The sequence below is a fragment of the Psychrobacter sp. NPDC077938 genome, assembly GCF_044542635.1.
Classification (GTDB): Bacteria; Pseudomonadota; Gammaproteobacteria; order Pseudomonadales; family Moraxellaceae; genus Psychrobacter.
This window is the reverse complement of sequence record NZ_JBITUW010000005.1, coordinates 173,015-230,685: the sequence shown is the minus strand read 5'-3', so window position 1 is coordinate 230,685 and position 57,671 is coordinate 173,015. Positions and strand designations below refer to the sequence as shown.

Annotated in this window: 54 protein-coding genes (2 of these 54 running past the window's edge); 28 read left to right on the top strand and 26 right to left on the bottom strand. The window is 43.0% G+C overall.

Annotated features, from left to right (window positions below; genetic code table 11):
- From ACIGBM_RS10370 to gmk, 8 genes are all read right to left on the bottom strand, one after another.
- On the bottom strand, positions 1 to 729 hold the 5' portion of the coding sequence (locus ACIGBM_RS10370) for a monovalent cation:proton antiporter-2 (CPA2) family protein (RefSeq protein ID WP_114700593.1). The gene continues 1,158 nt to the left of window position 1, outside the view; only the first 729 of its 1,887 coding nucleotides appear in the window; its start codon is at positions 727 to 729; the stop codon falls past the left edge of the window.
- A gap of 91 nt (positions 730 to 820) precedes the next feature.
- On the bottom strand, positions 821 to 1,525 hold the full coding sequence (locus tag ACIGBM_RS10365) for a hypothetical protein (protein WP_397477697.1): 705 nt from the start codon (positions 1,523 to 1,525) through the stop codon (positions 821 to 823).
- Positions 1,526 to 1,832: 307 nt separating this feature from the next.
- On the bottom strand, positions 1,833 to 3,026 hold the full coding sequence (locus ACIGBM_RS10360) for a cation diffusion facilitator family transporter (RefSeq protein WP_397477696.1): 1,194 nt from the start codon (positions 3,024 to 3,026) through the stop codon (positions 1,833 to 1,835).
- Positions 3,027 to 3,270: 244 nt separating this feature from the next.
- Positions 3,271 to 5,559 (bottom strand): primosomal protein N', encoded by a 2,289-nt coding sequence (locus ACIGBM_RS10355; RefSeq protein ID WP_397477695.1) that lies wholly within the window; start codon positions 5,557 to 5,559, stop codon positions 3,271 to 3,273.
- A 175-nt stretch (positions 5,560 to 5,734) separates the two neighbouring features.
- A complete protein-coding gene (locus ACIGBM_RS10350; RefSeq protein WP_057761400.1) occupies positions 5,735 to 6,115 on the bottom strand; it encodes a RidA family protein in 381 nt (126 codons plus the stop codon).
- Between the two features lie 113 nt (positions 6,116 to 6,228).
- A complete protein-coding gene (locus tag ACIGBM_RS10345; protein ID WP_057761397.1) occupies positions 6,229 to 8,427 on the bottom strand; it encodes a bifunctional (p)ppGpp synthetase/guanosine-3',5'-bis(diphosphate) 3'-pyrophosphohydrolase in 2,199 nt (732 codons plus the stop codon).
- A 339-nt stretch (positions 8,428 to 8,766) separates the two neighbouring features.
- The gene (gene rpoZ, locus ACIGBM_RS10340) at positions 8,767 to 9,027 is read right to left on the bottom strand and encodes a DNA-directed RNA polymerase subunit omega (RefSeq protein WP_057761396.1); all 261 of its coding nucleotides are present in this window, start codon (positions 9,025 to 9,027) and stop codon (positions 8,767 to 8,769) included.
- Positions 9,028 to 9,191: 164 nt separating this feature from the next.
- Complete coding sequence (gene gmk / locus ACIGBM_RS10335) at positions 9,192 to 9,818, bottom strand: guanylate kinase (protein WP_102091897.1); 627 nt, start codon at positions 9,816 to 9,818, stop codon at positions 9,192 to 9,194.
- 373 nt (positions 9,819 to 10,191) lie between these two features.
- Here gmk and ispH point away from each other — a divergent pair, with 373 nt between their 5' ends.
- The 11 genes from ispH (at position 10,192) to ACIGBM_RS10280 (ending at position 20,543) form a co-directional block, all read left to right on the top strand.
- A complete protein-coding gene (gene ispH, locus ACIGBM_RS10330) occupies positions 10,192 to 11,148 on the top strand; it encodes a 4-hydroxy-3-methylbut-2-enyl diphosphate reductase (protein WP_057761392.1) in 957 nt (318 codons plus the stop codon).
- Positions 11,149 to 11,201: 53 nt separating this feature from the next.
- On the top strand, positions 11,202 to 11,450 hold the full coding sequence (locus tag ACIGBM_RS10325; RefSeq protein ID WP_397477694.1) for a hypothetical protein: 249 nt from the start codon (positions 11,202 to 11,204) through the stop codon (positions 11,448 to 11,450).
- A gap of 54 nt (positions 11,451 to 11,504) precedes the next feature.
- Complete coding sequence (locus ACIGBM_RS10320) at positions 11,505 to 12,320, top strand: thioesterase family protein (protein WP_397477693.1); 816 nt, start codon at positions 11,505 to 11,507, stop codon at positions 12,318 to 12,320.
- Positions 12,321 to 12,855: 535 nt separating this feature from the next.
- A complete protein-coding gene (htpG, locus tag ACIGBM_RS10315; protein WP_397477692.1) occupies positions 12,856 to 14,817 on the top strand; it encodes a molecular chaperone HtpG in 1,962 nt (653 codons plus the stop codon).
- Positions 14,818 to 15,137: 320 nt separating this feature from the next.
- Positions 15,138 to 16,619 (top strand): C13 family peptidase, encoded by a 1,482-nt coding sequence (locus ACIGBM_RS10310; protein ID WP_397477691.1) that lies wholly within the window; start codon positions 15,138 to 15,140, stop codon positions 16,617 to 16,619.
- Positions 16,620 to 16,739: 120 nt separating this feature from the next.
- Positions 16,740 to 17,630, top strand: coding sequence for an S-formylglutathione hydrolase (fghA, locus tag ACIGBM_RS10305; protein WP_057761382.1), 891 nt, complete (start codon positions 16,740 to 16,742; stop codon positions 17,628 to 17,630).
- A 265-nt stretch (positions 17,631 to 17,895) separates the two neighbouring features.
- On the top strand, positions 17,896 to 18,141 hold the full coding sequence (locus ACIGBM_RS10300) for a TIGR03643 family protein (protein ID WP_397477734.1): 246 nt from the start codon (positions 17,896 to 17,898) through the stop codon (positions 18,139 to 18,141).
- A gap of 114 nt (positions 18,142 to 18,255) precedes the next feature.
- Positions 18,256 to 18,945, top strand: coding sequence for a ribulose-phosphate 3-epimerase (gene rpe, locus ACIGBM_RS10295; RefSeq protein WP_057761380.1), 690 nt, complete (start codon positions 18,256 to 18,258; stop codon positions 18,943 to 18,945).
- 210 nt (positions 18,946 to 19,155) lie between these two features.
- A complete protein-coding gene (locus ACIGBM_RS10290; protein ID WP_397477690.1) occupies positions 19,156 to 19,554 on the top strand; it encodes a hypothetical protein in 399 nt (132 codons plus the stop codon).
- A gap of 144 nt (positions 19,555 to 19,698) precedes the next feature.
- Positions 19,699 to 20,010 carry a hypothetical protein gene (locus tag ACIGBM_RS10285; protein WP_057761376.1) on the top strand — a complete coding sequence of 104 codons (312 nt, stop codon included), beginning with the start codon at positions 19,699 to 19,701 and terminating at the stop codon, positions 20,008 to 20,010.
- 221 nt (positions 20,011 to 20,231) lie between these two features.
- Positions 20,232 to 20,543 carry a hypothetical protein gene (locus ACIGBM_RS10280; RefSeq protein WP_101205798.1) on the top strand — a complete coding sequence of 104 codons (312 nt, stop codon included), beginning with the start codon at positions 20,232 to 20,234 and terminating at the stop codon, positions 20,541 to 20,543.
- Between the two features lie 186 nt (positions 20,544 to 20,729).
- On the opposite strand, the gene rpmG is transcribed toward ACIGBM_RS10280, so the two are convergent.
- Together rpmG and rpmB are read right to left on the bottom strand one after the other, a co-directional pair.
- On the bottom strand, positions 20,730 to 20,885 hold the full coding sequence (rpmG, locus tag ACIGBM_RS10275; protein WP_010201403.1) for a 50S ribosomal protein L33: 156 nt from the start codon (positions 20,883 to 20,885) through the stop codon (positions 20,730 to 20,732).
- A gap of 128 nt (positions 20,886 to 21,013) precedes the next feature.
- Positions 21,014 to 21,250 (bottom strand): 50S ribosomal protein L28, encoded by a 237-nt coding sequence (gene rpmB / locus ACIGBM_RS10270; RefSeq protein WP_057761372.1) that lies wholly within the window; start codon positions 21,248 to 21,250, stop codon positions 21,014 to 21,016.
- A gap of 484 nt (positions 21,251 to 21,734) precedes the next feature.
- Between rpmB and ACIGBM_RS10265 the strand changes: the two genes are divergently transcribed.
- Together ACIGBM_RS10265 and purU are read left to right on the top strand one after the other, a co-directional pair.
- Positions 21,735 to 23,765 carry a hypothetical protein gene (locus ACIGBM_RS10265; protein ID WP_397477689.1) on the top strand — a complete coding sequence of 677 codons (2,031 nt, stop codon included), beginning with the start codon at positions 21,735 to 21,737 and terminating at the stop codon, positions 23,763 to 23,765.
- A gap of 204 nt (positions 23,766 to 23,969) precedes the next feature.
- The gene (purU, locus tag ACIGBM_RS10260) at positions 23,970 to 24,890 is read left to right on the top strand and encodes a formyltetrahydrofolate deformylase (RefSeq protein WP_224737772.1); all 921 of its coding nucleotides are present in this window, start codon (positions 23,970 to 23,972) and stop codon (positions 24,888 to 24,890) included.
- 85 nt (positions 24,891 to 24,975) lie between these two features.
- On the opposite strand, the gene ACIGBM_RS10255 is transcribed toward purU, so the two are convergent.
- On the bottom strand, positions 24,976 to 25,740 hold the full coding sequence (locus ACIGBM_RS10255) for a cytochrome c biogenesis protein CcsA (RefSeq protein WP_114700693.1): 765 nt from the start codon (positions 25,738 to 25,740) through the stop codon (positions 24,976 to 24,978).
- 452 nt (positions 25,741 to 26,192) lie between these two features.
- Between ACIGBM_RS10255 and ffh the strand changes: the two genes are divergently transcribed.
- The 7 genes from ffh (at position 26,193) to ACIGBM_RS10220 (ending at position 32,731) form a co-directional block, all read left to right on the top strand.
- Positions 26,193 to 27,740 (top strand): signal recognition particle protein, encoded by a 1,548-nt coding sequence (gene ffh / locus ACIGBM_RS10250; RefSeq protein ID WP_397477688.1) that lies wholly within the window; start codon positions 26,193 to 26,195, stop codon positions 27,738 to 27,740.
- Positions 27,741 to 28,010: 270 nt separating this feature from the next.
- Positions 28,011 to 28,712: a tRNA (adenosine(37)-N6)-threonylcarbamoyltransferase complex dimerization subunit type 1 TsaB gene (gene tsaB, locus ACIGBM_RS10245; RefSeq protein WP_397477733.1), complete on the top strand. Its 702-nt coding sequence runs from the start codon at positions 28,011 to 28,013 to the stop codon at positions 28,710 to 28,712.
- A 158-nt stretch (positions 28,713 to 28,870) separates the two neighbouring features.
- Entirely contained in the window at positions 28,871 to 29,713 is an 843-nt protein-coding gene (locus tag ACIGBM_RS10240) for an undecaprenyl-diphosphate phosphatase (RefSeq protein WP_397477687.1), read from the top strand.
- A gap of 66 nt (positions 29,714 to 29,779) precedes the next feature.
- Complete coding sequence (locus tag ACIGBM_RS10235; RefSeq protein ID WP_397477686.1) at positions 29,780 to 30,679, top strand: class I SAM-dependent methyltransferase; 900 nt, start codon at positions 29,780 to 29,782, stop codon at positions 30,677 to 30,679.
- A 91-nt stretch (positions 30,680 to 30,770) separates the two neighbouring features.
- Positions 30,771 to 31,013 (top strand): hypothetical protein, encoded by a 243-nt coding sequence (locus ACIGBM_RS10230; protein WP_397477685.1) that lies wholly within the window; start codon positions 30,771 to 30,773, stop codon positions 31,011 to 31,013.
- Positions 31,014 to 31,143: 130 nt separating this feature from the next.
- Complete coding sequence (gene ubiA / locus ACIGBM_RS10225; RefSeq protein ID WP_397477684.1) at positions 31,144 to 32,061, top strand: 4-hydroxybenzoate octaprenyltransferase; 918 nt, start codon at positions 31,144 to 31,146, stop codon at positions 32,059 to 32,061.
- On the top strand, positions 32,054 to 32,731 hold the full coding sequence (locus tag ACIGBM_RS10220) for a DUF4112 domain-containing protein (protein ID WP_397477683.1): 678 nt from the start codon (positions 32,054 to 32,056) through the stop codon (positions 32,729 to 32,731). Before ubiA ends, ACIGBM_RS10220 begins: the two co-directional genes overlap by 8 nt.
- Positions 32,732 to 32,881: 150 nt before the next feature.
- Here the strand turns inward: ACIGBM_RS10220 and ACIGBM_RS10215 are convergent, their stop codons facing one another.
- The 6 genes from ACIGBM_RS10215 to ispZ form a co-directional block, all read right to left on the bottom strand.
- The gene (locus ACIGBM_RS10215; RefSeq protein WP_397477682.1) at positions 32,882 to 33,520 is read right to left on the bottom strand and encodes a hypothetical protein; all 639 of its coding nucleotides are present in this window, start codon (positions 33,518 to 33,520) and stop codon (positions 32,882 to 32,884) included.
- A gap of 82 nt (positions 33,521 to 33,602) precedes the next feature.
- Entirely contained in the window at positions 33,603 to 34,037 is a 435-nt protein-coding gene (locus ACIGBM_RS10210; protein WP_397477681.1) for a secondary thiamine-phosphate synthase enzyme YjbQ, read from the bottom strand.
- Positions 34,038 to 34,138: 101 nt separating this feature from the next.
- On the bottom strand, positions 34,139 to 36,190 hold the full coding sequence (gene mnmC, locus ACIGBM_RS10205) for an FAD-dependent 5-carboxymethylaminomethyl-2-thiouridine(34) oxidoreductase MnmC (protein ID WP_397477680.1): 2,052 nt from the start codon (positions 36,188 to 36,190) through the stop codon (positions 34,139 to 34,141).
- A 124-nt stretch (positions 36,191 to 36,314) separates the two neighbouring features.
- Positions 36,315 to 36,704 (bottom strand): hypothetical protein, encoded by a 390-nt coding sequence (locus ACIGBM_RS10200; protein ID WP_397477679.1) that lies wholly within the window; start codon positions 36,702 to 36,704, stop codon positions 36,315 to 36,317.
- A gap of 56 nt (positions 36,705 to 36,760) precedes the next feature.
- Complete coding sequence (locus ACIGBM_RS10195) at positions 36,761 to 37,087, bottom strand: YciI family protein (RefSeq protein ID WP_397477678.1); 327 nt, start codon at positions 37,085 to 37,087, stop codon at positions 36,761 to 36,763.
- A gap of 97 nt (positions 37,088 to 37,184) precedes the next feature.
- Positions 37,185 to 37,736 carry a septation protein IspZ gene (gene ispZ / locus ACIGBM_RS10190; RefSeq protein ID WP_397477677.1) on the bottom strand — a complete coding sequence of 184 codons (552 nt, stop codon included), beginning with the start codon at positions 37,734 to 37,736 and terminating at the stop codon, positions 37,185 to 37,187.
- 291 nt (positions 37,737 to 38,027) lie between these two features.
- Here ispZ and ACIGBM_RS10185 point away from each other — a divergent pair, with 291 nt between their 5' ends.
- Entirely contained in the window at positions 38,028 to 38,909 is an 882-nt protein-coding gene (locus ACIGBM_RS10185; protein ID WP_397477676.1) for a PHP domain-containing protein, read from the top strand.
- 293 nt (positions 38,910 to 39,202) lie between these two features.
- Complete coding sequence (locus tag ACIGBM_RS10180; protein ID WP_397477675.1) at positions 39,203 to 40,660, top strand: diguanylate cyclase; 1,458 nt, start codon at positions 39,203 to 39,205, stop codon at positions 40,658 to 40,660.
- Positions 40,661 to 40,773: 113 nt separating this feature from the next.
- Here ACIGBM_RS10180 and truD read toward each other — a convergent pair whose 3' ends face one another.
- Positions 40,774 to 42,078: a tRNA pseudouridine(13) synthase TruD gene (gene truD, locus ACIGBM_RS10175; RefSeq protein ID WP_397477674.1), complete on the bottom strand. Its 1,305-nt coding sequence runs from the start codon at positions 42,076 to 42,078 to the stop codon at positions 40,774 to 40,776.
- Between the two features lie 243 nt (positions 42,079 to 42,321).
- On the opposite strand from truD, the gene ACIGBM_RS10170 reads away from it, so the two are divergent.
- Complete coding sequence (locus ACIGBM_RS10170; protein WP_397477673.1) at positions 42,322 to 43,971, top strand: FAD-dependent oxidoreductase; 1,650 nt, start codon at positions 42,322 to 42,324, stop codon at positions 43,969 to 43,971.
- 366 nt (positions 43,972 to 44,337) lie between these two features.
- The gene (locus ACIGBM_RS10165) at positions 44,338 to 44,961 is read left to right on the top strand and encodes a GNAT family N-acetyltransferase (protein ID WP_397477672.1); all 624 of its coding nucleotides are present in this window, start codon (positions 44,338 to 44,340) and stop codon (positions 44,959 to 44,961) included.
- 44 nt (positions 44,962 to 45,005) lie between these two features.
- Here the strand turns inward: ACIGBM_RS10165 and ACIGBM_RS10160 are convergent, their stop codons facing one another.
- The 4 genes from ACIGBM_RS10160 to ACIGBM_RS10145 all read right to left on the bottom strand — a co-directional run bounded on the left by ACIGBM_RS10160 (position 45,006) and on the right by ACIGBM_RS10145 (position 48,248).
- Positions 45,006 to 45,203, bottom strand: coding sequence for a hypothetical protein (locus tag ACIGBM_RS10160; RefSeq protein WP_240990986.1), 198 nt, complete (start codon positions 45,201 to 45,203; stop codon positions 45,006 to 45,008).
- Between the two features lie 264 nt (positions 45,204 to 45,467).
- Complete coding sequence (gene gorA / locus ACIGBM_RS10155; RefSeq protein WP_397477671.1) at positions 45,468 to 46,832, bottom strand: glutathione-disulfide reductase; 1,365 nt, start codon at positions 46,830 to 46,832, stop codon at positions 45,468 to 45,470.
- Between the two features lie 173 nt (positions 46,833 to 47,005).
- Entirely contained in the window at positions 47,006 to 47,458 is a 453-nt protein-coding gene (locus ACIGBM_RS10150) for a threonine/serine exporter family protein (RefSeq protein ID WP_101205820.1), read from the bottom strand.
- Between the two features lies 1 nt (position 47,459).
- Positions 47,460 to 48,248 (bottom strand): threonine/serine exporter ThrE family protein, encoded by a 789-nt coding sequence (locus ACIGBM_RS10145; RefSeq protein WP_397477670.1) that lies wholly within the window; start codon positions 48,246 to 48,248, stop codon positions 47,460 to 47,462.
- A gap of 264 nt (positions 48,249 to 48,512) precedes the next feature.
- On the opposite strand from ACIGBM_RS10145, the gene ACIGBM_RS10140 reads away from it, so the two are divergent.
- Complete coding sequence (locus ACIGBM_RS10140) at positions 48,513 to 48,794, top strand: DUF503 domain-containing protein (protein WP_397477669.1); 282 nt, start codon at positions 48,513 to 48,515, stop codon at positions 48,792 to 48,794.
- A gap of 143 nt (positions 48,795 to 48,937) precedes the next feature.
- On the opposite strand, the gene ACIGBM_RS10135 is transcribed toward ACIGBM_RS10140, so the two are convergent.
- From ACIGBM_RS10135 to uvrA, 4 genes are all read right to left on the bottom strand, one after another.
- Complete coding sequence (locus ACIGBM_RS10135; protein ID WP_397477732.1) at positions 48,938 to 49,297, bottom strand: NINE protein; 360 nt, start codon at positions 49,295 to 49,297, stop codon at positions 48,938 to 48,940.
- A 219-nt stretch (positions 49,298 to 49,516) separates the two neighbouring features.
- Entirely contained in the window at positions 49,517 to 50,575 is a 1,059-nt protein-coding gene (locus ACIGBM_RS10130; protein WP_397477668.1) for a hypothetical protein, read from the bottom strand.
- Between the two features lie 251 nt (positions 50,576 to 50,826).
- Entirely contained in the window at positions 50,827 to 51,102 is a 276-nt protein-coding gene (locus ACIGBM_RS10125; protein WP_397477667.1) for a hypothetical protein, read from the bottom strand.
- A 312-nt stretch (positions 51,103 to 51,414) separates the two neighbouring features.
- On the bottom strand, positions 51,415 to 54,321 hold the full coding sequence (uvrA, locus tag ACIGBM_RS10120; RefSeq protein ID WP_397477666.1) for an excinuclease ABC subunit UvrA: 2,907 nt from the start codon (positions 54,319 to 54,321) through the stop codon (positions 51,415 to 51,417).
- 666 nt (positions 54,322 to 54,987) lie between these two features.
- Between uvrA and ACIGBM_RS10115 the strand changes: the two genes are divergently transcribed.
- From ACIGBM_RS10115 to ssb, 3 genes are all read left to right on the top strand, one after another.
- On the top strand, positions 54,988 to 56,352 hold the full coding sequence (locus ACIGBM_RS10115) for an MFS transporter (protein ID WP_397477665.1): 1,365 nt from the start codon (positions 54,988 to 54,990) through the stop codon (positions 56,350 to 56,352).
- Between the two features lie 129 nt (positions 56,353 to 56,481).
- Positions 56,482 to 57,093 carry a DUF3833 domain-containing protein gene (locus ACIGBM_RS10110; protein ID WP_397477664.1) on the top strand — a complete coding sequence of 204 codons (612 nt, stop codon included), beginning with the start codon at positions 56,482 to 56,484 and terminating at the stop codon, positions 57,091 to 57,093.
- Between the two features lie 317 nt (positions 57,094 to 57,410).
- Positions 57,411 to 57,671, top strand: the start of a protein-coding gene (ssb, locus tag ACIGBM_RS10105; protein ID WP_397477663.1) for a single-stranded DNA-binding protein. It continues 363 nt past the right edge of the window; only the first 261 of its 624 coding nucleotides appear in the window; the start codon lies at positions 57,411 to 57,413; its stop codon lies off the right edge, out of view.

The following is a 57,671-nucleotide window of genomic DNA, read 5'->3' as shown; positions in this document are numbered from 1 at the left end:
TAGACCGATTTGGCCCATCAAAATAGACACGCCCATCACAATAAATAGCGCGACCGCTGTCAGTAGTTCTGATGCACCACTGGAAGCCACAAATTTGAAGAAGGGTCGAACCACATAACGGCTGGCGAAAATCAGACCGGCAAAGACAGCAAATACTTTCCCAAAATAAATTAAATCGTAGCTTTGTTCACGCACCCCTGATAAAAACGGAATGACTGCTAACAACGGAATGACCGCAATATCTTGGAATAACAAGATAGTGAAGGCTTCTCGACCATGTGTGCTCGAAAGCTGCTGTTTTTCAGTCAGTATCTGTAGTACAAACGCGGTAGAAGATAGGGCTAAACCAAAACCAACGATAAAGGCGGTATCTAGTTGTAAGGAGAAAAACTGGTGTAGGAGCCACATCAGTAGCGTACCAGTCAAACCGACCTGCAAACCGCCCAATACAAATATAGAGCGGCGCAATGCCCAGAGCCGCGAAGGCTGGAGTTCAAGCCCGATAATAAACAGCAGCATGACCACGCCAAACTCTGAAAAGTGCAATAGACTTTCAGCGTCGCCTGCCACATCCAAGCCACTTGGGCCCAATATGAGTCCGGTGATGAGGTAGCCTAAAACCGTTGCAATGCCGAAGCGTTTACCGAGAGGGACAAAGAGCAATGCTGCTCCCAAAAAGATAGTGGCTTGCAACATGAGATTTGGTGAGCCGGCGGCGGCAGCAAACATCTGGGCTCCTTAAAAATTTGAATAAAATATACAATATAAAATGGACGTGACTAAAATCTGTATGACTAAAACGATATCGCGTTAGTATCTATTATTTTTTGCGATAAATTTTCCACACACCATTGTCTGCAAGCGGATTATTATAAGCATCGTTGCGGCGTTTGCGCGGTGTCTGGCGACTATCTACAATCTTAAAGTCAGGCAGGGCATGTACAACAAGACCCGTACGATAAAAGCGTACTCGCTCAGGATCTAGCATTTCGCCTTTATTATCGCGACAAAAAACATAAGCACGCAGATCGATAAATTCACGATGCGCTACCAGTCGCGCTTCCTCATCGTTATCTATCACCGCTGTCATGCGCTTAATTTCATCATCCGTATATTGACCACATTTATCAGTCAGGGCGCCTACTGACCCAAAGCTTTTGGATTCTTTAGCACGTGTCTTAGTTAAGTGTAGACGTTGAACGTGATAGATGAATTGCGGTATTTCAAGGCTGGCAGGGAGCGGTAGATAGTCAGGCGGCATATTGGCCGCTGGATAAAAATCCTTTGCACGCTCAAGCAAATTTTGCCAACGTTGCTGATAGGTTTGGACTTCGGCTAAGTTGCCTTCATAGATAGGCATATCACGAATTTGGCGCAAAATATCAGGTGGAAACTGTTCATTACGAAAGTTTGCAATGTCTTCTTGCAGCGTTGATAACAAAACTTTGGCGTGTTTTTTGCCATCTTTTGATGCAGGATCATCGATATAGTCTGGGGCGACAAAGGGTGCTGAGCGTCTAGACATAGTGTTGTATCATCAATAGATAGAGTGAAAATACCAAAAAGTATGATTATAAAAATTAACTGGGGTGCTAAACAAAACTTTATAATAGTTATTATAACCACATAAGCCGATTCGGACTTAATTTTTTTAAGTTGAATAAAACAAAAGATTGTCGCAAATCACGACTGCTTTAATGTGATCTAGATTCTAGTTCTAATTCTACGTAACTTTTATTATGAGCCAGTATCAGATGCCTATACTTGTATTTTCTAGGTCGTGTTTCAAGTCACTGACTTCTTTATTCAGTCACTTAGCTGAAAATGTATCGTCAATGGTTATGACCAATATGATTATGGTCATCAGGTAGCTGTCCCGAAATATCACAGACCAATGCATCGCTATGTGCGATATTCTGCGGGTGAGACGAGCTTTCGACCTGAATAGTAGCATGATGAATACCAAGCTCTAGCAGTCTTTGTTCGAGACTGGTAATCAGAATATTTGACTCATGGATACTCATCTCACCATCCACTACTACGTGACAGGAGAGTGCATTGAGACCGCTAGTAATACTCCAAACATGTAGATCATGTACTTTTTGTACTTGAGAGTCTTCGAGTAATTTTTGCTCCACATCGACTAGCGATATATTGGCAGGCGTCCCTTCCATCAATATATGCACAGAATCACGTACGACGCGGTAGCCACTGATTAAAATAAGCACGGCAACGATTACTGATGCCACTGCATCTGCCCATACCCAACCAAAACCCATCATGAGTAGCGCAGCGATAATCGCAGCTACTGACCCTAATAAATCGCTCAATACATGTAAATAAGCGCTTTGCATATTGAGGTTAACTGGTTCTGCATTATTAGGTTTCTGCTCTGCGATTTGGGCATCATCCGTACCATGACTATGACTAGGATTATGGCCGTGTGACTCGCCACCTTGACTACCTCGGTGCATTAGCCAAGCGACCAGAATATTGATCAGCATACCGATAGTCGCCACGATAAGCATGCCTTGGGTCGCAATTTCTGGCGGTGAGTTAAAGCGTTTGATCGCTTCATAAAAAATCATCAAAGCAATTATGACAAGTGTCGCGCCATTTACCGTAGCGACTAATATCTCAAAACGCTTGTATCCGAAGGTTTTCTGGTGGGTAGCTGCTTTTTCGCCGATTTTAAATGCGACCAAAGTGGCGCCAAGCGCTATCGCATCGCTTAACATATGCCCTGCATCAGATAGCAAGGCCAAACTACCGGTAAGCCAACCACCAATGGCTTCGATAAACATGTAACCAGTAATGATAATAAAGCTGAACAGCAAGGTGCGCTGATAGCCCTTGGTATCTCTTGCTGTGGTTGTTTGTTCTAGATGCTCATCATGATCGTGATGGCCTTGGTTTTGCTGGGTGTAGTTATTTTCTTCATCTTCGCGAACGTACTTAGGCACATCCGTCTTATCATGCTGTTGGCTATGATTGTGCTCGTCAGAGTTTGGATTATTTGGATTCATAATAATACTCAAATTCGCTGATAGTTGCGTTCGATAGATGGTGCTTACTGATAAGTGACGTCTACTAATAAGTGATGCTTGCTATGACTATGGACAGAGAGAGTAGGCGTAGAGCCTTTTCCGCATACCATTTGATGGTTATAAATTTAACATAGCCAAGCATGAGAAGCTGTAACGACGAAGTAAACATGATGAGGAGATGAGTAGAAAGATATGCACCCATTTGTTGAGAACTGAGTGAGAACTACCAACCGACAGGATCAATATCCAAAGTAAGTTTAAGATATTTAGCGCTTGGTAGGGCAAGTACTGGCTGCCACCACTGTCCCAACACATGGTGCAATTGGCGGCGGTCTTTAGCCAATAGCAAAAGCTGAGCATGATAGCGACTGTTCTTTTTACTCATGGGCGCATCAATAGGACCGAGAACAGCGAGGTTATGAGCATTCGGCAAATGCGCAATAGCATCCTTGAGCGCTTGAGTGGTAGCTGCCAATGTTTTGCCTTCACAGCGTATCAATGCCGCATGTCGATAAGGAGGTAAGCCCATCATTTGACGCTCTTGCAGTAGCTCGCGTGCAAATGACAAGTAGCCGTCTTTGACCAGTTTCAATAGTAACTCGTTATCAGGTTGCAACGTTTGAATCAATACGCGGCCAGCTTTGTCACCTCGACCAGCACGGCCTGCCACCTGAATCATGAGCTGTGCGGTATGCTCTGGTGAGCGAAAATCTGCTGATAGAAATCCACGATCGGCATTGGGTAAGCAAACCAACGTGACATTGGGGAAGTGATGACCTTTGGCGACCATCTGTGTTCCGACCAATATGGCAGGGTTTCCTTTATTGATTTGCTCATAAATGTTTTCCCAACTGTCTTTGCGTCTTGTGGTATCACGGTCTATTTGAATAATCGGATAGAGCTCTTTGCTGGTTTGGGGGTTAGCAAAGATTGCGTGTAGATTTTCGCTGAGCCTTGTCGTTCCCATACCTTTGGCATCTAGATTTTGACTGCCACAATCAGGGCATACGGTAGGGATATAGGCTTGCCAATCGCAATGATGGCATTTCAAGTAAGAGTTGCTTGAATAACTGTTTCGCTGGGATTGGCCGTTATAGTGAACGGTCAGGTGAGCGTCACAGCGCGGACAATCTGCTTGCCAGCCACAAGCCTCGCATAATAGAACAGGCGCATAGCCACGACGATTCAAAAATATCAATACCTGATCACCAGCTTCTAGCGTTTGCCGTATCGCCCCGATCATGGCATCCGTCAGTCCTGTATCATAGCGTGCACCGTCATCTTGTGCTTGTTGATGAGTACTTTGCAAGCGAGCATCGATCAGCTGCATGGTTGCAGGCTTGGCATTACCTGGACGAGTAAGCAGTTGGTATTCTGATAGTTTGCCATCATCGACCAATTTTAAATGCTCAAGAGAAGGCGTGGCAGTACCGAGTATGACTGGGATTTTGTACTGCAAACCTCGATAGAGAGCGACATCAGCAGCATGATAACGTAACGTGTCTTGTTGCTTGTACGAGCCATCATGCGCTTCATCAACGACAATCAGGCCTAAGTCTGCGAAAGGATATAGCACAGCCGATCGTGTACCGATCACGATTTGTGCATGCCCCGTGCGGCAGTCTTGCCAACCTTGTAAGCGATGAGTGTTGGTCATACCAGAGTGTAATAGCACAATATGGGCGGCAAACCGACTGGCAAATCTTGCCCGCGTTTGCGGTGTGAGACCAATCTCTGGTACTAAAATAAGGACTTGTTTACCAGCCTCTAATACAGCTTGCATCGCTTGCAGATAGACTTCGGTTTTACCACTACCAGTAATGCCGTTGAGCAGAAAACCAGTATAAGTATCTGATTCATGGGCAGCAATAATAGCGTCGACAGCAAGTTTCTGCTCATCATTGAGATCAAGTGGCATTTTTGCCAGTTTAACTGGAGTAGGTGCTTGTTTTGGCTGAATATAGCGCTCGACTAACCCTTTATCTTCTAGCGTCTTTAAAAAGGCTCGTTGCATCCCTTCTAATAGCAATACATCTTCACTGGCGCCGTGCTGACCATGTAGCTTTAGCATATCGAACTGCTGCTTTTGTTTCTTGGCATTGGCTCGAAAATCATCATCAGTAATATGAGGCAAAATGCGCCAATGGGTAATCAGCAAGTCTAATGGTTTGCCTTGACGGACAAGACTTGGCAGGATAACTGCTAACACATCGCCAAGCGGATAGTGGTAATAGCGCGCCAGCCAGTAGGCAAGCTTGAGCATGTCCGAGTCCAAAATAGGCTCAGCATCTAGACATTTATTAATGGGTTTAATTTTATTAACAGGTACGCTGCTATCGTCTTGTGAAATATGAGCAATCACAATACCAATCAGAGTCTGACGACCAAATGAAACCTCAACACGGCTGCCGATTTGCGGTATCGCACTGTCTGGCAAAGCAAGCATATCAGCTGGTAAGCTATAGTCAAACACCCGATAAAGGGGAACGGGCAGAGCAACTTGTACCAACATAAACGGCTTCGCAGTCTTATTAGGTGAATATGAGATCAGAATAATAGAACGGAGACCAATAAGCTTAGCATGATGCTAAGCTTATTGTGGTATGACTTATAGACTGTTGCTAAAATTAGCACCTAATAATAAGCGCTTAAAAGTTAGCACTGAATACTAAGCATTCAATATCGTCTTATTCGATATAAAGAATAGACTCAATTTCTACCACGCCACCTTTAGGTAGAGCAGCTACTTGGACGGCAGCGCGGGCAGGGTATGGCTCGCTTAGATTGGCGACAAACACTTCGTTCAAGACAGCAAAATCACTCAAGTCAGTCAAAGATACATTGAATTTGACTACGTCATTTAGACTGCCACCAGCGGCTTCACAGATAGCTTTGATGTTTTCAAATACTTGCTCAGCCTGTGCTTTAAAACCTTCTCTTAGCTCCATCGTGTCAGGATCAAAACCAAGCTGACCTGAGATATAGACAGTATTGCCGACTTTTACAGCTTGTGAATAAGTGCCGACCGCTGCAGGTGCTTTATCAGTTTGGATGGTTTGACGAGTCATGGGGTATCCCTTTTATATTTTATGTGAGTGATTCATTGCTACTAGAATAGCAGTTCTATTTTAGCTATTTGCATCACGACTATATCAGTGATACAAATCAGCAAATGCGCTTATTATAATTGATATAACCGTATAATGTTAGGGAAACCTAGCAACGAGCGTAGTTCGCGAATACCCTGTGCTAAGTGGTTGCGACTACGCACCACGATATGAATGATGGTGTCAGTATTGCGAACATCAACGGTTTCAACACCCATATTGAGCTGGCGTAAGTGATAAATAACTTCACTGATTTGCTCGTCACTAAGCGCAATAGAGAGCTTTAAATAAGCAGGAAAACGAATCTTGCCGCTGTTTTTTAGGTCATGTTCACCGATGTCACCTTGTTTGACTGCATTGTCATTGCGCCAACGTAACTGGATCACCTGATAAGGATTGTCTTTGCGGATATCGTCCAGTGAGAAACACTTATGACGATGAACGACCAAACCATGACGCGATAAATGCCCTACGATAGGGTCGCCATATATTGGATGACAACAATTGGCAAAATCAAGCTCGACGCCAGCAGCATTTGCAATCAGCTGTTGCGGTTGGGTCATATCATCGCTATGTACTTTCGCCTGTAGGTCGCTCAGTTCATCGCTAAATAAACGTGTCACGACTAGCTGAGGAAGTAGCGTACCTGAGCTTATTTGTTCAAATAACGCATCTTTTTCTGTCAGACCGCGCCATTCAGTCAGGTCTTTCCAATCAGCATCTGTCAAGTCATCAAAACTTTTCTGATGCGTTCGGAGTGCACGATCTAAGGCTTGCCTGCCATGGTGTTGTTTGTCAGCGACAGACAGGTCTTTGAACCAACGTAAAATCTCTTCACGAGCTTTGTTAGTCACTACAAATCCCAACCACTCAGCTTTTGGTTCTGAATGGCTATTCACTTCTATCTCAACGGACTGTCCGTTTTTTACCACGGTGCCAAGTTTTGCAGCTTTGCCATCGATATTTGCACCAACGGCAACGTTACCAATCATAGGACCGACCGCGTAGGCAAAATCTAGCGCGGTTGCACCCTGTGGAAGCTCGTAAGCACGCCCTTGAGGACTGTAACAAATGATTTTACTAGAGTGCAAATAATCCATCAGCTCATTAATAGTAGAGACTGCCGCTGAGAAATCAGGACTATTTTCATTCAGATTGTCTTCATCGACCAAATCTTTCATGTTGCGCAATGACGCTTGGATAACCGATTGACTCACATCAGATGCGTGCTCAGCCCCGATGACACCAAGTCTCGCGGCGCTCTGCATTTGCTTGGTCAATATAGTGACTTTTACCACATCATTGTCACGCTCATAGATGAGAGTCAGGGATTGGTTACCGCCTGGTAGCGGACGACGAATATTATCCGCAATATGGGTATCATCAATCTGATATTTTTTGATCAAATAATAGGCCAGCTTGTCACATGCTTCGATATTGTCGAGGACGATTTCAAACGCGTAGTGACGCAATAGCGCATTAATCTCACCGCGATTGCGGAAAAACTGACGATATATCACCACGCGATTGTCTAATACTTTGACCAGACCATTGAGATCCAAGTTGTTTAGCACGATGCTTAAATAACGATGAATGGACTCTCTTTGAAAGTTTCTTCCAAGCCCATGCTGTAGCAGTTTGTCAGACAGCTTGTTGTACATATCAGAGTCTAAATTGCGATAACACAATACTTCGATATAGTCAGCAATATCATTCAGACCCATTAATCGGGCAAATGGCACATAAAAATCCAAGGTTTCTTGAGCTGTAGTGCGCTGCTTCTCAGGACGTACTGCGTCAAGCGTAGACATATTATGTAGACGGTCAGCAAGCTTGATAATGAGTACACGCGGGTCAGCAAGGGTGGCGGTCAGAATTTTATGAAAGGTGGCTGCTTTATTCTGCTGCTTGTTATGTGAAGATGACTTTAGCTTAGTCACACCATCGACCAGTCTTGATACAATTTCACCATAACGCTGCTTGATTTGCTCATCACTAACTTCGGTATCTTCGACCGTATCATGCAAAATTGCTGCAATGATGGTATCTCGATCTAAGCGAAAGCCCGCTAGTATCTCAGCGACAGCGATTGGATGCGTGATATAAGGTTCCCCTGATTTGCGCTTGTCTTTAATGTGCGCAATATCTCCGAACTCACAAGCATCAACAATATCACGGCGCTCAGCAGCAGTGAGATAACCTACCGAACGTAGTAAATTATATTGAGCATCATCGACGAGGTGATGACTGAGTTTGGGTAGGGTTTGACTCATAAAATAATGATCCTATTTTCCATGACCTACTTGTTGGGCCACTTACCGAAGCAAATGGAAGCTAAATAATGACCTACCATACAAAACTTAAGGATGAGTACGCCATTCTCTAATTAATCGCAAATCGCTTTCAATGTCAACTGATAAGCGTGTGGGCGATGAAAAAATTTCACTCAGTGGTCTATTTTGGGGATAAATGGTGACCAAAATAGCCAATACATTATTATTACAACCAAAAAACCACAGCCTATGCTGTGGTCTCTATAGTTGATCAAGATGTGTATTTATTTTATAAAAGCGCTATTGGCTCTATAAAATACATCTTATCAAAACAGCCTACTAGAAGCTGTGGTCGCCTGACAATGCTAAATCTAATGAGCTAGTAGCAAAATTATGCTCTGGCTGATTTAGGATGTCGCGTGTGATTTTGCCAGCGGCAATTTCACGTAGTGCCAATACTGTAGGCTTGTCGTTATCAACGTCAACCAACGGCTCGGCAATACCTTTGGCCAATTGACGGGCGCGTTTGCTTGCGACCAAAATTAGCTCAAAGCGATTATCAACATTATCCAAACAATCTTCAATCGTCACTCGTGCCATAAATAGCTACCTCGGTTGTTTTTATTAGTAACGGACCTTGCCCGCCACTCAATAAAAATAATATCAAAAATATAAAGGGGAATAGCTAAATATTATAGCATTTTTTGCCAAGTCGCGTAGTTGCTTTTTATATCTACTTACGAGATTAGCTGCTTGTGCTTAGTTTACTCTTCTACCTGAGTGTTTAGCAAGTTGCTAATCGTGCGATGATAGCGCTGCTGCTGACGACCAAGTGTCTGCCTGTCGGCCACGATGATGGCTTTTAGCTCAGCTAAGGCTACATCAAAATTATCATTGATCACTACATAGTCAGCATTCACGTATTGTGCCATTTCGGTGACCGCGCCAGCTAGACGGCGCTCTATAACTTCTACAGAATCCTGCGCGCGGGTTGAGAGACGTTGACGTAATGTCGCAATGCTAGGTGGTAGAATAAAAACCATAATGGCATCGGGAAAAATATTTCTGATTTGCGTCGCGCCTTGCCAGTCAATCTCCAAAATAACGTCGATACCCGCCGCTAGTTGGGTACGGACACTTTCCTCTGACGTGCCATAATAGTTACCAAATACTTCAGCATGCTCTAGAAATAGACCTGCATTGATACCATTGGTAAAACTATCGGTATCTGTGAAATGATAGTGCTGACCATCAATCTCGCCTGGACGCGGTGCGCGAGTGGTATGAGAGACGCTGACAGTCAAGTCATTGGTGGTAGCAAGCAACTGCTTGACCAGTGAGGTCTTGCCAGTACCTGAAGCGGCAGTAACGATGAATAATGAACCTGTCATACAATTTATCCTAATAGAAGGTGTCTTGGTAACTTGTAAAATGTATCGTAATAAATGCGTGTTGATAAAAGGTTAAGCAGTGCCTCAGTCAAAAACAAAGACTGGAAAAAATAAAAAACGCCATCATGTATGGCGATAGAAATTATAATAGATGCATTATTATAAACTGCTTTTATACAAGTTAAAGCTGGTTTTGCAATATGTCGTAAGCATGCTGAGGTTTGCCTATAAAATATTGCTATGAGCAGACAGCTATTTTAGAGAGCGATAAAAGCAAATTATGCTAAAGTAGAGCATTGATTTCGCCCTAACTTTTGAATAAAAAATTCAAAAATACGTTTTAACTATAAATTATCCAATGATAGGCCTTTTTATGCAAATTTATCTTGCCAATCCCCGTGGATTTTGTGCTGGTGTGGACCGTGCAATTGCGATTGTTAATGAAGCATTGACACGTTTCGAGCCGCCTATTTATGTCCGTCATGAAGTTGTGCATAATAAGTTTGTGGTGTCAGACTTAGCCAATCGTGGTGCGGTATTTGTTGAAGAGCTTCATGAAGTACCAGACGGCTCTATCGTTATTTTCTCCGCTCATGGGGTCTCTAAAGCAGTCGAAGATGAGGCTGAGCGCCGAGATTTGACGGTGTTCGATGCGACATGCCCGTTGGTAACTAAAGTACATATCGAAGTGGCAAAGTTCGCGCAAGATGGTATGGATGCAGTATTAATTGGACATGCAGGACACCCAGAAGTCGAAGGCACGATGGGGCGTTTCAATCGTCGCCATGGTGGGCAGATTCATCTGGTCGAAGATGAAGGTGATGTGGCCGCATTGACTGTACAAGATGCTGAACGCTTGGCATTTGTGACTCAGACAACTTTGTCGATGGATGATACTGCGCGCGTTATCGATGCGCTGCGTGAAAAATTTCCTAGTATCCAAGGCCCTCGCAAAGACGACATTTGCTACGCCACTCAAAACCGCCAAGATGCGGTAAAAGATTTGGCCAGTCGCTGTGAAGTAGTTTTGGTAGTTGGTTCGCCAAACTCATCAAACTCCAATCGCTTGCGTGAGCTGGCTGAGCGTATGAATTGCCGAGCGTATTTAATTGATAACGCCAGTGAGATGGATAAGCGTTGGTTAGATGGTGTGCAGAGTATTGGCGTGACCGCTGGTGCATCTGCGCCCGAAGTGTTGATTCAAGAAGTATTGCAACAGCTGCAAGACTGGGGTGGCGATCTGCCTAGTGAGCTATCTGGTATTGAAGAAAATGTGACGTTTAGCCTGCCGAAAGCTTTGCGGATACCTGTTACTCAGGTTGGTAAGTAACTAATATTCGTGTTTGTATTTGTATGAACTATCATTGATATGGATAAGGTCGCATGAAAGAACCAAAAGCCAGATTTGTATTGGCAGAAGCCCCGATCGCTGAAGTCAACAAGCAACTAAAACTCAATATGCTAGTGATGGCAGCAGTGGTTTTCGTATTGTTTATGAATATCATGAAGTTTATGGCAGATAAAAGCTTTTTCTACGCGATGCTCGCAGTAGTCATGATCTGTTTGTTATTTTTCTTACAAAAAGCTCGCCGTATTCTCACGCTAAGAAAACAAGAGCTTACCCACAAATAAAAAGTACAAGCCTAAATAAAAAATACAGATGAAAGTACCAAATATAGGATAGCTATGACTGCTTATTACAAATTTATTAAACGAGAATTACAAGAAGACGGTGTCAGTGTGGCGCATTATCAGCCAACCAAGCATGCTCAAGGTGCTTGGAATGAGCATGAGCAGCACATGGCGCCAGCAACAGGCCTATTAACAGCCGAGATTAACAGCTTCGCGCCACAACCTAATACCCGTATCGCACGTGTGAGCCTCGATATCTTGGGTCTAATACCGCTTGACGATTTTACTATCACTACTCGCTGTATCCGACCGGGTAAGACTATTGAGCTGGTCGAAGCAGTCATGAGTAGCCGTGGCCGCGATGCTATCATTGCAAGAGCGTGGCGACTGATTACTCAAGATACCAGCGAGATTGCCGGACTTGAAGATCAACCAGCAGAATACAAACCTGAAGAACTACCAGTTTGGGAAGGTATGAAAGGCTGGCCGGGCGGCTTTATTGAGAGCGTACGTCTAGTAGCGACAGAAGACCGTCGTGCTGGTCACGGTATGGTATGGATTACCAATGATCTCGACATGGTAGAAGGCGAGCCGACTGATGACTTGGTGCATCTGTTAGGTATGGTCGATACTGCCAATGGTGTTGTACCAAGATTGGGTCTTGGTTTATCTAAGTTAGAGTGGATGTTTCCCAATACTGATTTGCAAATCCATATGCATCGCTCGCCAAAAGGTCGCTGGTTGGGTATCGAGGCTGTACAACAATATGGCGATGATGGTATCGGACTGACCAGTGCGGTATTGCACGATGTACATGGGCCGTTTGGTCGTAGCGAGCAAATCCTCACCATTCGCCCGATGCCACGTTAAAAGGCTAAGAGTCAGTCATTTTATAGTTTTGAAAAATGAAATGATACGTTGTAATCAATTAATTATACAAATATTGTAGAAATGGTTTTAATAGTAGCTAACAAGACAATATTACTAAAAAGATAATATTACTAACAAGCCGATGTTAATCGACATAGAGGTTACTATGAAAACCCATACTCAATTTTCAAAAAAGCTGACGACTCTCTGGGATATATTGATAGAAGCATATTCAGAATAGTTGCTGTTGTTTGCGCGTTGATTGCTACATCAGAAAATAACCAAGCAAGTGAATAACCGAGCAAGTGAATAACCGAGCAAGCAAATAATTGTTACCAGAGCACCGCCTTGATAAACAAGCGCGGTGTTTTTTATTGAATAAAGATTTTGAGCTTGAATTTTTTCTCAATGCCCCTATTAGTATAGACAGTTTAACGGTATTGCATACGGCAGGTTATCTAACATTATGAGAACGGCTTTAGTGAGTATATCGTTATCTGATAATAGGTCTTTCATAGAATTTAAAGGAGTTTTTATGAGTGAAGCAACTCAAGCTGAAGGTCTGAATCCAGAATTAAAAAAACATACGTTCGAAGCGGAAGTGGCGCAGTTACTGCATTTGGTAACGCATTCACTATATTCTAACGCTGATATTTTTGTCCGCGAGTTGGTATCTAATGCGTCGGATGCTTGTGATAAGTTGCGCTTTGAAGGCACAAATGATGATAGCCTTTATGAAGATGATGGCGAATTAAAAATCCGCATCGCTGTCGATGAAGCCGCCAAAACTATTACCTTTACCGACAATGGTATTGGTATGAACGAAGCCGATGCAATCGAAAACTTAGGTACGATTGCTAAATCAGGCACCAAGGCGTTTTTGGACAAATTGTCTGAATCACAAAAGCAAGACGGTCAATTGATTGGTCAGTTCGGTGTTGGTTTTTACTCAGGTTTTATCGTGGCTGATACCATCAGTGTCGAATCACGTAAAGCGGGCGAGCCTGCTGATAAAGGCGTGCGCTGGGTATCAGATGGTACTGGTAGTTTTACTGTTGAACCTATTACCAAAGACACACGCGGTACGGCGATTACTTTGTACTTAAAAGAAGAATATAGCGAAGGCGAAGATAATTATTTAGATCGCAGCAAAATCAAGCGCTTGGTTAATAAATACTCTGACCATATCAGCTTGCCGATTCAGATGCGTAAAGAGATCTGGCAAGAAGATGTAAAAGAAGACGAAAACGACGACACGCCTGCTGGTGGCCAGATGGTACTCACTGATGAGTGGGAAACAATCAACAAAGCCAGTGCACTATGGACTCGCTCAAGCTCTGAAATTGAAGATGATGAGTATGTCGATTTTTATAAGAATATTTCTTATGACATGGATGCGCCGCTTACTTGGACGCACAACCGTGTAGAGGGTCGCGTACAGTATACGCAGCTACTATATATTCCTAAAAAAGCGCCAGTCGATCTATACACTCGTGAGCAGCAGCATGGTCTAAAGCTATATGTGAAGCGCGTTTTTATCATGGACGAAGCTGAGCAATTGCTACCGATGTATTTGCGTTTCGTGAAAGGTGTGATTGATTCAGCAGACTTGCCATTGAACGTGAGCCGTGAGCTATTACAAGAGTCACGTGATGTAAAATCTATCCGTGATGGTAACGCTCGCCGTATCTTGACCTTACTCGCAAGCCTTGCTAATAGCGAAGACAGTGACAAGCAAGAGAAATTTGCCCAGTTCTATGCAGAGTTCGGTGATGTCATCAAAGAAGGTTTAGGTGAAGACGCAGGCAATCAAGAACGTATTGCTAAGCTATTGCGTTATGCTACCAGCACCCAAGACGGCTTAGTGACAAGCTTCGAAGATTATAAAGGTCGTATGAAAGATGGCCAAAAAGCCATCTATTACCTCACCGCTGATAACCTAGCCGCTGCGAAAAACAGCCCGCAACTTGAGCTATTTAAGAAAAAAGGCATCGAAGTTATCTTGATGACCAGTCGTGTTGATGAGTGGGCAATGAACTTCTTGACCTCATTCGATAAGACACCGCTGCAAAACATCGCGAAAGGCGCAGTAGACCTAGGCGACTTGCAGGATGATGAAGAAAAAGCGGAAGCGGAGAAAGCCCAAGAAACGCTAAAGCCTGTTGTTGATAAACTAAAAGCTGCATTGGGCGAGCGTGCTAAAGACGTCAAAGTGTCTACTCGTTTAGTCGATAGTCCAGCTTGTTTGGTCGTTGGTGAAGGTGAGCTATCACCACAAATGATTCAGATGCTACAGCAAATGGGTCAGGACGTACCAGCAAGTAAGCCAACGCTAGAAGTAAACCCTGATCATCCACTCATCAAGAAGCTTGAGAGCAGTGAGCAGTTTGATGATCTGGCGCAAGTCATTTTTGATCAAGCATTATTGGCAGATGGCGGTCAGCTAGACGATCCAGCCGCTTACCTAAAACGCGTCAATGAGCTATTGATGAGATAATGTTTAGTAATGAGTAAAAAAGGGAGGCTTTATATAAGAGGCCTCCTTTTTTATTTGAATTTTTGGCCGAATTTGAGTGAATTTTACAAATCAGCCTTATCCTCTTAACCGACAATCCGTTACAATCGCGATAGATTAGCGAGCTAAAATATTAAGCAGTGCTAGTCATCTTCTATAATCACTCCATCGTGAATTCAATATAAATCGATGTCTGCATGCTGTACAAAAAATCGTCAATTGATTGCACCGCGCGGCTGTTACATTAAGATAATTATCATTGAGTCATTTTATTTTTCTCGACTGGCTAGAGGTCTAAGTCTTTGTCACTTACGTCGTTAAAAACCGTCTCGCTTCAGCGTTTTTCGCTCAATTTCGCTGCCAATATTATTGCAACCTTATGGATGCTGGTGGGCTCAACACGGGCTTTTTCTTGGGTTAAACCTACTTTTGTACAGTTTGCCGTATTTGCACTATTGGCGCTTGGTAGCAATGTCTTATTTTCATGGTTAGCTGCTGAAAGTGGCAGCATATTTAATGAGCAAGGATTGGTCAGTTATTTGATCTGGCCGATGATTATTTTGCTTGGTGGTATCATTTTGGCTCGGCGAGCCAGCAACCAAGCATTGGTATTTGTACCAGTAGTACTGTGGTTGGTCGCTGATACATTGTCAGCCCTATTACAGAGCTTGGTGCAGTTTTTTGGTAGCTATGGTTGGTTGCCAAATTGGAGTTATTCGTTCTTACCAGTACTGTTTTTAGTATTGTTCTTATGGCAAACGCTAGCGTTACTTTGGATATTTTCCCGACGTCTGCGTATACCATGGTGGGAGCGAATCATTGTATTGGTTGGCGCGGTAGCGTTGCTGACCATTTGGCAGCGTAATGTTGCAGATCAGCCGATCTTTAAGCAAATACCTGTAGAGCCTGTATTAGAAGAGGCGGCACTGTATCAGCAGCCACGTCTATTACAGCAAGCATTGGATAGTATAGACCCAAGTATCGATGGCAAAACCGACTGGTACTTTATGGGAGTCGCAGGATTCTCTGATCAAAACGTCTTTCGCTCTGAGATTAACAAGGTGCGCGAGCTGTTTGATGTACGCTTTGGTACTAGCGGGCATTCACTATCGCTGATTAACAATACTTATAGCTGGTTAGACGAACCAATTGCTACTAAGACCAGTATTTTGCGCGGCTTAAAGAAAATCGGTCAGCAGATGAACGCTGATGAAGATGTATTGTTCCTGACGTTGTCTTCACATGGTAACCAAGATATCGTTCAGTTGGCAAATCCACCGCTTGCGATGGATAATTTAGATGCCACATGGTTGCGTGAGGCGCTCGATGCGTCTGGTATTCGCTGGCGCGTGATAGTGGTGTCTGCTTGCTACTCAGGTTCGTTTATTGACGAGCTGGCATCGCCAACCACGGTAGTGATTACTGCATCAGCCGCTGACAAAGCATCGTTTGGCTGCACCAACACAGCTGAGATGACCTATTTTGGCCAAGCGTTTTTTGCTGAAAGTCTACGAGGGAATACCAGTTTTGAGTCGGCTTTTAAGGATGCCAGTATACGGGTCAATGAGCGTGAGAGCGCAATGGGCTTTGAGCCATCAGAGCCGCAAATGGTGATTGGTAGTTTAATGGAGACGGCATTGCCTGCGTTTGAGCAAGTATTGTTTGATAAGGCGCGCCCATCCGTTGCTAGTATTACAAATAATGCTACTTCTACAACGGTTAATATTCTACCTGACAGTGCTACTAGTATATCGGTAGACGAAGTAGAGATAGCTGCTGAATAGCTGAATAAATATAAAGTATGATTTGGCATTTAATAAATGCCAATATCAGATCTACTATTAGATGATGAGCATTTATTAAACATTGTCATTGGTTCTATTTTGAATAAAAGGATATCACTCATGCAAAATTCCTATAGTCATAGTTTATCTACCAATAAACAGCTTACCCAAAAAAGTGTGAATCGTTGCTTTAACGGTGAGCAGCATTATTATAGTCACGAGTCGACATCTACCAAAACCTCTATGACGTTTAGTATTTATCTACCTGATGAAGCTTTGGCTGGACGACGTTGTCCTGCGATATTGTATTTATCAGGTTTGACATGTAATGCCGATAACGTCACTCATAAAGCGCATTTTCAGCAAAAATGCAGCGAGCTTGGTATGATACTTATCGCACCTGATACTTCGCCCAGAAGTAGTGAAGACAGTGATGTACCAAACGACGATCGCTATTTTGTCGGTCAAGGTGCAAGCTATTACGTTGACGCGACCCAAGCGCCGTGGTCAGACAACTTTAACATGCAAAGCTACATCGTCGATGAGCTATATGACTTACTACGTTCAGAGTTTCCCATTCACAGCATCGGTGTCACAGGACACTCAATGGGTGGTCATGGTGCGTTATTGCTAGGGTTTAAGTTCCCAAGCAAGTTTGTCAGCGTATCGGCTTTATCGCCAGTATGTGCGGCGAGTGAGTCTGCATGGGGGCAAGCTGCCTATACAGAGTACTTCGGTGATGATAAGTCTCTATGGGCGCAAGCCGATGCCTCACAAATGATTGAAAAGGTTGGCCAGCAATATTCGAGCATTTTGGTTGATCAAGGCGCAGCTGATAATTTCTTAGCAGAAGGTCAGCTACAGACCTCTAAACTACAAGATGCTTGTGCAAAAGCCAAACAGCCCTTAACATTACGCTACCAAGCGGGGCATGACCACAGCTATTATTTTATTCAGACGGTGATTAATGATCATATCGAACATCATTGGCATATGGCTCAAATGAGCTAAGATGCCCTGCAGATGACCGTGATACATTTTTCGCTATTCCATTCATGCTCAACAGGTAATTTTTATGGCAAGTTATCAAGATTTGACCGCTTCTAATCCAAAGAATAAGTCAGCAGATACGAGCTCTACAAAAGCGACTATGCAAGCTGATATGGATGCTGCTCTACAAAACAAACAACGTAGCAATGATTATAATGATGAAGTGTCTCAAGCTAAGTCAGACGAGCTGATTGCAAAAACCGTCAATGACGCTGGTGATAGAGTAATTGATGACGTGCAAATATCTCGTGTGATAGAGATGGCATGGGAAGATAGAACGACATTCGGTGCCATAGAGCATAGCTACGGTCTCGATGAGACTGGGGTTATCAAGCTCATGCGCCAAGAGCTAAAGCCGTCATCTTTTCGCTTATGGCGTCAGAGAGTAAGCAATCGTGCTACCAAACATGAGGCAAAGCGCTCTTTCGAAGTTGGCCGCGCTTATTGTAAAACTCAATATAAGCAGCGCTAAACCACTAAGTATTTAGCATCAATATATAAAAGGCTCTCAGCATATGTGAGCCAATTATAATTTCCTTTTTAATTTATTAATATCTTATATAAACATGAATTAGGTAGCTCAATTATGAACAGTCCTGCTAAACCTTATCTTATTGCACCGTCGATACTCTCAGCTGATTTCGCGCGGTTGGGCGAAGAAGTGGAGAAGGTACTAGAGTCGGGTGCCGATGTGATTCATTTTGATGTGATGGATAACCATTACGTACCCAATTTGACGTTTGGTAGCATGATCTGTAAGGCGTTGCGGGACTACGGTGTTGAAGCGCCAATTGATGTGCATCTGATGGTTTCACCTGTCGATAGTATGATTGAGCAGTTTTTGGAAGCGGGTGCTAGTATCATTACCTTCCATCCTGAAGCCAGCGCTCATATCGATCGCTCACTTCAACTGATCAAAGATGGCGGCGCAGAGTGTGGCTTGGTATTAAACCCAGCGACACCATTACATTATCTTGACTACGTCATGGATAAAGTAGATCAGATTTTATTGATGAGTGTAAACCCAGGCTATGGTGGGCAGTCGTTTATCGATAGTACTTTAGATAAAGTCCGTCAAGTCCGTCAGCGTATTATTACTAGTGGTCGAGATATTCGATTGGAAGTTGATGGCGGTATCAAAGCCAGCAATATCCGTGCGATTGCTGAAGCGGGCGCTGATATGTTTGTCGCGGGTTCTGCGATTTTTAATCAAGAAGATTATAAAGCGGCTATCGATGAGATGCGTGCAGAGTTGCTATTAGCCAACAACAGCTAGCAAGTTTGGTATGGTTAATAAACGCTATTAGCCATACAACAATGATATTAAGATGTGCTGTATAACTTATGACTATATAGTTAATTCCATATAAAAGAGCGACAGCGTTAACCGCGCTTGAAGTATCGCATTACATCTGCACTCAGTTGCCTTGTATCTCTTTTAAATTGAATCAACTATATATAACGGTCAGTCGCGTAAAGGTGAAATATGGACACAAACAATTTTAGCAGTTCAACAGAGCCTTCTGAGCAAGTAAACTCTCATGAAGCGTTGAATCAGCAAGCAAGGCAATCACTTGATAGTGAAACACCGCAGCGCAGTTTGGTACCTAGAGGCATTACCATTGGCTTAGCGATGTTTGCACTGGTACTTAGTTTGGCAGGCTATGGCTTTCGCCTGATGGTAGGTGATGACGTTGAAACCGTACTGCGTCACGCTGCGGTCATTGTGCCTGCATTTATGCTAGGTATACCGCTGTTTTTTTGGGTAGGCTCTCGCATACTCAATAAGGTTAAAGGTCTGCATATCGAGAGTTGGAATGCGATTAGTTTGGGCTATTTGACTTCTTGTATATCGATGCTATGGCTGATGGGTACTTATAGTTAAGTGTTTCCGCTGTAGATGTAAGGCTTCTTCGCACCTGTATTGTTTATTCGCGCTTATATTGTTTATTCACGCCTATATAATGTCGTAATATTTTATATTTTTTAATCATTAAGCCATGTCCTACAAGCATGACTGGAATTTTATATGAGAATCGTACCAGCCAGTATTGCTAAAATTATCTATCCTAAAGACTTACCAAATGGCTTATTTACCAGCTTAATTATCGCTTGTTTGTTAATGGGGTTGGCGTCACTACGTCACGGAACCGATTTACAAGGTTGGCTAAATGTCATTGAAAACTGGCTGCTTATGCTGCTGATATTGCCTACTGCGACGGCCACTGTTGCACTGCCATTTAAGTATCGTGATCCTAGCCTTGAGTTAAAGCTGGTTTATTATCTTGGAATGTTTGTGGCCTTCTTATTTACATTAGGAAAGTTGCGTTATTGGCACTAATATATACAAACGACATGGCATTCAAGTTTGCTTTTATAGCGAAGACTTATGTGACAGCCCTTGAATTCCAGTGTTAAAGCGTCCATTGTATGAGTAAGACAGATTTACCCGCGTTACTGTAAGATGATAGATTTGCCGAATGAGTTTGTTTTCAATAAATAACTGCTTTGCAATGACCAGTTTCTCTACCAGTACTAAACGGGATAATAAGGAACACATTAATGCCATACGATATCGATAATGATATAGAAGTAGATAACGAGAGTAGCGATCAGTTTGCAGGATTTGCCAAAGAAACCACGTTAGAGTTGGTGGAAGCAGATGATGGTAGATTGTTGTTGCGTGATGCTGAACAAGACGAAGCGCCGCTGATGACTATCGATTTTTCTGACAAGTTAAAAGAACTACTTGGTAGCGATACTCAAGCCATTGGTCAACATATGATTCACGCTGCGATTCAGGTCATTATGCAAAAGCAAATGAGTAAGTGGCATGCGCACGTATATGATAAAGAGCCGACACATTACAGCTAATCTTTGGTTATTTTTGGGTACCAGTCAAAGTAAATGACTGAAGGCGTAGCTTAGCAATATGAAGCGCTTAGCAATATGAAACTACAGCCATAAAAAAAGGGTTTATCAATTGATAAACCCTTTTTTTGTTCAAATAACTTCTTTATAGAAAGTATTTATAAAAATGCCTTCTACAAATGATGGCAGTTATTTGATTTTAGCTTCTTTAAAGATCACATGCTGGCGTACTTTTGGATCAAACTTTTTGATTTCCATTTTGCCAGGCATAGTGCGCTTGTTTTTAGTAGTGGTGTAGTAATACCCAGTACCAGCTGTTGATACTAATTTAATTTTATCTCTCATGATAGCTTTCCTGTAAATGAGGGGTCTTCAAACGATAGGTACGTGTCTCAAAGAGTGAGTTGCCACAATTGATGTAGCAAAACAGCAGCCTAAATGATGAGAGTCATCATTCAGCTGCTATTTTTAACTTAAACTTTTTGACCTTGTGCGCGTAGATCCGCTAACACTTTATCGATACCAAGTTTGTCAATGATGCGCATACCTTTGGTAGACACACGTAGACGTACAAAGCGGTTTTCAGACTCTACCCAAAAACGATGGTTGTGAAGGTTTGGTAGAAAGCGACGACGGGTTTTGTTGTTTGCATGCGAAACATTATTACCCACCATAGGGCGCTTTCCAGTCACTTGGCAAACTCGAGACATGGCGAACTCCTAATCTATGAGGTATGAGTTTTTCTCATACCAGTCTGGGCAAGTTGCACGTTTTTGCGGCATGGACACAGCAAGCGGCAGCTTTGCACCAAACAAAACTATATGAAGGTTGAGCTGGTTTTGCTGCTATCTAAAGGCAAATAACAGGCTGACCAATTCAGAAAATTTTAAAGCCGACATTTATACCATAAAACAGATGAATACTCAAATATTTTTACAATAACTGTCGAATTAAAGGAGGGCTATTATACCCTGAAATGAGCGCTCTATGTTGTTGATTGTTTAATAGTAAAGATTAATTTTTAGTTGTAAGTTATAACAAAAGTCAGTAAAGTTGCTGTTATATATTTAATACAATCTGTTAATACACTGGTATTACTGTAAATCTATGTATCATTACCAATCTCTTTTGATTCTAGGTAATGATTTTTTGCTTATTTGCTCAGATAAATTACTGCTCATGCGGAGTTAAAACATGTCATATACATCCCTGCCCACTTCTAAGTTGTTTCAATTAACAGCACTCACATTATCATTAGCCCTAGCGGGCTGTGGTGGAGGCGGTGACGGTACTGATACTATCGCGCCGGAACCTGATACGGGTGTGCAGCAACCGGGTACAGGTGAAGATACAGGCTCTTCCACTTCTAGTGCAAGCGAAATATATATATCAGCCGAGAAAAACCAGCTGCTAACAGGTAGTGATAAAACTACTGTTAATATCAGAGTTACTGACAAAAATGGTGGTATTGTTAGTAATATCCCTGTAAGTATCAATATTGCAAATGCTGCTCTATACGGTTTATCTTTGAGCAGCACTTCCAACCAAGTCACTGATGAACAGGGCTTGATTGCTGTTGAATTGCTACAGAATACAGTAGGTATAGACTCACAGTTAAATCATGAAAGTTTATTAACTGTCGTGGCTAATGAAAACAAAAACTCAATCCAACAAACACTTCCTATTCTAGTTTCTGGCACTAGTACGAGTAATGTTGTTTCTTCCAAGAATTTGGTAGAGGCAGGCGACAACTTTAATGTATCTGGACAAATTTTAGATGGTGCAACTAAACCTGTTATTAATGCTGATGTTGTTCTATATAACAATGATAAGGAAGCAGGGATAGGTAGAACAGATAATGATGGTAAATTTATTTTTAATTTAAATGCTTCTAACTTGGAAGTATCAGATGTTGGTTATCTATTTAGTATTGAGGTTAAAGGAACTGAGACAAGTCAAAGAATTCCCGATATTTTAACTGTAGTATCAGCAAGTAGTTCTAGTATGAGCTTTTCGGAAACTGATGATATTATCGTTGGTAATAAACAAAGAATCACTCTGAATGTTCCAAATGCCGTAGATGGTGACATTGTATATTTATCGACCAATAAAGGTGAACTACTTGCCTCTCTTAATGAGGCCCAAGGTAGCTCTCGTCGTGGTTTTAATGTTTTAAATGGAAAAATCGACTTCTATATCGATTCTAACGTACCTGGTACAGCAACTATAAGAGCAGAATACAATAATGAAACTAAAGAAACCCCGCTAAGCTTTGTCTCTGTGGAGCCTACTAAACTGCTTCTACAGATTGAACGTGCTGTGGTAAGTGTTGGTGGTTCAACTTCAGTAATAGCGAGAGTCTTGGATAAAAATGACGCTCCTGTAAAAAATGCTATCGTGCAGTTTACTACTATTAGAGATGCATCAGGTGGAAGTTTGGGTCAAGGTTTTGCTTATACTAATGATAGTGGTATAGCTACAGTTGTTTATAATGCAGGACAAAACCCAACCAGTACAAATGGTGTCACGATTAAGGCCCAAGTACAGTCAATCAAACTGCCAAATGGTCAAGAAAAGGCGGTCAATACCATTTTGGATACTTCCGAAGTTACTGTTCAAACCAAATCTACATACATTAGTTTCGCTTTTGCTGATAAAGTATCTTCCGACGATAGTGAAATATACTACTTCCGTAATGGATCTGTTAGTGTTCTAAATAGCACTGGTAAGCCTGCCATAAATCAAAAAGTATCTATAAATTTGATGCCACACAATTACTTAAAAGGTTATTTTGATATTGTAAGAAACAATATTTTTGAAACAGATTTTTGGCAGCAAAATGCAGTTACCTGCGAGAATGAAGATAAAAATAGTAATGGTATTTTGGATCCGAATGAAGATTTTAATGGCAATGGACAGCTTGATCCTGTTAATGTAGCAGCAGTACTAAATAGTATTGGTCAAACGGTTGATTCTAGTCAGAGCTTTAATTTCATAACCGATGATTCTGGAAGAGTCGACTTTTCTATACGTTATCCAAAGCAATATGCCAATTGGTACAGAGCTAAAGTTGTTGTAAATACACGAGTAGATGGTAGTGAGTCACAACAATCTAGGGTGATAGATTTCCCAGCATCAGTAGATGATATTGATATTGGCATACCGCTACGTCCAAATACGAACAGTCCTTTTGGTACTGATCTAAGTTGTTCTAGCTCTATATAGCTCTCAATATAACTGAAAACTATAAAAACCCCAACTCTACGTTGGGGTTTTTGCATTAGCCTTCTAAATAAGCAAATCACCTTAAATAACCAAAAACAACCAACTCGCTCAGCAAAGTATTGCAAAAAAGATTAAAATAACCGGTTTACTACGCTGTCAGCAATTTTTCAGCGATAAGTCATCATTTTTTATATTGGGCGAATTATGTCAGACAACACTAAAACGGTTTCATTATCGACCATAGCTTCTCAGAGCAAACAGATTCCTAGCGCCATTGATACAGCAACGTTGCTCATCAAATGCAAAGATCAGGCAGGTATCGTACAGGCAGTCTCTGAGTTTATTCATCGTTATGGCGCTAATATCATTACGCTTGATCAGTATTCAACGGCGCATGAAGGCGGTCAATACTTTATGCGTTTAGAGTTTGCTTTGGCAGGATTGAGCGATATTATTGAAAATTTTGAAGCCAGCTTTGCGCATACGGTTGCTAAGCGCCACGATATGGATTGGCGTCTACATAATAATGCAACGAAGACCAAAGTCGGTATTTTGGTATCAAAGTTTGATCATGCGTTGTTAGATCTATTATGGCGACATCAGCGTGGACTGCTCGATTGCGAGATTACTTGCGTGGTCAGCAACCATCCTGATTTAAAGCAAGCAGTACAGAATTTTGGCATTACTTTTCATCATGTGCCAGTGACCAAAGATAATAAAGTAGAGGCAGAAGAGCAGATTCATAAGTTGATGGCAGGTAACGACTTGCTAGTATTGGCGCGCTATATGCAGATATTGTCATCAGATTTTGTCAAACGTTGGCCGATGCAGATTATCAATATTCATCATTCTTTCTTGCCAGCGTTTGTGGGTGCAGATCCTTATCGTCAGGCTTACGATAAAGGCGTTAAGCTTATCGGTGCAACTGCGCACTATGTCACAGCTGAGCTTGATCAAGGGCCTATCATCGAGCAGGATGTACATCGTGTGACGCATCGCCAAGGGGTGACAGAGCTGCGTGCTATCGGCCGTGATATCGAACGCAACGTATTAGCACGTGCTGTAAACTGGCATGTCCAAAACCGTGTGATTGTGGCGGGTAATAAGACAGTCGTATTTAACTAAGAAAACTTAGTAGTGAGTTGGCTAAAAATATAAAAAAGGCGGTCAGTAACTAGTGTTGCTGACCGCCTTTTTTTGAACATATATTTTATAGAAGCATTTCTAAGACGAATTTGCTACCAACAAAGCCAATGGCTAATAGGATAAAGGCATAAATAGTGATATTGGCCGCACGTTTACCTCGCCAGCCTGCACGCCAATTACCGAATAGTAGCACACCAAATAATAACCACGACAGTAGACTAAAAACAGTCTTATGCACGATATGTTGCGCCATCAAGTCTTGTACATAGATAAACCCAATCCCCAGTGCGATACTGAGCAATACAAAGCCTACCAACAGCATATCGAATAATAAACTCTCCATACTTTGCAATGAGGGTAGCTTATTGACCCAAAATCGATGAATGGTATGATGCTTGAGCTCACGTATTTGTAGACGTAGAAATAGTGCTTGTACCGCCGCCATCAACAGCACACAATAGGCAGCCAATGATAATATGATATGAATTTCAAGCCCAATACTGACATCAGTTAGTGGTTGATAAGGGGCGCGGCCGACATAGCCTACAGTCATACCTATTAGCGCAGTGGGTGCTGCCAAAATACCAAGACTAAGAATAGGGCGGTATAAACAGAACAACAGATAAAAGAATAAGAAAAATAAACTGGTCAGACTGATTATATTGAATAAGTTGAAATTTAAACCATACAGCGTCACAACGTATGGATATAGCAGTGCCGCATGTGCAGCCATGCCAATCAGCAATAAGCCCAGACTGAGGCTTTTGTGGATAGGTTTGTCCTGAACCAGCGCCCAACCAATATGGATGCTGACTAAGATATAAGCCATGCTAGCAAGTAAGAATGCAAAGTGCACAGATAAAAAGCCTCATCTTATACTGAGCATAAACTGCCGCTCAATGTGTCGCTAAAGTGGTATTATCAGAATGATTAGAATAATCGTCCAATTTATCATAAAATGGGTGCCAATTGAGCACCATCTTGCTTATAACTTATAAATGATCGGCAGTACTGCATAGCGCAAAACATAAAATATGTCATCTGTAAAAAGTTAACTACAATTATAAGCGCTGTGTCCTTTGCGAAACGACTATAAGTTTTGAGCCATGTTAATGCTATAGTATTGATAATATAATTCTTTTATCATGTCCCTTGTCATGCAATATCCTAATATCTTATAGCGTATCCTAATATTATTTATGAACCATTTTAATGGTTTGATTGAGAGTTATTTTAATTGCGTATTATTTAATTGAAAACCATTTTAATTGAGAGTTATTTATGTTTGATACCTTAACAGAACGTTTATCGTCGAGCCTACGTAACATCGTCGGTACCGGACAGTTGACCGAAGACAATATCAAAGACACGCTACGTGAAGTGCGTATGGCGTTGTTAGAAGCCGATGTAGCACTACCTGTCACTCGTGATTTTGTAAAACGCGTAAAAGAACAAGCGCTTGGTGCTGAGGTGCTAAAAGAGTTAGCGCCAGGTCAAGCCTTTGTCAAAATCGTACACGACGAGCTGACCGAAATGATGGGCAGCGCCAATCAGCAGTTAGAGATGACAGGTAAGCCGCCCGTTGTCTATTTGCTAGCAGGTTTGCAAGGTGCGGGTAAAACGACTACAGCTGGTAAGTTGGCCAAATATTTACAAGAGCGCCAAAAGAAAAAAGTCATCCTAGTCTCTGCTGACGTTTATCGTCCAGCGGCTATCAAACAGCTTGAGCAAGTAGCCGGTCAAGTGAATGCTAAGTTTGTGAACTCAAGCACAGATGAGAATCCAATTGATATCGCAAAGCGTGCGATTGAAGAAGCCAAAATCCAATATCAAGATATTCTGATCATTGATACGGCAGGTCGTCTACATATCGACGATACCATGATGGATGAGATTAAGGCGCTAACTGCTGCGGTTAACCCATCTGAGACGCTATTCGTCGTCGATGCAATGACGGGTCAAGATGCCGCCAATACCGCAAAAGCCTTTAATGATGCGTTGCCATTAACAGGTGTTATTTTAACTAAAACTGACGGTGATGCTCGCGGCGGTGCGGCGCTTTCTGTACGCGCTATCACCGGTAAGCCAATTAAGTTCTTGGGTCGCGGTGAAAAACTAGACGAGCTAGAGCTGTTCCACCCTGAGCGTATCGCGCAGCGTATCCTTGGTATGGGTGACGTACTTAGTCTGGTCGAAGAAGTTGAGCAAAAGATTGACCGTGATAAAGCCGAAAAAATGGCGAAAAAGATGCAAAAGGGCGGTGACTTCGACCTTGAGGATCTATTGACCCAGTTCCAGCAGATGAAGAGCATGGGCGGTATGGCAGGCTTCTTGGATAAGATGCCTGGTATGGGCGGCTCAGACATGCAAAAAGCCGTCGAAGATGCCAAACCAGAAGAAAAAGTACGTGAAATGGAAGCATTAATCAATTCGATGACGCCATTTGAGCGTAAAAACCCTGACAAGATTAACCCAAGTCGTAAGCGCCGTATCGCTGCAGGTTCAGGCCGTGAGATTCAAGATGTTAACCGCTTGCTCAAGCAACACAAGCAGATGGCAAAGATGATGAAAATGATCTCGAAGCCTGAAGGTATCAGTAAAATGATGAAGTCTATGCAAGGCCTCATGGGTGGCGGCGGTGGAGCAGGTGGCGGCGGTCCATTGTTTGGCGGTGGCGGTCAGCAAGGTGGCGCTAAAGACGTGAATCCAGAACAAATGGCCAAGCAGATGGGACTGGATCCAAACAATATGCCGAGCACTGAAGAGATGCAAAAGCAAATGCAAGAAATGCAAAACCAAGCACCAAAGAAATTTAAAACACGCTTTTAGATAACGACTAGTTATTTTCAAGAAGTTTGATCAAAGCCCCGAAGCCAATGAAGCTTTGGGGCTTTTTACCGTTAGCAGTTGCAGATAAACACTGATGGATAAAGTGTGAAAAATATAGAAATTAATAAAATTCGTGTACCCTAAATGCTATGATAGGCGCTGCTTCACTCTGTCTAGATTATTACAGGACATGAATGATAGATCGTTATAAAGAATTAGTGAAATCTGATAAATCAATTTAGAACGCAAAAAGTAAAAGCCGAGGTTGTGATGTTTTTAGCAATGGATACCGTGTTCGATCAGTGTTCGATCGCGATTTTAGATTCGAGTGGACAGGTACTATCGAGCCATACCGAAACAGGTAAGCGTCAGCAAACTCAACAAATTTTACCGATGATTGATGCTGCATTGTCTGAGGCGCAGTTACGTCTTGCTGATATACAGGCTTTGATATTCAATCGTGGGCCGGGTGCGTTTAGTGGTATCCGCATCAATACGGCAGTGGTACAGGCTCTGTCTGTAGCGCATGACTTGCCTTGTGTTGGCGTCTCAAGCCTGCAAGCAATCGCACAATGCGCGTATCAGAAACACGGGCTGACACACTTATATAGTGCCCTTGATGCTCGTATGCAGCAAGTCTACTTTGGGCAGTATGAATTGGTAACTGATGACAAATTAGGTCATAGCATTATGCAGCCAGTATTGGCTGATGGTAGCGATAGCACTGAGCAGCTATTGGATTATGATCGCCAAACCACACTTAGCCTACCTATCGTGGGTAATGGCGCACCGCTATTGGCACGATATGATCAGCAAGATTGTCATGAAGATGTTTGGCCAGATGCTGTTGTCATTGGGCAGCTTGGTATTGCTCAGTTTGCAAACGATGGTGGTACAGAAGCGTCGCAGGCATTGCCAAAATATCTACGCAACCAAGCTTGGAAAACACTTAAAGAGCAAGGTAAAGCTTAGCTTGATAAATATGCCTTGTGCAGCGTCAATTGATAGCAGCTAGCTTTTTAGTGTTTAGCAAGCGCATACCCATATAAAATCAACGTTAATATAGGACAGCCAATCGGTCTGTTTTTAGGCCAGTTTTTTTAGGCCAGTCTGTTTCTAGGAAAGTCACTGTGGATATAGTTTTATTCGTTCAAGCTGTCATCATGGGTATCGTTGAAGGTATCACTGAATTTTTACCCATCTCTAGTACGGGATATTTGATCTTATCAGCAGATGTGATGGGTTTCTGGACTAAAGAAAAAGTCGATTTATTTGTCGTGGTGGTACAGCTTGGTGCTATTTTGGCAGTGATTTATGACTATTGGGGTAGATTGTGGCAAGCGCTGATGGGCTTACTGACTGGTAAAGCAGATGGCATGACCAATCCTAGACAGCTGGGACTGAGTCTGATTGTCTCTACTATCCCTGTAATGATTGTTGGTTTTACCTTTGCCGATGAAATCAAAGCTTATTTGTTCAATCCTATCGTCGTTGCCATTATGCTCATCATTGGCGGTCTGCTGATATTTTATGTGGAAAAACGTCCTAAAACGGTCATTGCAGAAGAAGCGGAAGATGTCAGCATAAGAACTGCGTTGATGATTGGTTTGTTCCAATGTCTAGCTCTTATACCAGGGACGTCACGTTCGGGCGCCACTATTATTGGTGCGCTGTGGTTAGGTGTCTCACGTAAGGCTTCTGCTGAGTTTTCTTTCTTTTTGGGTATTCCTGTCATTGTAGGCGCGGCACTGTTGGATTTGCTCAAACATGGTGACGTATTGACCAACAGTGAAGACTGGCTGGTGCTAGGTATCGGAACCATCGTGTCATTTGTGGTGGCGCTACTTTGTATTCGCTTGCTCGTGGCATGGGTAAGTCGCCGCGACTTTACTATCTTTGCTTGGTTGCGCATTATCACGGGTGTTATCGTGCTAGTCGCCGCTTGGGGCTTTGGTTATCAAATGGCTGGCTAGATTTGCGTTATGATTTAACACGGCAGTAATTTATAGTGAAAATAAGCAGCAAATAGGATGATGGTTATGACAGATGTGCCCCAAACGTATGACGAAACAGGTGCTGTTGTACATTGTCAGTTATTCTACGTCAATGACAGCCAGCAAGCACAGGTTGAGCGTTTACAGTCATTGATAGCTGAGCATACATTACCAATTATCTTGGATATTAAGGTCGCTATAGAGAAACTAACTCAAAAGCGCCGTCAGCAGTTGAGCCAAGCATCTACTCAACCTATTTTATTATTAGATGATAAAGATAAGCTATTATGGCTAAGTGATGGGCTTAGTGTGGCACCTGAGTGGGACAAGTTGCAGCGCCGTGTAGTGAGTGCTGGTCGTAAGTCTGAGCTGCTATTACAAGCGGCCAAAATCATATCAGATAGTCACGTTATTGATGCAACTGCTGGCTTTGGGCATGATAGTTTGATATTGGCCAGTACTGGTGCCCAAGTTACTATGCTTGAGCAACAGCCGTTGATGGCATTGCTGTTACTTGCAGAGCAGCAGCGTATGAGTGCGCTACCCAATTGGCAAAAGCTCATGAGCCGTCTACAGATTATTAATACTGATGCACTCAGTTATTTTGCGAATCTAGAAGCAAGCACCGCAATAGACGATGCTATGGCAGTCGATGTCGTCTATTTGGATCCGATGTTTCCGGAGGATAGCTATCAAGATAGTAAGACAGGTAAAGGGGCAAAAGTCGGTAAGCATATGCAAGCACTGCATCAATTGGCTCGTCCACCAACGTCAGATGAAGAGCGACAACTGCTAAGTAGTGCGCAGGCTGTTGTTAAACAAAGTACGCAAGGCCAAGGTCGTGTGGTCGTAAAGCGTCCACAATTTGCACCGCTGCTTGCTGATGAGCCAGCTAGTGAAAGCTGGCATAATGAAGCCGTGCGCTTTGATGGGTATTTTGTCTGATAGCTGCTGTTTGCGATAACGAATGTACGAGTATAAATGTACGCAAGTTATCAGATTATGTGTTCAAAGTTAATGGATTTAGGAGCAAGGAATGTCAGCGTTAATCATTTGGGTTATGGGTGCAGTTTTACTGTTGATTAATATCATGCTGCGTACTCGCATTCTTCGGCTTGAAGCACGGTTAAAAGAGCTGAGCAATCCACAAGAGCAGCTAGTATTTTTGCGTCAACAAGCAGCACAAAAAGACAAAGTCCCAGCGTTAAAGGCTTTGCGTAAGCAATATCCTGAGCTATCGCTGATCGAAGCTAATAAATTGTGGCAACAAATTCAGTAGTCAGACCATTAAACTTAGTAATTAGTCTATTAAAACTCAGTAACCAACCCTTTCAAAAATTAATTTAGTTGTTCTGAGCGAAATATATGAGTGCACATAAAAAGTATCCAATTAATGATAATAAAAAGCCATGACATTTAAAGACAAGCTACAAGCCTACATCCAGCTAACCCGTTTTGATAAGCCAGTCGGCATTGAGTTGCTCTTATGGCCAACGCTTTGGGGCGTACTACTCGCTGCAATGGGTCAAGCGCAGCAGCAAGGAATGACGGCAGCGTTGCCAAGTATTAAGGTGTTCGCGATATTTGCTCTTGGTGCAATATTTATGCGAGCGGCTGGTTGTGCGATCAATGATTTTGCGGATCGCAAAGTAGATGGTCATGTGACTCGAACTAAAGGCCGCCCACTAGCAGATGGACGCTTATCTGGCAAAGAAGCTGTTTTTGCATTTTTAGTACTGGTACTGTTAAGTGCTAGTCTGCTATTTTTCTTGCCCATAGCTGTGTTCTATTGGTCGCTTGGTGCCGTTGTATTGGCATTTATTTATCCATTTATGAAACGCTATACGCACCTGCCGCAAGTATTTTTAGCAGCTGCTTTTGGATGGGCGATACCGATGTCCTATGTGGCAGTGCAAGGCGCTCCCGATATTTGGTGTTGGCTGCTATTCTTAGCTTATATGTGTTGGACAGTGGCCTATGATACCCAGTACGCCATGGCTGACCGTGAGGATGACTTAAAGATTGGCGTGAAATCAACAGCGATATTATTCGGTCGTTATGATGTGATTATCATTTCAATATTGCAGATGCTATTTTTGCTAATGATGGGTGTTGTTATGTGGCATTACTTTGCCCCAACTACATTAGGCGTAACGCCAGTATTTGGATTGGCACTAGTTGCGATGATGTTTGCCAAACAAAACAGCGCTTGTGCCAGTCGCAATCCTTTGGCTTGCTTTCAGGCGTTCTTGGCCAATATCTGGGTAGGGCGCTATGTCTTTGCGCTCATCGCAGTTACTTGCATATGGACGACGCTAAATGGATAAGTTAGATAAGTTGTCGAGGTTCAAATCAAAGAAACCGTCTAATACGAATGCGTCAGTTACGGACTATCAAACTAAAATTGCCGAACATGGTCTGACTCGTGAGCAAGTTATCGCGACCGAACGTAAACTGGCAAAATTTGCTAATACCATGGATTCGCTAGTACGAGTGCCTTTTACCAAGCAAGGAATGGGTGCGGATGCGGCGCTTTCGACCATTCCACTAGCAGGAGATTTGGCAGGATTGGCGTTGACCAGTTATGCATTTATATTAGGGCGTCAGTTAGGTGTGCCTGCTCACAAAATGACGCCAGCGGTGAGATTGGCACTTATTGATATGGTCGTTGGTATCGTACCTGGCATTGGTACGCTATTAGATATTTTCATTCGTCCTAGCCGTAAGACACTGGGTATCGTGCATGAGCATCTACATCATGAGTATGGTATTACCGAAACCATGCATATGGATCGACCGTTTTTGCACCAGTCACTAGAAGACAAACAACAGCAAAGCCGCTTTGGGTTTTTTTGGCGCAATCCAATCGTTACTTGGTTATATCTGCATATCCCTGATTTTCTTGGCCTGCTAGTCATTGTATTTGTCGGTTGGGGGCTGTGGACAGTGATAAGCTGGTTGGTTGGGATGTTTGGTCAATCGACTGGGTTTGGTTAAATACAATCACTCATAACCCATTAGACAGCTTAGTAGAGACAAGTCAGTGGAGAGTAATACACAGAAACGAAAAAGGCGGCAACGATAATAACGTTTGCCGCCTTTTTTATGATTTTAAATAGGGCATTGAAACAAAGGCCGCCTCAGACTTTATTCAGTGATGACTTCTGCTTCAGCACTGACGGCATCAAAGCTAGTGACTTTATTGTTTCGGATAAGGTCGATAGTGCCGCCACCAGCATGACTGACTAGTTGGATACTACCGTCAGCTGATTGATAGGTAGGATTATTGCCTTGGCCTTCGGGTGCACTTAATGTCATTTTTGGCTGGTTAGGACGAGTAATGATAGCGTTAAGCATACCAGCTGCCGACGTCTCAAAGACCACGGACAAACTCTCACCTGCTGCACTTTTATAACGGACATCAGTGATTTGTGCGCCTTTAATAGCTTGTTCTGGGTTAGGTTTTTCAGCGCCATCATTTGCCGTAGACGTAGTATCACTAAGATCTTTATCTAACTCTGTTAAGCTCATATCACGTTCTGAATCAGTCTGCGCTACATTTTGAGCGTCATCTGCATTGCTACCTTCCGCTTCATCAACGTTGATATTGGTCGTTACTGGCGTGGGTTGCGTTGAGGTCTCAGCTGTAGTTGTATCAGTTGCTTCAGGTTCTGGATCTTTTTGACAAGCAGTCAATAGCAACAGGCTTAAGAAAATAGCAGGAGCCGTACGATAAAGCAATTTAGATTTTCGTAAGTTCAGTACTTTTGGAAGAGAAGTATTCATAATCAGCTTTATCCGTTAATAGCGCTCTACGTAAATGTGGTAATTGGCAAGGGTCAACCTGCTAGTTATTGACAGTATATTATTACGTATTTACCGTAATCACCAGCTTACGCTGTCCGCCATATTCTTGCAGATCTCTATGCTCACATAAATAAATCCCTTGCCACATGCCTAGACCTAACTCACCATCGACAAGCGGTATAGTCAAGCTTACCCCAAGCATCATGCTTTTGAGATGCGCTGGCAGGTCGTCTGAGCCTTCTAAGGTATGGCGATACTCTGGCTGGTCTTCTGGTGCGATTTTATTGAGCCAATCTTCTGTATCTAGTCTGACATCTGGATCAGCATTTTCATTGATTGCAAGACTGGCTGACGTATGCAGCAAAAACAGATGAACCAACCCTACCTTGGTAGAGTGAGGTAACAGCTGAGAAATAGCTTCTTCAACCTTCGGAGTAATGATATGAATGCCACGCGCATAGGCGGGTAGAGTAAGGGTGGTTTGGTGATAGCTCATAGGGTATATCTCATTATTAGAGTCGACATCAAATAAAGATATCATAAGACAGTATGAACTATGGAAATCGTTGCTGTTATTTACACAAGAGCCATTTATTCTTAAACAAGCGGCGTCTGTAAACGTGTACGATTGGGTGATAGGCGTGCGAGCATCGTCTCTGACAGTGGTGCGAATGACCCTAGCATCATATCTGCTAATGCTTCAGCACAAATAGGTGCCAATGCATAACCTTTTGCGCCCATCGCACTCATTGTCCATATCCGCTGACTGTTTGCCAATTGTCCAACGATAGGGTGGTAATCAGGTGTTTGGGTGCGAATGCCAGCTCGGCCCTGCCATAGACTCGTATCTGCCGGAATGATAGATGCCATTTCAGGAATAGCATTGATGAGCTTATCACGACTAATTTGATGCTCTTCAGGACGTATGTCAGTACTTGTGTCATTGCGGATAAAACTCGCGCCGAGCAATAAATAGGGCCTATCAGCGACGACTGTATTTAACTCATCATCTCCAGTCTGCGCGTTGAACCGCGCACAGTAACCACTATATTTAAGCGGTATTTTAGGTAGCTTTGATAGCTGCTCCGTTGAGGGCGTAAACCAAGACAGCTGCCCACGAATTTTACGGCAATCAAAAATACGCTGATCCAATTTATGACTCTCAAAAGCTGCGCAAATGACGATATTATCAGCAGTCATAGTGACAGTGTTACGGTTTCCATCAATACCTTCGATACGAACTTGCTGCTCAGTCTCGTTGATTTTATTCACTTCTAATTGCTGAAAGCGAATGAGTGGATGAGTCAGTATGATGTTTTTTAATGCTTGTGGATTGACTAGGCCAGACTGCGGTAAGTACAAGTTCTCTAATAAGTCTTGGTCTTTTAGGCCACTAGCAATCTGTGCTTGCTCATGCGATAGGGTGGTCGCCATCTCGTCAGGATAGTCGGCAATTTGTTCTGTACCGATATTGGCTTTTATGAGTAAATCAAGGGCGCCAGTCAGTTCAAGTACCGGTGCTGTATTAAGCTGTACGGCTGTTTGATTAAGCTCTTGATATAGCCTGCTACTATGAAGATAACCTATGGTATGCAGATGCTCATTGACATGGTGAATCGGCGTCATTTTGGGCGCAAGTAATGCTCTAGGATTGCCTGACGCACCTGCCAAGGGCGCTGATTTATCTAATAAAGTAACGGTAATACCGCGACTGGCAAGCGACCAAGCTGTGAGCAACCCTGAAACGCCTGCACCAATAACGACAGTATTATCAAATGTGCTATCAGTCGTTTCTTGCTTTGCATAGCGACTGTTGTTATCGTCAGTAAGGTCACTACTTTCCGCATTGGTCATAATGGCCGTTAGCATTTCTCGCTTTCGACCAAAACCTCTGACTTTCTTAATGTGAAAGCCATGCTCTCTTAGCCCATGCTTGACGATACCTGCACAGCTATAAGTAGCGGCAGTCGTATGAGGGCGTGATAGGCGCTGCATTTGTGCAAAGATACTGTCAGCCCACAACGTACTGTTGCAAGAAGGCGCAAAACCATCTAAAAACCAAGCATCAATACAAGGCGTATGCTGGTTAGAATGGTCTAATGCCAGCTTGCTTAGACTTTCTGCTGCATCACCAAACCACATATCGACAGTTAAGTTATCATGAGAAAAACTTAAACGATGACAGCCTGAAATCAGGGGCGGATATGCAGCCAACAGGGGATCAATAAATGCCATTAGCTCAGGTGCGCGCTGACCCCATAACGCAAGTATCTGGGTCAGATCTGCTAGCGGTATAGGGAACTTTTCAGTAGTAATAAAGTGCAGCCGAGCCGTTGCTAATTGCGGGTTGGTTTCACGTAATTGTCGCCACAATTGCCACGTTGCTAGTAGATTAAGCCCAGTTCCAAAGCCTAGCTCAGCAATCGTAAAGCATTGCTTTGGTGCAAGGTGTGCCAAACGCTCTGGTAACTGATTGTGCTCTAGAAACACGTGACGCGTTTCTGCCAAACCATCCGCATGAGAAAAATACACATCCCCAAACTCACCTGATACTGGCACCATATTGCCAGTATCATCCAGTTGCCAGTCAATCTTGGCAGGTGTGATAACGTTTAAATGTTCAGGGTTTTGATGGTTAGCGATAGACATGAGGCACTTCTTAGAAATATCAGGAACGGAAGCTAAACGATCAGTTATTACGAATCAATGATATCGACATTTGGTCAGACACAGCGAAGTAGAGTAATGCAAGTCAGTGCGAGCACAGCTTACGCTACCAGCGCTCACGACGGACAAATACTAACCACGAGACAAAAATACCGACTAATAGACTGATCAGAACGGTAAACGCACCGTATAGAAATAACTGTCCTTTACTTTCGTAGACCAAGACATTTACTTGAGTCTGCAAGTCGTTTACTTGACGCTGTAGTTGTGCATTACGGCTAAGCAGTTCTTGATTGGCAGCTGACAATGCTTTAGTAGATGGTTGCAGCTGTGCCGCCAAGGTATCATTGATATCTAAAGCTGAGTTTTTCGTTGGCGAAGCGCGCGCCGCTACTGGCCCAGTCAGCGGCAGCACTGCTGTCGGATCGGTTGCATCGACAGCAGGTGTTATGGGCGCAGTAGGTGCAGCCTGCGCCGAAACGGCTGTCGCTAACATGAGACCAATCAGGGCACTTTTGTAGAAGCAGGTAGGTGAAAAAGAGACTCTCTGGATCACGATGCAGCTACTTGATTGTTGCTATCAGTTGGTGCTGGCAATGCTTGAACAAATGGTTTGATATCGACATGACTATACACGCCATCACGTAAGTAAGGCTCATCGTTTGCCCATGCTTGAGCCGCTTCGATAGAGTCAAAGTCTGCAATGATTAAGCTGCCTGACATATCACTCTTGCTATGCTCGATAGGCGTTGGACCTGCGATAACGAGGCGTCCCTCTTGGTGCAGCGCTTTTAAGCGTTCAATATGTTCAGTACGAGTGATCAGACGTTGTGCACTGCTATTAGCCACGTCATGACCAATGATTGCAAATAAAGACATGAGACTTCCTTAGTGAATAATAAAAAAGTAATGGTGAGCTTAGTATAAACGTCATAGCAATAAAATTGTGATTGCTGCCATGACCAGGCAACAGAAATTATTTTGTGGCTTTGTCTGTTAGGGCAGGGTTGAGATGCTTTTTCAACACGGAAAATTGAGCCACGACAAACACCAGCATAATTGGAATCCAGCCATAGGTCTTAAAGTTGATCCATGCTTCATCTGACATTGTGAACGCTGTGATATAATGTAGTACAGCCATTAGGGCAAAAAACAATGCCCAAGCAACGGTCAGCTTTTTCCAGCCGCTAAGCGTCAGGGTAAATACCTCTTTCATAGCAAGCTGCATCAATGGCTTATTAATAGCGGCACTGACGAATAGCGTCAATGCAAAAATACCATTGATAATAGGCGACTTCCAGCGCAAATAAATATCATCACGCAGCAGTAATGTACCGCCGCAGAATAAAATCGTTAATAATAAGACAACCCATTGCTGCTTATCAAACTTACCTTTTTGACGAATAAAATGAATGGCGTAAACGATAATAGTGGCGACGAGCAAAGCCCCTGCCGCTGCTAAAATACCGTTATAACGCGCCGCGATAAAAAAGGCAATTAAGGGAATAAAGTCTAATAATGCTTTCATAGCAAAGGGTGTATCCAACAAAAACGTATGGGGTAGTTTACACGTCTACCGCACCAAAAAAAAGCAATCAACACGATAATCATGCGATATACGCGACCTACAGAGTAATACTTTCTTATTGCGCCTGATGACCATGCCACTGGCCAAATATAAACACGAATACAGTAACGATAACTGCTAAATCTACAGAATGAGCAAGACAAATCACAATACTCATAATCGTAACAATGACTGTCTGCTACCTAACTTTTATTCTACTTTTATTTTATTTAACACTTTAAGGCTCAGCTTATGAAAATTGACTTACATTGCCATAGTACTTGTTCAGATGGTACCTATGCACCGACCGAGGTCATACAACGTGCTCATTCAGCGGGCATCAACGTATTGGCATTGACTGACCATGACACGCTGGCAGGGATTGACGAGGCAAGGGTCGCTGCCAGTGCCTGCGATATGCAGATTATTAATGGCGTTGAAATCAGCTGTGAACATACATTAAGCGGTGGTTACGGAAAGAATAAGTCTACCAATAAAATTATTCATGTACTTGGACTGGACTTTACTGATCGCGAAAAAATGCACGCAACGCTGCAGCAACTGCAAGACAGTCGAGCCACTCGTGGTCAGCGTATCGCCGAAAAATTGAGTGAGCTATTAGATATTAATTATGATGAGCTATGGCAAGCAGTGCTCGATAAAGCAGGCGGTAACCCACAAGCAGTCGGGCGCGCCCATATTGGACAGGTATTGTTTGAGCGCGGTGAAGTCAAAACCGTTCAAAAAGCTTTTGATAAGTACCTAGCAGATAATAAACCTGCTTATGTAGCAATCGAGGCGTTAACGATGCAGCATGGTATCGAGCTGATTCATGCTTGCGGCGGCAAAGCGGTGCTCGCACATCCCACGCGATATCAACTATCAGCGACACGCGTGCGTAAACTGATCGAAGAGTTTGCGCAGCTAGGCGGCGATGCTTGTGAACTGCCAGCCACTAGTGAGCCAATTAGTACCCGCAGAATGGTTGACCGTAGCATTGCTGAGCATGGTCTTGCGGCATCTATTGGTAGTGATTTTCACGGTAGTAACATGCCTTGGCGACGTTTGGGCGATGTTCCTACTTTAAATGATGATCAGCAAGGAGTTTGGGAGTCTTTTGCAACGCTTGCTTAGTGAGTGAGATTTACCTTTTTACAGCTGCTTCTAATAAGGTTGTTTCTAATAGCGATAGGGCCTTATTTATCATGATGAATAAGGCTAAAAATGGGTAAGTAAACAAAATTGCATTCATAGAGAAGTTATTGGGAAATAAATGCGTAAAATAGATTGATAATAGGGTCAGAACTTGTAACACTTGATATGGAAATTTCAGAGCGAATAATATGCTTTGGCTTTGATTTTAGCACTTATATATTCAACGCATTTATACCTTTTAATGTATTTACACTCTCTGCGGTAGCCCTTCTATGGCTGTATCGATATCCCATCTAGGTTACAACAAAATCTCTCAAATGATTTTTGAGTGGCAGGCTGCTGACCGAACATCGCTAATGGCCTTATTTATCGTGTTAGAAGTGTCATTGCATTGGTTCTGGTGCTTGTATGTCTGGTGGCAGCAAGATGCATTAAACACCTATGTAAATATGCATTATCTATATCCATTATGGCTTGGGATTAGCTTTGTCGGGCTGTTCTTTTTGTGCATGGTCAAAGGCTTATTTCACTCAAGCAATGACAACGACATTGTCTTAAGCAGATGGCAGATAGCTTTGGTTTTGGTTTACACCGCCTACATTTCTACTGTTATTGTGATGATAGGGTACAGCAGTCTGTTTGCAGGCGTGTCGCTCGTCGGCGGCGCTATGCTTGGCATGATGCTGATTAAGCGCCGCTATGCTTGGCGTATGTTTTGGCTGCATATTATCTTGATGCTATTAGCGATCATGTCACCTTACTTTGGTATCAGTCTGCCTAATTTACGCCAATTGACCGTCATTCATCCCATGCTTGAAAGTCATAACTATCTAACTTACAACGAGATTATGGCCGCTGAAAATGCGGTTGCTGCATTAGCTTTTGAAAACAACGTCTTAAATTGGGATAATATCAGCGAGCTACAGCGTTCATCCGCATTTTTTTGGCGGTCGACGCATTTATATTTAGCGCTGCCAAAAGCGATTTTTATTGTTTATATGTTTCGTGCTTTGCTATTGGTGTTAGATGATAGTCGGTTTGAGACCCTTCTACATGCCAATCAGGACGAGCTTACTCAGCTTAAAAATCGCCGTTACGGTCTGAAAAAGATGAAGTATGCCTTGGCAACGGTGAGAGAATATCAAGACTTAAGCGTCATGCTGTTAGATTTAGATTGGTTCAAACAGATTAACGATAATTATGGTCACGACGTAGGTGATCAGGTTCTGATTGAAATATCGCAGACGCTATCGCAGTCGTTAACAGATGAGTCAATCATCAGTCGTTACGGCGGCGAAGAGTTTTTGGTTGTACTACCAGACACGAAGCATGATAGTGCTATGGTGATAGCTGAGCAATTACGGCTAAATATTGCTGAGCATGTCATGAAGATTGAAGGTCTGGCTGATTTTAATGTGACAGCAAGCTTTGGGTTGTATACCTTAACTCATGAAGAGCGAGATTGTATCGCGCAGGGCTACAAAACGATCACACAGCAAAAGACTGTCGCTCAAACGTCACCTCTTATCAAGCCAATTGCTACAAAGCGCGCGGAAAGCAAAATCGCCTCAATGCAAAAGCTGCCTAGTGATATCTGCCAACGACTTATTAGCATAGCGGATAAAGCCTTATATGAAGCCAAGCACCGTGGTCGCAATCAAGTTGTCAGTGCAAATGAGATGTGGGTCGAAAAAGAAGGCGGTAAGCAATCGCTTTACAAAAGCCGCTAGCCATTAATTTATTAACGATCAGCCATGCCACTAAGACTGTGTAAGTATTATCGGTATGGCCAATATTCTATTGATTGGTCCAATTTAGATGCCAGTCTCATTCATCCATCCAATCAAGATATCAACTGCTGTACCAAGCTTGCGAGCACACTTGTGGCAAAGCTACCCGTAGTCAAAGTAAAGTTTAATACTAGTGTCTGATCGTCCGACCATTCCCAGCTTAACGCCTCAATCGGTAGGCGTAGCGCTCGCCTTTGCGCCTTAATATCGCGCTGCTCTAATCCAGTTGCTAGTTGCATGAGTAGTGGGCTATGTTGTACTACTATAGTCTCTAAATCTGCAGCGCTACCGGTAACTTTATCGTTACCCGTGCCCCATAGCACAGCAGTTGGATGAATATCGCCACTGTCAATACGAGCATGCAACGTATCATCTAGTGTTTCACTAGTAAATATCGATCCTGAGCCATCTAAATTAAAAACCTCGCCTGCTAGGCCAGTGTTCCAGCTGCCATCACGTACTCGCGCTGCCAATATCTTATTAAATATCAAGCTACGTGCAGCAGACAATTCCATCGTATTTTGCTCGCGCGGGGCACGTTTGCGTTTGCTCTTTTTTGGTTGCGGGCGAGGCTCTCGCGGCGGACGAGCAAACAGTGATAAAGCTTCTCTGACGTTATTACCCTGACGACCAAAACGCTGTGGACCAAAATAATTGGGTACGCCGTTTCCGCTAATGCGCGTTAGATGCTGCTCGACGGCCTCTTTTGCAGATAGGAGTTGCTCAGGTGATACATTGTTTTCATTATTTTCGTCACTAGCGCTCGCAAACTGGATATCACGTAAAGTAATAACAAACTGATTGGCACGGTGCGTACCGCGATTGAGTTTTTTATTGTGCCAGTGCTGCGCAAGGATAGTGACAGTCTCATTTTCGCCAATGTCTACTGGTGCAAACTCAATAGGCGGTAATTGCTTCTTTGGTATACGCAAACTGAACCATTGGGTCGTCAACGCATGACGATCCTTCAAGCCTGAGTAGCCAACATCACGTAATGGAATGTCTGTCCACTCTGACAGTAGTTTCGCCAGATAAGCAGTATTCATGCCTGATTTTTCGATATGCAACCACAAATGCTCACCTTCACCAGTGAAATCTAATGGCAATAGCTCATTAACGATAAAATCAGTCGTATTGGCTTTATAAGTCGCTTGCTGTATTGGCTGCAAACTTGGCTGTGGCAAATTTGCAGTATCTGTAATAGTGGCAATATCAATATGAGCTAGGTCAATTTGCTCACTAGCTGTTTGTTCATTAGTATTTTGAGCAACAGCTGTTGGATCTATAATAGCAGTTTCGCTATCTAAACTAGTTTGAGAAATAGTAGTGATTTCGTTTTGGTTGTCTTGAGAAGTCATAAGGTCGTCTTTTATTTTGTTTATTAATAATGATTAGAAGTAAAAGAAGTGCGGAAAGCAAAGTTGCATAATTACGTTTTGCAACGCAGCAAACATACAAAAAAACATCGTGTGCACGGCGCTCTTGCTACTATCAATGCATAGCATATTAAAAATAATAGGATAAGTTGAATTTGTCTGGTTGGTTACGGTCATTTTCAACCAGCTGTCATTAGACATCATTATAACTGTTAAGGAAGCATTATGACCGACGCAACGATCAACACAGTCACTATCAGTAAAGCGGATATCCCAAGCGGTAGCATGAAATCATATAAGCAAGAAGACGATAGTATCATTTTAATCACTCGCGATGACGATGAGTTCCGTGCATTCGATGGTAGGTGCCCACATGCGGGCGCAGATTTGGGTAATGGATTACGATGTGGTAATCGGGTAGTCTGTCCTTGGCATCATGCAACTTTTGATAGTCGCGATGGCACCCTATTAGAGCCGATAGCGACAAAAGGTTTGACCCAGTATGAGCTGACTCATGATGGTGATAATTTGACAGTCGATACCTCAGCTCAGGTAACGGGGCAGGTCGAAAATGATAAATTAACTGACACCCATACTATTATCGTTGGTGGTGGCGGTGCAGGATTTATGACGGCCGACCAGTTGCGTCAGGGTGGCTATGGCGGCAAGATTACGTTGATTAGTAAAGATGATAAAGCTCCTTACAACCGACCTTTATTATCCAAAGCGTTTTTGGCAGGCAAGATGGACGAGGAGAAGCTGCTATTGGGCGGTGCCAATTGGGCAGAAAACAACAATATTGTGTTACGCCTCAATCAAACGGTTAGCGAAGTGCTACCCAATGAAGCGACCGTCGTCATTGAGGATAATGATGGCAACAGCGAGCGACAAACTGCAGACTTCTTGGTTGTCGCCACTGGTGCTGAACCAAACTTACCACCTATTACAGGTGCTGACATAGATGGCGTATATACGCTACGCAGCATGAATGATGCCAAACTCATTAAAGCGGCCAGTCATGATCAGCGCGTGGTAATCATTGGTACAGGTTTTATCGGTATGGAAACCGCTTCGGCATTAGCGCAAGCAGGCACGACCGCTTCTATCACAGTGATTGGTCAAGGTAGCCGCGTGATGGGCAATATTGTCTCTGAAACGGTGAGTAACGCCTTAATTAAGTTACATGAAGAGAAGGGCATCAATTTTGTGTTTGACGCAACCGTCAATGAAATTACTAAGGTTGATCGTCAAATGGACAAGGATGAAGATAACAATAATCAGGCTTTTTCAAATGTAGGCGGTGTCATTCTAGCGAGTGGCGAGCATATTGATGCTGATATCGTGATATTGGGTACTGGCGTGTCTCCACGTACAGAGATATTGAGCGAAGTTAACGATCCAGATGGTGTACAAGTCGATGCGCATCTACAGCTGCGCGATGGCGTCTATGCGCTGGGTGATATTGCAAAAGCTAGCAACCAGATGGGTCGCATGCGTATTGAGCATTGGCGCGTGGCGCTGCAGCATGGCATGGTCACAGCTGCTGCGATATTAAATGACAACAGTGTTGACTCATTAGAGGCGCGTATACCGTTCTTTTGGACCATGCAATATGGTAAGAGCCTACGCTATAGTGGTCATGCCGAGACACCAGATCGCAATATCCTATTTGGTACGCCAGATACGCATGATTATATCGAATACTACTTCGATGATGAAGGCGAAGACACACGAGCTAGTGCGGCAAGTACGCTTGGACGTGATAAAGAGTTGGTTGCCTTCTCCGAGCTATTACGCCGTGGTCATGCACCGACGCGCGCACAGCTTAATGCAGGACTCGATATTATTGAGCAAGCGCATGCATTATCGCCCTAGTACTATCAAGCAATAAGTATTAGTATTTGGGGCATGTCATCAATTAGCACATGAATACAGTTAGTGGTCTTAAAATGGCTAAATTTTGCTAAACATTGTCAGAAGTCTTGCAAATATATTCATATTAACGGCAACTTCTTCCTCGTTTATCTACAATTTTTCTCATTTTCAGCCTCACAATCTAATCAATGACATACCCTAGACTGACTTGGTGATCTAAGTCAGTTTTTTATATGGCTAAATCCACATAAATCCGCTACATCGTCACCCTCATTAAGTATACTAATGTATAACTTGCATTCGGTTTTCTTGTATCGAAATTATTTGAATGCAACTGTACATAGACGGAAAAGGAAAAATTATAATATGAGCGAAAACAATATAAATAACAGCAGTATAAAAACAGACCATTTTGATAAAGAGTCGGTATTTTTGCGTGAAGCGACATTAGAGGATATTGGCGCACTTGAGCAGTTATTGAATTGCTGCTATCGCGAGACGGCAGGTTGGACCAATGAGGCTGACTTGATAGGTGGTATCAGGACTACATCAGCGGAGCTTGCTGCTGTAATCAATGATCCTAATCACTATTATTTTGTCTATCCGAAAACCACGACAGGCGACCGTGATGGAGAAGAAACAGGTGAGATACTTGGCTGTATCGCTGTCGATATTAAAACTGATGCTGCCTCAAATAAAAAAGCCTATATCGGTATGTTTGCGGTACATCCTGTGCTACAAGGGAAGGGTGTCGGCAACGTGATTTTACAAGCGGCTGAGACCTTTGCAGATCGTCATTTACAGTCACTGAATCAGCCTAGCCGTCTGACTATGTCTATACTAAGTCATCGTCCTGAGCTTTTGGCTTACTATCAGCGCCGTGGTTATCAGTTCAATGGTAATAAAATGCCGTTTCCAAACGATGGTAACAACGGCGAGCCAAAGCGTGATGATTTAGAGCTATTAGAACTCGAAAAAGTCGTTAGCTAATCAAATTGGCCTAGTAAAAAACACTAAAAAATATTCCATCTTGCTCAACCCCAAAAATGTCCAAAAGTCATAAATAGTCCAATACTCAGCAGCATAAATGCCACAATAATTAAGCGCTTGAACCAGTTAAATGCTGGCAAGCGCGTGGCATTATCATCCGACATTAGGTAAGCGAACAAAAACAATAGGCTTGCTGCTAATGTCATGATACCAAGCCCAATCGGTAGTATAAATAAGTACACCTGCCACACAGTCATCTCTCAACGGTCAGTATTAATCGCATCATAACAGCAACAGGATTGCGCTGTCAGTATGCCTTACTTTAAATTTTCCAATACAAATAATGATTAGAAAAATACAGTAATCATCAGTGCGGTATAAAAGTTATAAGACGTTTTATGTATACGAGAATATATGCTTACGTCATGACTGACAATAAAAAAGGACGCTCAAAAGGCATCCTTTTTTATAATAGCTAAGAATAAGAGTAATACTGTCCATTAAGCTTAACGCATCGTCACAAACTCTTCCGAGCCAGTTGGATGAATGGCAACGGTATTGTCAAAATCAGCCTTAGTCGCGCCCATTTTGATAGCGACTGCAAAGCCCTGAATCATCTCATCGACGCCAAAACCAATACCATGCAGGCCAATGACTTTTTCATCATCGCCCAAGCATACTAGCTTCATGGTGCATTTTTGACGATGCTGAGTGACTGCGCTATACATATCGGTAAAGCTTGAGGTATAACACTTGATGTTTTCTTTGCCATAGCGTTCTACCGCGTCGATTTCAGACAGCCCAATTGTCCCAATAGCAGGGTGAGTAAAGATTACCGTCGGTATCAACGTATAGTCTAAGTGCTCGTTGGGTTTGTTGTTAAACAAACGCTCGGATAAACGACGACCTGCGGCAATCGCTACGGGCGTTAGATCTACGCTGTTTTCGATGATGTCGCCAACTGCATAAATACCATCGACATTGGTGTTTTGGAACTGATCGACTTTGATTTTACCCGTCTCGGTTGTCTCGACCCCTGTCACTTGCAGATTGATACCGTCTGTCGATGGCGCGCGACCAATCGCCCAGATCAAGCAGTCAACAGTATCGATACAGTCTTCACCGCCATCGTTGGTGATCAAATCAAGGCTGTCATCGTCATTTTTATTGACTTCACTGATCACCGTGTTGGTGTGTAACTTGATACCAGCTTGTTCCATTTCTATCAGCAAAGTCTCTACGATAGTATGGTCAAACGTACGTAGTGGCGAGTGTTTGCGTACATACAAATGCACTTCGGCACCCAGACTGTTTAACACGCCTGCGATTTCGACAGCGATATAGCCAGCACCTACAATCGCCACACGTTTTGGTAAATGATTCAAGGCAAAAAAGCCGTCAGAGTCGATGCCGTATTCTGCGCCTTTAATGTCTGGCTGAATCGGGTGACCGCCCGTAGCAATCAAAATATGGTCAGCGGTAATCAGCTCGCCATTTACTTCTACGGTATTGGTATCGACAAATTTGGCAAAGCCTTTGATCACTTCGACGCCGTTTTTGGCCAAGTTATTATCATAGGCGCGGTGAATGTTTTCGATATATTGTTGGCGGCTCTGTACCAGCTTTTGGAAGTCAAAACCTTTGACATCGACATCAAAACCATAATCTGGCGCATATTTATGGATGGCTTCAGCCACTTGGGCGCCATACCACATTACTTTTTTGGGCACGCAGCCCAAATTCACACAAGTGCCGCCCAGTTGATTGGCTTCGATAATGGCGCATTTTTTGCCATAGCTGGCTGCACGGTTGAGTGACGCGATACCGCCGCTACCGCCGCCAATAGAGATATAGTCATAATGTTTGGTCATAATACGGTCTCTTATTAAGTTGTTATTGGTGCTGTTTCTGACTCTACTGTAATGGGTCTTATCATCCATCTTACAAGTTTTTTATGGTTAAGATGTGTTGAGTCGCTTGACTATAAACGGTGGTTGGTTAGTAAAAGCCTGGCATATAGATGCTTAACTCTATCTAAACTCATTTATACAATGGGGCGACGTCTATAAAATAACAGCCCCGGAATAGACAAGCCAAGCACCAATCCTGAGGTGACAAACAGCGCTTCAAACAAGTACACCATCATTTGGCTAAATAACTCGTCTGAAAAGCCGAAATAACCAATCTGTACCATACTGACCATCGCCTTATACGCGGCGATACCGGGCATCATACAAATGACGCTAGGCGAGATGAGCGCTTTGGGCGGTAGGGTATATTTCTTAGAAAAATACACACCCAAAAAGCTAGCAAGCATCGCGCCAAAAAAGCTAGCAACCACGATATGAATGTGCTGATAAACGAGCGCTGTCTTTAACCCAAAGCCAAATGCAGTCATCAGCAAACAAGGCAAGATATAGCGTTTAGGTACGCTAAACATCAGCGTCCAACCAAGGGTGATGATGCAAGACAGTATGACGGTTTTAATAAACCACATCTTAAAACCCCCAATGCTGTATGCGAAGTAAAACCAATGCCATCACGATACCGACGCACGCGGATAAGGTAAGCATGTAGGTAAAGACCGCACGCCCAACGCCAATATTGACATAGCCTTTTAAGATATCGGACAAAGAGTTAATCAAAGGAAAGCTAGGCACCAATAGCAGTACACTGGAGGCAACAGCGATATCCGCATTATTACCAATATCAAAATAGTAAGTCGTCGCCCCAATCAGTGAAGCGATAAATGCCGTCACAATGACAGTGATAAAGGGGTTAAAGTGGTGCTTGGAGAGATAGATACGAGTAAACATCGCCACCATACCAGCGATGAATGTCACCGCCGTAATCGACCAGCTGCCGCCATTCAGATAAGCAAACGCCGCACATGAGGCACCAACAAATATACTTACTAGCCACGTTGGGTATACGGTCTTATCTAACTCATCAAAAGCAAGGGTAGTGCGGTCAATCAAGTCATTGTGATCGACAGTGGCTTCGGTCTTGTTGATGATTTGCTGGATTTGCACCAATAAATTGACATTGATGCTCTGATTGATCGTATCTCTGGTAGTGGTAATACAGCGCTCGTCACAGATAGTCGTCAGGGTAATGGCGTTAAAGTTCAGCGAACATTCGACGCTGTTCATTCCCAAGGCAAGCCCCAAGCGTTTGGATAAGTCCACCACCACGGCAGACTCAGCGCCATATTGCATAAGGAGTAATCCGCAGCGCACGCATAGTCGGGTAATGCGCTGCTGCTTTACGTAGCTGATAGAGGCCATGAGTTAGATACGCATGTTGGTTGGTATTGATACGCTATTATAAAGGTTCTGGGAGTGGATAGGGTAGCGATACGAATATAGCAAGGTAACGATATAGTCAATCCTCTATAAAAGAGTGATAGCGTTAACCTTGTTTGAAGTATCACAGTTACATCTATACTCGGTTGCCTTGACTCTCTTTTAAACTGAATCAACGATAGCATCAATCACAGTGCTTATTTGCTACTATCATAAAGCGTAAACCCCTATCGCAAGGAGCATAAAATGCATATCGCTATTTTGACATTGACGTTTTCATTGCCTGGCTGTGGCTCGCTAAAAGAGAAACGCCACCGTATGGGCGGCTTGCATGCGCGCTTTGGCAATACGCCAAGTATCGCAGTATGTGAGAGTGGTGAGCGCGATCGACATGATGCTAGCGAGTGGACGTTTGTGATCGTCGGCTTGTCTAAACGTGAGGTCGAGTCGCAGTGCAGCCAAATTGAAGAAAAGCTAGAGCGTACGGTAGATGCAAGGGTGATGAATATTGAGAGGGAGTTTGTTTAGTCTACGGCGTCTTCGTAGATAGCCAATTGGGGCTAAATCGCGTCTCATGACAGCTATTTAGCGTAGTTTGGATAAAATAGTTTTGCAGAATACTAGGTTTTCGGATTCCTTTTATTTCAAACATATTAATTGAACTGTGTTTATTAGCCAAAGCGTTTGTTGAATTCAGTTTCATTCATGAATAGTAATATTATCGCTTCAAAAAATGAAATTATCGCTGGTATGAAAGTCCAACAGAATAATAAATATACAATACCTAAGAAAATCTGATTCAAATAAAACTTATGTATGCCAAAACCACCTAAGAACAAGGCTAACAATACTGCAGCGCCTTTACTTTTTTGGTTTCTATTTATAGGTATCGAAGGAGTGTTGTTCCTAGCTGGCAGCGGAGGTGGAACAGCTTTAAATGGTCTTTGAATTGGAAATCCACAACTAGTACAGGAAATGCTTTGATTGCTAATAGATGCAGAGCATTCAGGACACTTAATGAGAAACTCCATTTTAGAAGTTGGGAGCCTACAGTTAGTACAAGAGACGCTTCGGTCGCTAATTTTATGTGTGCATTCAGGACAATTTATTAAAGCCATATTTATTCCTTTATTTAGCTAATAGATGGCTTATTCCCATAGTCAAAATTGACTATATTTGTTCTGTCTAATTCGCTTCTGGGCTTATTTTGATACATACTTACAAATAACACCGATTTGTATCCACTAATTTCACTCATATGATTTATCTTGCATACAATTGGCACGCTCAATTGCCTTCCACTGACTATATTCCGGATCGTCCTTCTCTAGGTAAGCGCTGTTTACTTTTATAGCTTGTTCACATATTGCTCGATCATCACTTTTTCTGCGTGCTATGTCTCTCTCTTTTTTATCGTCCGCTGCTTTATTAACTACTTTTTCGTTGTAAGACTCTTTTGTTTCTATTGGTGTTTCCTGTACTTTATATTCTTTCTCACTACCCGAAGGGGCATTTGATAATAAAACTTCCCTCGGCCTTGTTTCTACTGTTATCACTGGCTCTGGCTTGAATTGCTCCAATGTCACCTTTTCAGCTACTTCGTTCTTTGGAGCTTCTAGTGCTACTACTTTTTCGACTACTTCACGATGTTCTATGTTTTTTGACACTACTCTTTTAGTTGAACATATGAAATTAACAATATCTTGATCTGTCCAATCTGGTGTTGGTATGTACCAATCCCCCAGATCTGCCGATGTCAAAGCCTCAAGGTTAGCAGATGATGTTTTTCTTATCTTATTGTTTGGGCAGTCAATTTGCATTTCCCCATAAGCGTCACTTTCATCTCCCCTACGTGCGTACTTAACATTTTCAATGTCATAAGATGTAAAATGAGAGATTAGGAAATAGCGTCCATCTTCACCTGAACCAGAAATTAACATTGGTATCTGTGTTAGTGGAGAATCAAATACTGATTCTTGGACTTGTGGCAACTCTTCGACTTGTGATGATTCCTCACTAAGCTCTGACTGCTCTTCACTGTATCGTTTTACTTTTTCTGTATAGTTATCATAAGCAGTTACAAACCAATAGCTGATAGCAATTATAATGATGAGCAGAAAGATGATGACACCAGAACAGCCGCTATTCTTTTTTCTTTGATGACTATTTAACAGTGAGTCATCATTAGTATTATCTCTTCGTGGCAAAGGAGGAGGTACAGCTCTAGCCGTAGGAAAACCGCAACTAGGGCAAGCAGTACTTTGATCACTGATGCTCTTAGAGCATTCAGGACAGTTGATTAGAGCCATGGTTTTTATTCTTTATATTCATGTGCAACATTTCGAGCACGTCTTTGCAAAGGTAAGTACTATAAAGTTGATTAAATAGCTGGTAAACAAGGTAAGGATTATAACTTAGCAGTAATATTTGAGCAACAAATGTCAGGGGTTTCTATTCATTAGGATAGGTTATTCAAGGTCTATTTTACTTATCAATACCAACAAAAAAGGCCACTCCCTAAAGAGTAGCCTTTTACCAACGAGTATCTAAAAAGTATTAGTTATTGCGGACGGCCTTGGCCATGTCCTTCAGGTTTTTTATACCCTTTTGCAGTCATACAGGCTTCTAGTTTTTTCATATCACTTTGGCTTGGACGACTTTCTTTAGACATTTTTACGCCAGCTCGTTGAGCACAATCATCCATGGCTTGTTTCATATCAGCAGACATTGCAGGTCTTTGATGGTTGCGATCGCTTACGCCATTTGATGTGCCGCTTGACGCACAGGCACTAACGCCAACAGTAGATGCTAAGACAATAAATAGTAATTTTTTCATAAGAATTCCTTAAGAGTTTCAGAGGTCGTACAAGAATGAGTAACGTCAATTTGTGTTGGCTATATCGTTATTAACCAGTTGTTTCTATATCGTGTGCGTTTACGTGTCATATCTAACCAGTTAAATATTAATACATTTAACTTTTAAGTATCTTTAATAAATATTAAGAAAGGTAACGTAACGAAGTAACTTAAGCCTTAGTTTATATATCAATTTCCATTCATAGCTTATAGTTTGTGCTTTGCCTTATACCAGCCCATAAAAAAGGCCACCCTATAAAGAGTAGCCTTTTATCAATCAGGACTAATTGTATTAGCTGACTTCTTTCATACCTTGTTCAAGCATTGGCTTTAAGAATATACCCGTATAGGATTCTTTGACTTCAGCCACCTCCTCAGGCGTACCCTCAGCGATGATCATGCCGCCACCTTTACCGCCTTCAGGACCTAGGTCGATCACCCAGTCTGCCGTTTTGATAACATCCAAATTGTGCTCGATGACCACGATGGTATTACCTTTATCGCGTAGGGCATGCAGGATATTGAGCAGCTTATCGATATCATGGAAATGCAAACCAGTGGTTGGTTCATCCAAGATATACAGCGTCTGTCCCGTATCACGTTTGGCAAGCTCACGCGCCAGTTTGACACGTTGCGCCTCACCACCTGATAGTGTTGGCGCAGATTGACCCAAGCGAATGTAGCTCAGACCGACATCCATCAATGCTTGCAGGCGACGATAAATCGCTGGAATGGCTGAGAAGAACTCAACGGCATCTTCAACGGTCATATCAAGCACATCAGCGATGGTTTTGCCTTTATAGTGAATCTCTAGCGTCTCACGGTTGTAGCGCTTGCCTTCACAGGTATCACATGGCACATACATATCTGGTAAGAAATGCATCTCAACTTTGATGAGTCCATCACCTTGGCACATCTCACAGCGTCCGCCTTTTACATTGAAACTAAAGCGACCAGGCTTATAGCCACGGGCGCGCGCTTCTTGGGTCTGGGCAAACATCTCACGTACAGGGGTAAACACGCCAGTATAAGTTGCTGGGTTTGAGCGCGGTGTACGACCGATTGGACTTTGATCAATATCGACCATTTTGTCCAAATGCTCAAGACCGCTAATGCTTTCAAACTTATCGGCAATTAGCGTTGAGGCATTGTTTAACTGAGTCGCTGCCAATGGCATAAGCGTACGGTTAATCAAGGTCGATTTACCCGAACCTGAGACACCCGTCACACAAGTCATGATACCAACAGGAATGGTCAAATCTACATCGTGTAGGTTGTTACCTGATGCGCCTTTTAGCTCGATGGTCATCGGTACTTTTTTGGCTTTGGCCTTACCTTTGACTTCCATATCGATAGTTTTGGCTTTATGACGGACAGTTGGAATCTCAATTTTTTTCTTACCAGACATATATTGTCCAGTCAGCGATTCTTTGTTTGCCATGATGTCATCGACCGTACCTTGAGCGATAATATGACCGCCATGTACGCCTGCACCGATACCGATATCAATCACATGATCTGCTTGGCGAATCGCATCCTCATCATGCTCAACGACCAGCACGGTATTGCCCAAATCACGCAAGCGTGTGAGGGTTTTTAGCAGGCGATCATTGTCACGCTGATGCAGACCGATTGACGGCTCATCAAGTACGTACATGACACCCATCAGACCTGCACCGATTTGGCTGGCTAGACGAATACGCTGTGCTTCACCGCCCGATAATGTCTCGGCAGAACGGGCAAGGGTCAAATAATCTAGCCCGACGCTGACGAGGAAGTTTAAACGCTCATTAATCTCTTTAAAGATTTTTTCGGCGACTTCACCTTTATGACCGCCAATCTTTAGCGTTTTATAATAGTCAGCCGCATCACCGATAGATAGCTTGACGATTTCTGCAATGGTCTGATCATCGACACGGACATTGCGTGAGATTTCATTCAGACGCGCGCCGTCACAGACGTTACAAGTGGTATCTGCCAGATATTTAGCTAACTCGTCACGGACAAGGTTACTTTGCGTCTTGGCATAACGACGCTCTAGGTAAGGAAGCACACCTTCAAACGGTGCAGTCTTATTCGTCTTGCGGCCGCGCTCATCAGTAAAGTTAAAGGTCAGTTTTTCTTTACCAGAGCCATGCATGATTAGGTCTTGCTGCTCTTTTGACAGATCTTGCCACGGCGCATCCATATCGATTTTGAAATGCTTACAGACCGTGCTAAGCAAGCCAAAATAGTACGCATGACGTTTGTCCCAACCATTGATTGCGCCTTGGTTAAGTGACTTCTCATAATGAGTAATCAGTTTTTCAGCGGCGAAATATTGACGTTTCCCGAGACCGTCACAGCTTGGGCATGCGCCATATGGATTGTTAAAACTGAACATGCGTGGTTCAAGCTCAGGCACCGCCCGATCACAGACAGGGCATGAATGCTTGGCTGACATGACTTGGTTTTCATCACCGCCTTCTTTTGGATTGCCATCCATAAAGTGCAGCGTGACCAGTCCTTGACCCAAACGTAACGCCGTCTCTAAGCTCTCAGCGACACGGTTGCCCAAGTCATCACGAACTTTAAAGCGATCGACCACCACTTCGATGGTATGTTTTTTCTTCTTATCCAGTGTTGGTAGCTCATCGGTATCGTAAACATCACCATCGACGCGCACACGGACGAAGCCTTGCCCAATCAGCTGCTCAAGCAAGACGGTATGCTCACCTTTACGCTCACGAATGACGGGTGCCAAGATCATAATCTTAGTGTCATCTGGTAAGGCCATGACTTGATCGACCATCTCAGTGACCGACTGTGCGACCATTGGCTCACCGTGCTCAGGGCAATATGGCGTACCGATGCGTGCATATAGCAGACGCAGATAATCATAAATCTCGGTAATCGTACCAACAGTCGAGCGTGGGTTATGGTTGGTTGATTTTTGCTCGATAGCAATCGCAGGGGATAGACCCTCGATACTATCGACATCAGGCTTCTCCATTTGCGAGAGGAACTGACGCGCGTAGGCCGATAAACTCTCGACATAACGACGTTGCCCTTCGGCATAGAGAGTATCGAAAGCCAATGAAGATTTGCCAGAGCCAGATAGGCCAGTGATTACCACGAATTTATCTCGTGGGATGTCTAAATCGATGTTTTTTAAATTATGAGTACGTGCGCCGCGTATTGCGATATGGTCATGTGCCATCGGTTACAGGTTTCCTATTTGCTAAAAGGGGATTGGGAAATATCTCAAGCTAAAAAGTAAATACAGATCAGTAAAGTGGTTGGTTAAAAGGTGAATAATTCTAAATTTATAGTGTTGTTATAAGTAGTGTCGTTATAAAAGGTACATATATTGATAAGGTAAAAGTTATGCCAACCTAGTTATTAACTTTCTATTGTTGTTTGGCTTTACGTTGCTTGTCGCTCCTACGACTATTTTTATAGGACTAAGCAAATCTAAATCAAATCAGTGTTAAGTAACAGGTAACGTTTGTTATGGTTTTGACCAAAATGTCATTTTATAGAGGGTGTTGTCGTTCAAAATGTCGTTTGGGTTGATGAGTAATAATATTTGCGACGCTTTACTTTATTGTCATGGTGACAGCATTATTCAAGGCATGACTGTGCATCTGATGCACTTGGTAACAAAATAATCTCGTAATATGAATGGCTTGGGTTGAGGGCGTATACGTTACTGCACCAGTAAGACAAAAGTCTCGGCAACCAAACGGCGAATGTCTTATACTAGGGGGCTTGATTTATAGGCCAATGCCTTGATAAACCAGTAGTGATAAATCATGGTATGGCACAGTGTTAGTCGTGAAAGATAGCAATGAGCAACCAGCAATGATCAACCAGTGAGGCAAGTATGAATAGCGTAGAGAAACGGGCAATCCTCGGAGTCGGTGGCATCTTTGCCTTACGTATGATTGGCTTGTTTATGATTGTGCCGGTATTTTCTGTCTACGGTGATAATTATGCACACGCAACGCCGTTTTTGATTGGTTTGGCTGTTGGTATTTATGGCTTAGGACAGGCTATTTTTCAGATACCGATGAGTTTGGCTGCTGATAAGTTCCCGCGTAAGCCTATTATCTTTTTAGGATTGATACTGTTCGCTATCGGTGGCATGATTGCGGCAAATGCGACGGATATTTATGAAGTCATCATTGGTCGAGCGCTGGCGGGTAGTGGTGCGGTCTCTGCTGTGCTTATGGCACTACTGGCAGATGTGACTCGTGAGGAAATGCGTACCAAAGCGATGGCCACGATGGGTCTGACGATTGCGACCTCTATTATGCTTGCCTTTGCCTTTGGTCCGCTATTAGTCGGCTCGCTCGGTATCTCTGGACTGTTTTGGCTAACCTCAGGGTTTGCTATATTGGCGATGCTGCTATTGGTAGTTGTACCGACGCCTATGCGCGTGCTCAAGCATAACTTAGATAATAAAACCATCGGTCAACAGTTGGCTACTGTCCTTAAGATTGGCGATCTTAACCGCTTACATATCGGTATATTTGCGCTACATCTGACGATGACGGCGATATTTGTGATATTGCCGCACCAGCTCAGTGACGTACTTGGCTTGTCAGTACGTCAGCAAGGCATGGTTTATTTGCCGCTATTGTTTATTGGTTTTGCCATCGCGATACCTTTTATCATCATCGCTGAAAAGAAACGCAAAATGCGTCAGGTTTTTTTGGGTGCAATCGCATTAATGACTGTCGCTTTAGCATTATTAGCGCTTGGTAGTCAGGTCGGTGTTGGTATTATATTGGGTTTGCTGCTGTACTTTATGGGCTTTAACCTGCTTGAGGCGACGATTCCCTCATGGATATCTAAGCGCGCACCAGTCGCCAATAAAGCGACCGCGATGGGGCTTAATTCCTCTAGTCAGTTCTTTGGTGCTTTTGTAGGCGGGGCAATGGGTGGTCTGTTATTAAGCCAGCCTAATTTGTTGGCGTGGGGCATACTGGCTATTATTATGGGTGCCGCACTGCTTATCATTATTCCCATTTCTCAGCCACCTTATCTATCGAGCACGACAGTTACTATTCCTAAAGATATCAATATCCAAGACTGGTCACGACAAATGCTGGCAGTAGATGGTGTTGATGAGTTGGTCGTCATGGCAAAAGAGCAAGTCGCCTATTTAAAGTTAGACAAGACACAGTTGACGGACGATTCACGTCAGCAGCTATCGAGTTTGGCGCAAAGTCCGCTAGATATATAGCAGCTTTATACCTGTAGTTGTATATGAAATAAAGCCAAATAGCACAGACAGCAATCTCATAAACCACCAATATCAATCAATATCAATAAGTAGAAACTAACTATTTATCTCTATTTAAAAGGAATTAATATGAGTAAATTTAAGATGTTGTCTGGTAGTGTCATTGAGGGTAAAAAGAAGGCGCATCGCTCAATAGCCAAGTTAATAGCAGGTCTTGGTTTATCAGCCATGCTATTAACTTCTGGTTGTGCTACGCAAAATATTCAGGCGTATCAGAACACCACACCAACGCTCGACATGCATGAGTTTTTTTCGGGTCAAATCGATGGTTGGGGTATGTTCCAAGGTCGAAATGGCGAAGTCAAAAAGCGCTTTTATGTTGATATTGATGCAACCCATGAGGGAGATGATGTCATTGTCCTAAACGAGAAATTCTCGTGGGCAGATGGTACGAAATCGCAGCGTATATGGCGTCTGACTGAGCAGACAGATGGCAGCTGGAAAGGTGTGGCAGGTGATGTCATTGGCGAGGCAGCAGGGAAAGTGGTTGGCAATACGTTGCACTGGAATTACTTATTAGAGTTACCTGTCGAGGACAAAACCTACAAAGTAACGTTCGATGATTGGATGTATCTTATCAATGAGGATGTCATGCTCAATCGCTCAGTCATGACAAAGTTTGGCGTAGAGCTGGGTAGCGTGACATTGAGCATGCATCGTAAGCCTTCCGATGCTAACTAGAAATCTATAAATTACTTGATAATAAGTTAGGTGCTATGCAATATCGATAAAGGTAGACGGTGTTCTTCAGTGTCTTAAAATGGCAAAATAGCAGCATATTTATCTATTACCTGTTATTTATTGGACTCTACAATATTGACGAGTATATCAAGATAGAATATCTAAGCGACATAGACTGACGTGCACCATAGGTAGCCTATAGATATTTCGATAAAAATTGGTTAAAGTAAAATTATACAATTGATAGTATCAAATGATGCTATCAGATAACGATTAAAACAGTTTATTAAATTATTCATAAGTAAAAGGACGGTATCATGCGCGGAGTCAATAAAGTTATCATCATCGGTAACCTCGGAGCAGATCCTGAGGCACGCCAATTCAGCAATGGCGGTAGCGTAACCAATATCTCGGTTGCGACATCAGAGCAGTGGACAGACAAACAAAGCGGCGAAAAAAGAGAAGCGACAGAGTGGCATCGTATCGCACTTTTTAACCGTCTAGGTGAAATCGCAGCGCAATACCTGCGCAAAGGCAGCAAAGTCTATATCGAAGGTAGTTTGCGTACACGTAAATAC

What these genes read in the sequence shown, in the direction of transcription:
- purU (WP_224737772.1), top strand. Translation starts at nt 23,970, where the DNA reads ATGTCAGACAACACTAAAACGGTTTCATTATCGACCATAGCTTCTCAG.
- ubiA (WP_397477684.1), top strand. Translation starts at nt 31,144, where the DNA reads ATGACATTTAAAGACAAGCTACAAGCCTACATCCAGCTAACCCGTTTT.
- ACIGBM_RS10290 (WP_397477690.1), top strand. Translation starts at nt 19,156, where the DNA reads ATGGACACAAACAATTTTAGCAGTTCAACAGAGCCTTCTGAGCAAGTA.
- ACIGBM_RS10280 (WP_101205798.1), top strand. Translation starts at nt 20,232, where the DNA reads ATGCCATACGATATCGATAATGATATAGAAGTAGATAACGAGAGTAGC.
- truD (WP_397477674.1), bottom strand. Translation starts at nt 42,078, where the DNA reads ATGACTTCTCAAGACAACCAAAACGAAATCACTACTATTTCTCAAACT.
- rpmG (WP_010201403.1), bottom strand. Translation starts at nt 20,885, where the DNA reads ATGAGAGATAAAATTAAATTAGTATCAACAGCTGGTACTGGGTATTAC.
- ACIGBM_RS10125 (WP_397477667.1), bottom strand. Translation starts at nt 51,102, where the DNA reads ATGAAAAAATTACTATTTATTGTCTTAGCATCTACTGTTGGCGTTAGT.
- ACIGBM_RS10265 (WP_397477689.1), top strand. Translation starts at nt 21,735, where the DNA reads ATGTCATATACATCCCTGCCCACTTCTAAGTTGTTTCAATTAACAGCA.
- rpmB (WP_057761372.1), bottom strand. Translation starts at nt 21,250, where the DNA reads ATGTCTCGAGTTTGCCAAGTGACTGGAAAGCGCCCTATGGTGGGTAAT.
- ACIGBM_RS10255 (WP_114700693.1), bottom strand. Translation starts at nt 25,740, where the DNA reads ATGGCTTATATCTTAGTCAGCATCCATATTGGTTGGGCGCTGGTTCAG.
- ACIGBM_RS10200 (WP_397477679.1), bottom strand. Translation starts at nt 36,704, where the DNA reads ATGTTAGCGACAGCCGTTTCGGCGCAGGCTGCACCTACTGCGCCCATA.
- uvrA (WP_397477666.1), bottom strand. Translation starts at nt 54,321, where the DNA reads ATGGCACATGACCATATCGCAATACGCGGCGCACGTACTCATAATTTA.
- ACIGBM_RS10150 (WP_101205820.1), bottom strand. Translation starts at nt 47,458, where the DNA reads ATGTGGTTTATTAAAACCGTCATACTGTCTTGCATCATCACCCTTGGT.
- htpG (WP_397477692.1), top strand. Translation starts at nt 12,856, where the DNA reads ATGAGTGAAGCAACTCAAGCTGAAGGTCTGAATCCAGAATTAAAAAAA.
- gorA (WP_397477671.1), bottom strand. Translation starts at nt 46,832, where the DNA reads ATGACCAAACATTATGACTATATCTCTATTGGCGGCGGTAGCGGCGGT.
- ACIGBM_RS10145 (WP_397477670.1), bottom strand. Translation starts at nt 48,248, where the DNA reads ATGGCCTCTATCAGCTACGTAAAGCAGCAGCGCATTACCCGACTATGC.
- ACIGBM_RS10235 (WP_397477686.1), top strand. Translation starts at nt 29,780, where the DNA reads ATGACAGATGTGCCCCAAACGTATGACGAAACAGGTGCTGTTGTACAT.
- ACIGBM_RS10345 (WP_057761397.1), bottom strand. Translation starts at nt 8,427, where the DNA reads ATGAGTCAAACCCTACCCAAACTCAGTCATCACCTCGTCGATGATGCT.
- ACIGBM_RS10210 (WP_397477681.1), bottom strand. Translation starts at nt 34,037, where the DNA reads ATGAGCTATCACCAAACCACCCTTACTCTACCCGCCTATGCGCGTGGC.
- fghA (WP_057761382.1), top strand. Translation starts at nt 16,740, where the DNA reads ATGCAAAATTCCTATAGTCATAGTTTATCTACCAATAAACAGCTTACC.
- ACIGBM_RS10355 (WP_397477695.1), bottom strand. Translation starts at nt 5,559, where the DNA reads ATGTTGGTACAAGTTGCTCTGCCCGTTCCCCTTTATCGGGTGTTTGAC.
- ACIGBM_RS10115 (WP_397477665.1), top strand. Translation starts at nt 54,988, where the DNA reads ATGAATAGCGTAGAGAAACGGGCAATCCTCGGAGTCGGTGGCATCTTT.
- ACIGBM_RS10135 (WP_397477732.1), bottom strand. Translation starts at nt 49,297, where the DNA reads ATGGAGTTTCTCATTAAGTGTCCTGAATGCTCTGCATCTATTAGCAAT.
- ACIGBM_RS10285 (WP_057761376.1), top strand. Translation starts at nt 19,699, where the DNA reads ATGAGAATCGTACCAGCCAGTATTGCTAAAATTATCTATCCTAAAGAC.
- ACIGBM_RS10110 (WP_397477664.1), top strand. Translation starts at nt 56,482, where the DNA reads ATGAGTAAATTTAAGATGTTGTCTGGTAGTGTCATTGAGGGTAAAAAG.
- ACIGBM_RS10130 (WP_397477668.1), bottom strand. Translation starts at nt 50,575, where the DNA reads ATGGCTCTAATCAACTGTCCTGAATGCTCTAAGAGCATCAGTGATCAA.
- ACIGBM_RS10195 (WP_397477678.1), bottom strand. Translation starts at nt 37,087, where the DNA reads ATGTCTTTATTTGCAATCATTGGTCATGACGTGGCTAATAGCAGTGCA.
- ACIGBM_RS10185 (WP_397477676.1), top strand. Translation starts at nt 38,028, where the DNA reads ATGAAAATTGACTTACATTGCCATAGTACTTGTTCAGATGGTACCTAT.
- ispZ (WP_397477677.1), bottom strand. Translation starts at nt 37,736, where the DNA reads ATGAAAGCATTATTAGACTTTATTCCCTTAATTGCCTTTTTTATCGCG.
- ACIGBM_RS10180 (WP_397477675.1), top strand. Translation starts at nt 39,203, where the DNA reads ATGGCTGTATCGATATCCCATCTAGGTTACAACAAAATCTCTCAAATG.
- ACIGBM_RS10320 (WP_397477693.1), top strand. Translation starts at nt 11,505, where the DNA reads ATGACTGCTTATTACAAATTTATTAAACGAGAATTACAAGAAGACGGT.
- rpoZ (WP_057761396.1), bottom strand. Translation starts at nt 9,027, where the DNA reads ATGGCACGAGTGACGATTGAAGATTGTTTGGATAATGTTGATAATCGC.
- ispH (WP_057761392.1), top strand. Translation starts at nt 10,192, where the DNA reads ATGCAAATTTATCTTGCCAATCCCCGTGGATTTTGTGCTGGTGTGGAC.
- ACIGBM_RS10325 (WP_397477694.1), top strand. Translation starts at nt 11,202, where the DNA reads ATGAAAGAACCAAAAGCCAGATTTGTATTGGCAGAAGCCCCGATCGCT.
- ACIGBM_RS10230 (WP_397477685.1), top strand. Translation starts at nt 30,771, where the DNA reads ATGTCAGCGTTAATCATTTGGGTTATGGGTGCAGTTTTACTGTTGATT.
- ACIGBM_RS10365 (WP_397477697.1), bottom strand. Translation starts at nt 1,525, where the DNA reads ATGTCTAGACGCTCAGCACCCTTTGTCGCCCCAGACTATATCGATGAT.
- ffh (WP_397477688.1), top strand. Translation starts at nt 26,193, where the DNA reads ATGTTTGATACCTTAACAGAACGTTTATCGTCGAGCCTACGTAACATC.
- ACIGBM_RS10140 (WP_397477669.1), top strand. Translation starts at nt 48,513, where the DNA reads ATGCATATCGCTATTTTGACATTGACGTTTTCATTGCCTGGCTGTGGC.
- ACIGBM_RS10360 (WP_397477696.1), bottom strand. Translation starts at nt 3,026, where the DNA reads ATGAATCCAAATAATCCAAACTCTGACGAGCACAATCATAGCCAACAG.
- ACIGBM_RS10215 (WP_397477682.1), bottom strand. Translation starts at nt 33,520, where the DNA reads ATGAATACTTCTCTTCCAAAAGTACTGAACTTACGAAAATCTAAATTG.
- ACIGBM_RS10220 (WP_397477683.1), top strand. Translation starts at nt 32,054, where the DNA reads ATGGATAAGTTAGATAAGTTGTCGAGGTTCAAATCAAAGAAACCGTCT.
- rpe (WP_057761380.1), top strand. Translation starts at nt 18,256, where the DNA reads ATGAACAGTCCTGCTAAACCTTATCTTATTGCACCGTCGATACTCTCA.
- tsaB (WP_397477733.1), top strand. Translation starts at nt 28,011, where the DNA reads ATGTTTTTAGCAATGGATACCGTGTTCGATCAGTGTTCGATCGCGATT.
- ACIGBM_RS10165 (WP_397477672.1), top strand. Translation starts at nt 44,338, where the DNA reads ATGAGCGAAAACAATATAAATAACAGCAGTATAAAAACAGACCATTTT.
- mnmC (WP_397477680.1), bottom strand. Translation starts at nt 36,190, where the DNA reads ATGTCTATCGCTAACCATCAAAACCCTGAACATTTAAACGTTATCACA.
- ACIGBM_RS10350 (WP_057761400.1), bottom strand. Translation starts at nt 6,115, where the DNA reads ATGACTCGTCAAACCATCCAAACTGATAAAGCACCTGCAGCGGTCGGC.
- ACIGBM_RS10170 (WP_397477673.1), top strand. Translation starts at nt 42,322, where the DNA reads ATGACCGACGCAACGATCAACACAGTCACTATCAGTAAAGCGGATATC.
- gmk (WP_102091897.1), bottom strand. Translation starts at nt 9,818, where the DNA reads ATGACAGGTTCATTATTCATCGTTACTGCCGCTTCAGGTACTGGCAAG.